A 57,671-nucleotide genomic window follows, 5' to 3' on the forward strand; every position below is an offset into this window, starting at 1 on the left:
CCGGCAAGCGCCATCGGAATGACCAGGATGAAGTCGCCAATCGTGAAGTAGGTCGTCATACTCGTCTCCTGTTGTATTGGCCGCGTGTGGCCGCCAAACAGCAGCTCTGTTCAAGAGCCGTGCAGTGCCAACGCTCGATTTGAGTATAGATGACGCCTGAAGCGGCGTAGCCGCGTCCACGAGCTTCGCGACGCTTATTCGCAGGCCGCAGAAGCCAACGCCTGCAAGGCTCGCGGCGCTTGTGGCGGCGCAGCAAAATACGCCGCAAAAAGTGAAGCGTTTGCTTACGCACCCCTTACTTTTTATCGATTTTCGATGCCATGTGAATCGTCGGCGCGGTCGGCGAGCGCGTCGCGGCCAAGTCGCGATCGAGTCGTGTTCGACTTAACCGTGAGCCGAGTCGAGCCGCTGCAATCTGAACGCCGCCAGCAGACCGATCACGAGCAGCGCGGCAACGAGTCCGGCGACGCCGCTCCATCCATAGCCGGCCCACATGTGGCCGCCATATGAGCCGATCACGCTCGAGCCGATGTAATACGCGAGCAGATAAAGCGCGGCCGCCTGGCCCTTGGCTTCTTTCGCGAGACGCCCGACCCAGCCGCTCGCGACAGCATGTCCCGCGAAGAAGCCAAAGGTCACGCATGCAATGCCGCCGACAATCGCCGCAAGCGCGCTCAGCATCGTGAGCGCGAGCCCCACGCCCATCAGCAGAAGACTCGCGCTTAGCACGCGGGCGCGCCCGAACGTATCGGCCATGCGCCCCGACCACGGCGACGCGATGACGCCCGTCAGATAGACGACGAAGATCGCGCCGATCTCCGTTTGACTCAGGCGATACGGCGGCGCGAGCAGCCGGTAGCCGATGTAGTTGTACAGCGTGACGAAACTGCCCATCAGCACGAAGCCGAGCAGAAACAGCAACGGCAAGCCCGGCCGCGTGAATTGCCGAAGCAGCGCGCTGCGATGATGCGTGAAGCCGAGCCCGCGCCGCGGCACGAAGTGACGCGACGGCGGCAGCAGCGCGCGAAACGCGAGCATCGACAGAATGCCTAGCACGCCGATCGTGCCGATCGCGACGCGCCACGAAAACAGATCCGCGACCACGCCGGTAATCACGCGTCCCGCCATTCCGCCAATCGCGGTGCCGCCGACATACAGCCCCATCGCGAGGCCCAGACCGTCGGGGTGAACTTCTTCCGCGAGATAGGCCATCGCGACGGCCGGCACGCCGCCGAGCGCGAGTCCTTCGAGCGCGCGCAACACGAGCAACTGATGCCACTGCGGCGCAATCGACACGCCGATGGTCAGCAACGCGGAAGCCGTCAGCGACATCGTCATCAGCTTGTGGCGGCTCCAGCCTTCGGAGACAAAGCCCGCGGTGAAGATGGAGACGGCGAGCGCGGCCGTCGACAGCGAAACGGTGAGGCTGCTTTGCGCAGGCGTCACGTTGAATGCCGACGAAAACGACGGCAGCAGCGGCTGCACGCAATACAGCAACGAAAACGTGGCATAGCCGGCAAACAGCAAGGCGATGCTGGCGCGCCAATAGGCACGAGTGCCGCGTTCGAGGTAAGAGAGGTGGGGAGCGTTGGGCACGGCAAAGACGAAGAAAGACGAAAGCGGAAAAGGCGGAGTTGCAAACGGCTGCATAGTCGAAGCGTTCTAAAGCGCCGGGGTCATGATCATTGCCACGATCACGGCCGCTATTCGCGAGACGCCGCGCATGCAAAGCAGTTAAGGATACGCTGAAAATCGCGCCCTGGTGTGCGAGCGCTGCGCGCGTTGCGCCGACGCTCCGCGTTTTTGATCTCCGCGCCCAGCAGGGTTTATGATGGTCTCATTGCGATGCGCGCGTCGCAACGAATCCAGCGAAACGACGGGTGAAGCGCCCCGAGTTCCGGCTTTCAAGGGCCCCGCAAAACGGGAACAATGACGAGATGCTCTCACGCGTATTCACGCGCAGCAGTTTGGGTGCGTACGCAACGTTACCGGCGAAGCGGCGCTTTTATCATCACCTTGACCGGCATGAATCCAGAAAGCCGGCTATGGGAGAACGGGGAAACATCATGCAAATCGGTTCCATTGTCCGATCGGTGCATATCGCCGTGCCGCAAGGCGCGCGCGGAATCGTCATGCGCATTCTCGGCGACATGGCCATGGTGGCGTGGTACGCCGGCGAGCCCGGCGCTTCGCCGCAACTGAACACCGAACCCTTTTTCCTCGAAGACCTTATCGACACCGGCGAACTCGTGCGTCCGTCAAGCGCGCAGATGCATTGAAGCGGTTGCGGTTTAGCGCGTCTGCCGCTACTTCGCAGACGCGCGCCGCGAACCGGGCCACTCGTCTTTGACGGCGGCGCGGCGCACAATGCGGGCATGAACGACATTCTCGATCCACAGGACGGCGCCGCGCGCGCTGTGCCTTTCGCCCGGCTTCAGCCGGAAGTCGTACTCGACGCGCTCGACAGCGTGCTCGGCTCCGTCGGCGTTCGCACCGACGGGCGCATGCTGCCGCTTAACAGCTACGAGAACCGCGTGTATCAGGTGGGCGTCGAAGACGGGCCGCCCGTGGTCGCGAAGTTTTATCGACCGGAGCGCTGGAGCGACGCCGCCATTCTCGAAGAACATGCGTTCGTCGCCGAACTTGCGGCGCGCGAAATTCCCGCCGTGCCTGCGCGTACGTTCGAGGGCGGCACGCTGCATACCTTCGACGGCTTCCGCTTTTCGATTTTCGAGCGCCGCGGCGGACGCGCGCCCGATCTCGACCGCCGCGATACGCTCGAGTGGCTCGGGCGTTTTATCGGGCGGATTCATGCGGTCGGGCAGACGCAAAACTACACGGAGCGTCCCGCGCTCGACATCCAGACCTTCGGCTATGAGCCGCGCGACTTTCTGCTCGCGCACCGCTTTCTTCCCGACGACGTGCGCGGCGCGTGGGAAACCGTCATCAATCTCGCGCTGGAAGGCGTCGAACGTGCCTTCGAACGCGCGGGCGAGATTCGCATGTTGCGAATGCACGGCGACTGCCATCCGAGCAACGTGTTGTGGACCGACGCGGGCCCGCATTTCGTCGACTTCGACGACAGCCGCATGGGTCCGGCCGTGCAGGACTTGTGGCTGCTGCTGCCGGGCGAACGCGCCGAGGCGTCGCGCGCACTCACCGACCTGCTCGCCGGCTACGAAGACTTCTGCGACTTCGAACCGCGCGAACTGCATCTGATCGAAGCGCTGCGCACGCTGCGGCTCATCCACTACCAGGCATGGCTCGCGCGACGCTGGGACGATCCCGCGTTTCCGGCCGCGTTCCCCTGGTTCAACACTCAACGGTATTGGGAAGACCGTATCCTCGAAATGCGCGAGCAGCTCGGCGCGATGCAGGAAGGGCCGCTCTGGCCCGTATGAACGTGTGAACGTGTGAACAGAAGCGCCGACGCCACATTCCCGGCACGCCGCGATTGAGCAAACGCATCAATTGTGTAATGATAGCCATTCTCAATTGAAGGGCGTCGCCAGCTTCCTGTCACATTTCTCCTCCTCTGTGACTGCCAGCCAGCCTCTCAATGGGGCGGCTGCCGAGCCAAGCCGGAGCCGTCCGCTTTCTCCTTTTTCGAATTCCTTCGCTGCCGGTTTGCGAGCGCGCGCGTGCTGTGCGCGTGCGCCCCGGCGGCGGCCTAACCTGCTGCACCGGAGCATGGATGTGAACGCGCCTGACTCGATCGATATGAAACCCGCTGCCGATGGCGCCACGCGCTACGTCGCGCATGACGAGCCGCCGGGCCGTCATCTGATGGACGGCGCCGAGCAGGCGGCGCGGCGTCAGCGTTCGCGGCGCGCGAACTTCATCAAGTGGCTGCGCAAGGTGCATGGATGGGTCGGCCTGTGGGGCGCGGTGCTCGGACTGTTGTTCGGCGCGACCGGCTTTCTGCTGAACCATCGCGCGGGTCCGATGAAGGTGTCGACCGGGCAGCCGCAGGTCGAGGAATTGCAGATGGCCGTGCCCGACAAGCCATTCCATTCGCCGATGGACATGGCGAAGTGGCTCAAGGGCGAGCTGAAAATAGACGGCAAGCCGGGCCGGATGAAGCGCGAACCGGCGCATCCGGTCGCGTGGGGCGATCAAAGCACGATTCAGCCGGAATTCTGGCAGGTGGCATTCGCCGCGCCGACGCAGAACGTGCAGGCCGAATACTGGGTCGGCAATGGTTTCGTCGCCGTGAAGCGTACGCAAAACACCTTTCTCGCCACGATGACGAACCTGCACAAAGGCGTGGGCCTGAGCATCGGCTGGATGCTGCTGGTCGACACGATTGCCGGCTCGCTGATCCTGCTTTCGCTGACGGGCGTGCTGTTGTGGACCGAGTTGAACAAACGACGCGTGGTGGGCGTGGTGCTGGTGGGCGGATCGATCATCGCCGCCGTGGTGTGCGGCTTGGTGTAAGCATGCCGACGCGCGCCCGACGCTCGGTGCGCGCGACCCAGCACCCGACACTAGCCTACGCGCTGCAGGCCGCTCCGCCCGACGCCGCGATTTCCCGCGCGGCCTTTGCGCCCTCCACCTGGAGCAGTGTCGGCAGCGAAACGCCGTTTTTGGCCGCCGTCACTTCCGCGAGAATCGACACGGCAATTTCAGGCGGCGTCCGGCTGCCGATATAAATGCCAACCGGTCCATGCAAACGGGCCAACTCGGTCTCGCTGAGATCGAATTCCTTCAGCCGTTCGCGCCGCGCCTGGTTATTGCGCCGCGAACCCAATGCGCCGACATAGAACGCCGGCGTCTTGAGCGCTTCCATCAATGCGAGGTCGTCGAGCTTCGGGTCGTGCGTGAGCGCAATCACCGCGCAGCGTTCGTCGAGCTTCATGTCGAGCACGGTGTCGTCGGGCATGGTCCGCACGATCTTCGTGCCGGGAATGCTCCACTCTTCCGTGTACTCTTCGCGCGGATCGCAGACCGTCACCTGATAGTCGAGCCCCACCGCGATGTTGCACAGATAGCGCGACAACTGTCCCGCGCCGATCACGAGCATCCGGTAACGCGGGCCGTGAATCGTCAGAAGACGCTCGCCGTCGAAGTGCACGCCGTCGGTCGCGAGCGCCTTGCCGAGTTGCGCCTTGCCGCTCGCCATGTCGAGCTCGCGCGCGACGAGCCGTCCTTCTTCCACCGCATGACAGAGTTCGGCGATGCCGCTTTGCGGCGTCAACGGTTCGAGCACCAGTTGAATCGTGCCGCCGCACGGCAAGCCGAAGCGATGCGCTTCCTCGGCCGTGATGCCGTACTTCACCGCCTCGGGATGCGTCTGTTCGATGCCCCTTTGCCGCACGCGATCGATCAGATCGTCTTCGATACAGCCGCCCGATACCGAGCCCACCACGAGTCCGTCGTCGCGCACCACGAGCATCGCGCCCTCGGGCCGCGGCGACGAGCCCCACGTCTTGACCACTGTCACCAGTAGCGCGCGATGTCCTTCCTCCAGCCAACGTGCGCTGGACTTCAGGACTTCGAGATCCACGCTGTCCATGATTTCTTCCTCTTCGTTGCATCGCCACCGGACTCGCCTTCCTCGGCGTCGGTCGATGCAGTATTGTGCCCCGCCGCGTCGGCGGCTGCAGCGTCGGGCACATTGCCGGCGTCGTCTGCTCCGGCGGCACTTGCATTGCCTCCGCCGACCTGCGCGCTGAAGCGCTTGAAGAATTCGCCGGCGATCTTGCGCGCAGCGCCGTCGACGAGCCGCGAGCCGATCTGCGCGAGCTTGCCGCCGACCTGCGCGCTTGCCGTATAGCTGAGCTTGGTCGCGGCGTCGCCGTCGGCTTCGAGCACGACGCGCGCGTTGCCCTTCGCGAAGCCGGCCGCGCCGCCCTGGCCTTCGAACACGATGTTGTATGACGTTGGCGCGTCGATGTCGGTGAGCTGCATGCGTCCTTTGAAGCGCGCTTTAACCGGCCCGACCGCCGCGCTCAGCGCGACGAGATACGCATTTTCGCCGTCCGGGTCGATGCTTTCGCAGCCGGGAATGCACGCACGCAAAACCTCGGTGTCGTTGAGCGCGTCCCACGTGCGCTGCTGCGAAACCGGCAGCGTATGAGTTTCGGTCAGTTCCATGAACTTGCTCCTGCGGTTGGCGTGGCAAGAACGCGCGGACGCGGCGCGCGCGCGAGTTGCGCGAAGTCGTGGCCGAACGCGGCCAGGCTCTCGAGATTATGAACGGGGCGATGGGCGTCGACATACGGCAGGATCGCCAGCACGCCGCGCGCCTTCGGAGAAAAGCCGCTGTAACGCAGCAGCGGATTGAGCCATACGATGCGATGCGCGAAGCGGCGCAAGCGCGCCATTTCGGTGTCGAGCACGTCGATGGCTTCGTGATCGAGTCCATCGGTCACGAGCAGCACGCTCGCGCGCCCGGCGAGCACGCGCCGCGCCCAGCGTCGATTGAATTCGGCGAGCGCCGCGCCGATGCGCGTGCCGCCCGACCAGTCGACAACCTGCTCGGTCAGCGCCGCAATGGCCACGTCGGGATCGCGCTCGCGCAGCGCGCGCGTCGCGTTGGTGAGCCGCGTGCCGAACAGAAACACCTGCAAGCGTTCACGCGATTGCACGAGCGCATGGCAGAAATACAGCACCGCGCGCGAATAACTGCTCATCGAGCCGGAGATGTCGAGCAACAGCACGAGCGGCGGCTTGCGTTCGACCACCGCGCGATACTTCCACACGGTCCAGTCGCCGCCCGCGCGCACGGCCTGGCGCGCGCTCGCGCGCAAGTCCGCGTGCGTGCCGTGCGAGGCGGCCTTCAGGCGCCGCGTCGGTTCTTTCGCGAGCGGCAGGCGCTGAGCGCGAATCAGGTGACGCAGCGTGCGCCATTCATCGGCGGAAAGGGTGTCGAAGTCGCGATGACGCAGCCGCTCTTCCGCGCTGAACGTCGCGTGCGCGCGCAGTTCGTGCTGCTCGGTTTCCTGCGGCTTGTGTGGGTTCGGCGACGGCGGCGCGCGGACCGCGAGCGCGTCGGCGAGACGGTTGTTGCGTTTGGGCGGCGGCAGGCCGTCGCGGACTTTCGGCAACAGCAGCGCGCGCAACTTGCCTTCCCAATCGGGATCGCGCCAGAAGAGTTCGAACGCGGCGTTGAAGAGATCGCGTTCGTCGGGCGCGGAGACGAGCGTTGCGGCGAGTGCGGCGCGTACGTCGTCGCGGCGGCCGAGGTCGATCCAATGCAGAGCGGCGAGCGCGTCGACGGCATGCGCGGGCGACATCGGCAAACCGGCGCCGCGCAACACGCGCACGAAATGCACGACGTTGCGGGCAAGCGTGGGCGTGTCGTTGGTTAGCGATGCGGTGGGGGCTGAGTTCATGGCGTCCGTCATGCGTTGAACGCGCGCGGTATCGCCGTCGCCCATGCTGTCAACGCGAGTTGGCGTCGTCATGCCGCTATCCCGGCGCGGCGAGACACTGCGCGATCTGCTCGGCGTCGACGCGCGCGAGGTCGTCTTGATACTTCAGCAGCACGCCAAGGGTGTTCTGCACCGATTGCGGATCGAGTTCCGTCACCGAAAGCGCTTCGAGCGCGCGGCACCAGTCGATCGTTTCGGCGATGCCCGGCGCCTTGAACAGATCCATGCCGCGCAGCCGGTGCACGAAATCGACCGCACGCCGCTGCAGTTCCGCCGACGTCGCGCTCGCGCGCGCCGCCACGATCTCAAGCTCGCGATCACGCTCGGGATAACCGATCCACTGATAGAGACAGCGGCGCTTCAGCGCGTCGTGCACTTCGCGCGTGCGGTTCGACGTCATCACGACGAGCGGCGGCACGGCCGCGCGCACGGTGCCGTACTCGGGAATCGACACCTGGAAATCGGACAGCAGTTCGAGCAGGAACGCTTCGAACGGTTCGTCGGCGCGATCGATCTCGTCGATCAGCAGCACGCGCCGCGCGCCCGGATGGTTTTCGTCGGGCATCAGCGCTTGCAACAGCGGGCGCTTCAGCAGAAATTCGCCGCGATACAGCGTGTCGTTATCGGGACGCTCGCCGGCGGCTTCGGCGAGACGCAGCGCCATGATCTGCCGCGGATAGTCCCACTCATACAGCGCGCTCGCGGTATCGAGTCCTTCGTAGCATTGAAGCCGCAGCATCGACGTGCCGAGCATGCCCGCCGCTGCTTTGGCGAGTTCGGTTTTGCCGACGCCCGGCTCGCCTTCGACGAACAACGGACGCTCCATGCGCAACGCAAGGTACAACGCCGTCGCCAGTTCGCGGCTCGCGAAATAGTTTTGCGCGGCGAGTTGCGCGAGGGTGTCGTCGATTGAAGCGGGGTGCATGGCGTTCCTGAATCTGCGCGATCAGCGACGCGGGTGAGCGAATGCGGCCGACCTGAGCGTGCCGTTGAACATCTCAAGGCCGGCCGGACATGCAAAGGATCGCTAACTATTCGCCTTCGCCACCGCTCGCGCGGCGAGCACCGGAATCAAATGCGCGCGATACTCGGCGCTCGCGTGCATGTCGTCGTTCAGATTCGCGGCGGACAGGCTGACGGCACGCGCGGCCTCGGGCGTGAAATTTGCCGACAACGCGCTTTCCAGTTCGGGCACGCGAAACACCGAAGCCGCCGCGCCCGTCACCGAGACGCGCACGCCGCTTGCGAACTTCGCGACGAACACGCCGACGAGCGCGAAATGCGACGCGGGGTTGCGAAACTTTTCATAAGCCGCGCGCTCGGGCACCGGAAATTCGACGCCGACGATTAGCTCGTCCGGTTCCAGCGCGGTCTCATACATGCCCACGAAAAATTCGCTCGATGCAATGCGCCGCCGTTGCGTGACGATGGTCGCGTCCAGACCCATTGCCGCCGCCGGATAACAGGCGGCCGGATCGTTGTTAGCGAGCGACCCGCCGAGCGTGCCGAGCGCGCGCACCTGCCGGTCGCCGATATGCGCGGCCAGTTCCGCGAGCGCCGGCAAAACGCGCCGCAGTTCCGCGTGCTCCGCGACATCGGCGTGACAGACGGCTGCGCCGATCTTCGCCGTGTTGGCGTCGACGGCGATCGACTTCAGCGCGGGAATGCGCGTCACGTCGATCAGTTGCGACGGCTGCGCGAGACGCAGCCGCATGGTCGGCAACAGGCTCTGTCCGCCGGCGAGAAATTTCGCGTCGCTGTCGGCGGCGATGGCCGCGGCGGCCGCTTGCGGGTCCGTCGCGCGTTGATACTCGAATGAATACATGTCGAATGCTCCGCTCAGGATCTCAATGGGCTGCCACGTTTGCCGCGTGAATCGCCGACCACACGCGATGCGGCGTGGCCGGCATTTGCAGATCGGTCACGCCGAGTGGCGCGAGCGCGTCGATGATCGCGTTGATCACCGCCGGCGGCGAGCCGATCGCGCCCGCTTCGCCGCAACCTTTGACGCCGAGCGGATTGTGCGTACACGGCGTGCCCTTCGCGGTTTCGACGGTGAAGTCGGGCAAGTCCGACGCGTGCGGCATCGCGTAGTCCATGTATGAGCCGGATAGCAACTGACCGCTTTCGTTGTCGTACACGCAGCGCTCCAGCATCGCCTGTCCGATGCCTTGCGCGAGGCCGCCATGCACCTGGCCTTCGACGATCATCGGATTGATCACATTGCCGAAGTCGTCGACGGCCGTGAACTGCTGGATCTCGCACACGCCGGTATCAGGATCGACTTCGATCTCGCAGATATACGCGCCCGACGGATACGTGAAGTTGCTCGGATCGTAGAACGCGCTTTCCTCGAGGCCCGGTTCCAGCACTTCGAGCGGATAGTTGTGCGGCACATACGCAGCGAGTGAAATCTCGGCGAATGCCTTGGTGCGATCGGTGCCCGCAACGCGGAACACGCCGTTCTTGAACTCGATGTCTTCCGCCGCGGCTTCGAGCAGATGCGCGGCGATTTTCTTCGCCTTCGCTTCGATTTTGTCGAGCGCTTTCATGATCGCCGAGCCGCCGACTGCGATCGAGCGCGAGCCGTACGTACCCATGCCGAACGGAATGCGTCCGGTGTCGCCGTGCACGATCTCGACGCTATCGAGCGGAATGCCGAGCCGGTCCGCGACGACTTGCGCGAAGGTCGTTTCGTGCCCCTGGCCGTGACTGTGCGAGCCGGTGAACACGGTGACCGATCCGGTTGGATGCACGCGAATCTGTCCGACTTCGAAGAGGCCCGCGCGTGCGCCTAACGCGCCTGCAATGTTCGACGGCGCGAGACCGCACGCCTCGATATAGCAGGAGTAACCGAGACCGCGCCGCTTGCCGTTCTTCTCCGATTGCTGGCGGCGCGCTTCGAAGCCTTTGACATCGGCGAGTTCGAGCGAGCGCGCGAGAATCGTTTCATAGTCGCCCGTGTCGTACGTGAGGCCGACCGGCGTCGCGTACGGAAATTCGCGGATGAAGTTGAGGCGGCGAATCTCGGCCGGGTCGATCTTCATCTCGCGCGCGGCTGTTTCGACGAGACGCTCGACCACGTAGGTTGCTTCGGGACGACCCGCGCCGCGATAAGCATCGACGGGAACGGTGTTGGTGAAGACCGCTTTGACCTCGGCGTAAATGGCGGGCGTCGCGTACTGGCCGGCGAGCAGCGTCGCGTACAAGATGGTCGGCACGCTCGAGGCGAACGTCGACAGATACGCGCCCATGTTCGCGATGGTGTGAATGCGCATCGCGAGGAACTTGCCGTTGGCGTCGAGCGCGAGTTCGGCTTTCGTTACGTGATCGCGGCCATGTGCGTCCGAGAGAAAAGCCTCCGAGCGCTCGGCGGTCCACTTCACCGGACGGCGAATTTTCTTCGACGCCCACGTTAGCGCGACGTCTTCGGCGTAGAGAAAAATTTTCGAACCAAAGCCGCCGCCGACGTCCGGCGCAATCACGCGCAACTTCGACTCCGGCAGCGACAGCACGAAAGCGGCCATTAGCAGGCGCTCGACGTGCGGATTCTGATTCGCGACGTAGAGCGTGTAGCTGTCGTCCTGCGGCGAGTAGTTCGCGTTGACCGCGCGCGGTTCGATCGCGTTCGGCACGAGGCGGTTATTGACGATGTCGAGCGTGGTCACGTGCGCGGCTTTGGCGAACGCGGCGTCGGTCGCGGCTTTGTCGCCGTGGCCCCAGTTGTAGCAGACGTTGTCCGGCACTTCATCGTGAACGGCCGGCTGACCGGGGTCGGCTGCGTGCGCGGTGTCGACTACGGCGGGCAGTACGTCGTAATCGACTTCGATCAGTTCGGCGGCGTCTTTCGCGGCCTTGATCGAATCCGCGATGACGAGCGCGACCTGATCGCCGACGTGGCGCACTTTCGTATGCGCGATGACCGGATGCGGCGGCTCGTTCATCGGCTTGCCGTCGGTGCTGTGGATCAGCCAGCCGCACGGCAGGCCGCCGACGTTTTCCGCGGCCATGTCCTTGCCGGTGAAGATCGCGACGACGCCCGGCGACTGCCTGGCCGCGGTCGTGTCGATGCTGTTGATCCGCGCGTGCGCATACGGCGAGCGCAGAAATACCGCGTAGGTTTGCTGCGGCAGCAGGATGTCGTCGGTGTACTGGCCGTTGCCCGTCAGGAATCGATAGTCTTCCTTACGTTCGACGGAAGCGCCGATCAGGTTGTGAGTGTCGGGTGCGTTCATCGTCGGCTCCTCAGGCGGTGGCTTGCGCGGTGGCGCTTGCGTTCGCGTTTGCATTGGCGTTGGCAGTCGCGTTTGCGTCGGCGTTAGCCGCGCCCGGGGACTTCATGCCTGCGGCGCCTTCGAGCACGGCTTTCACGATGTTGTGATAGCCGGTGCAGCGGCACAGATTGCCGTCGAGTTGCGCGCGGACATCGTCGCCGGTGAGATTGGGCTGACGTTCGACGAGCGAGATTGCGCTCATCACCATGCCGGGCGTGCAGAAGCCGCATTGCAGGCCGTGGCAGTGTTTGAAGGCTGCCTGCATCGGATGCAGCGCGCCGTCTTTGGCGAGGCCTTCGATGGTGGTGATGCGCGCGCCGTCGGCCTGTGCGGCGAGGATGTTGCACGATTTGATCGCGCGGCCGTCGAGGTGGACGGTGCACGCGCCGCACTGGGCCGTATCGCAGCCGACGTGCGTGCCGGTGAGCCGGAGTTGATCGCGAAGGAACTGAACAAGCAGGGTGCCGGGCTCGACTGAAGCGCTGATGGGCGCACCGTTCACCGTCAGACTAATGCTGATCGCCATGAAGTCGTCTCCTGATGGGGGGAAACCGGACCGCTTTTGTTCTGCCTTCAGCCTGCTGCTCGTTCGCGAGGTCCGATTAAGGTGCTGCGGTTTTTTATGAGTCTGCCGAAAAGTAAAGCACAAATTGGGCGGGGGCGCTATGGGGGTTGTTTTGCCTTTCGGCGCTTTTTTTAACACCCTTGGCCTTTCCTTGATTTCGCTGTGGTCTATTCGCGTTGCCCCTGTGCGGGGCGGCACTCACTTTCTTTGCCGCCGCAAAGAAAGTAAGCAAAGAAAGCGGGCTTACACCGCCAGCTTTTAGATGGGTCCACCGGTTCGGAGACGGCAGTGGCGCGTCTTACATCCGTGTCCTCGCGCATTCGGCGCTCGTGACAAGGCAGTCATGCTTCCCGCCTCGCACTGCGTGCTCGCCGGAAGGGTTCGCTTACACCGTCCGCTTGCGCTTTTTCGCGGTGGGGGCCATCGGCTTCGCCTCGGCGAGGCGCACTCGAAGGCAATAGTTTTGCCTGGCGGGAATCTAAATGCCTGCGTTGCAATCGCGCTTTTGACGAACGCGGCGGCGGAGCCAGAAGAGCGCGAAGCGCAGCGACGGTTCGCGGCGCGGGGAACCGCAGAATCCCCGCGACGACTCGCGGCCCGCGACACGGTCGAATGCGCGATGGTTTTGGGAACGACCGCTGCGGCGCGCGAAGCGTCGCCGGAAGAATGACTGCCTTGTCACGAGCGCCGAATGCGCGAGGACACGGATGTAAGGCGCACCACTGCCCACTCCGAACTGGGGGAGCCATCTAAAAGCCACCGGTGTGAGCCCGCTTTCTTTGCTTACTTTCTTTGCGGCGGCAAAGAAAGTGAGTGCCGCCCCGCACAGGGGCAACACCAATAGACCACCGCGAAATCAAGGAAAGGCCAAGGGGGTTACTAACAACAACAACAACAAAAACCCCTGCCCTCATCGGGCCAAATGCGACCGCCTCCTCGAATACCCAAAATAAATCCCCATCCCCACCACCAACCAAACCAAAAAAGCCACCCAGGTAATAGCCTGCAAATTCACCATCAAAAACAGACACGAAGCGACAGCCAGCACCGGCACCACCGGCACACCAGGACACCGGAACGCGCGCGGCAACTCCGGATGCGTCCTACGCAAAACCAGCACCGCGATCGACACCATCGAAAACGCCGCCAACGTGCCGATGTTGATCAGCTCCGCCAGCACATTCAACGGCACGAGCGCCCCGATGAGCCCGAAGAAAATGCCGACGAGCCACGTCGTGAAGAACGGCGTCGCAAACCGCGGATGCACACGCGAAAGCCGTGCAGGCAACAAACCATCGCGTGACATCGCGAAAATCACGCGCGTCTGTCCGTATGCCATCACGAGGATCACGGTCAGCATGCCGAGCACCGCGCCCAGATCGATGAAGCCCGCCACCCACGGCTGACCCGCAACCTGCAACGCATACGACACCGGATGCGACACGTTCGCGAACTGCGCCGACGGCACGATGCCGGTCACCACAGCGGCCACCGCGACATACAACACCGCGCACACGCCAAGCGACGCGATGATGCCGATCGGCAAGTCGCGCTTCGGGTTTTTCACCTCTTCGGCGGCGGACGACACCGAGTCGAAGCCGATGAACGCGAAGAACATCACCGCGGCCGCGCCGAACACGCCGTTCCAGCCGTTCGGCATGAACGGGTGCCAGTTCGCCGGCGTCACATGAAACACGCCCACCGCGATCACGAGCAGCACCACGGTCACCTTGATCGCGACCATCACGTTGTTGATCCGCGCCGACTCGCGCACGCCGACCGACAGCAGCGCGGTGATCGCCATCATCACGAGGAACGCGGGCAGATTGAAAAGCGTTTCATGGCCGGGCAACGCGCCCGGCGCCGCCGTCAGCGCGACCGGCAACGACACGCCGAAACCGGACAGCAGCGATTGCAGATAACCGGACCAGCCCACCGAAACCGCGGACGTCGCGAGCCCATATTCGAGCATCAGATCCCAGCCGATGATCCACGCGGCCAGTTCGCCGAGCGTCGCGTACGAATACGTGTAGATGGAGCCCGCGACCGGAATCGTCGATGCAAATTCGGCGTAGGCGAGCGCCGCGAAACCGCACGCGACGGCCGCAATCAGGAACGAGATCATCAGCGCCGGGCCGGCTTGCACGGCGCCCGTGCCGGTCAGCACGAAAATGCCGGTGCCGATAATGGCGCCGACGCCGAGAAACGTCAGGTCTAGCGCACCGAGCGCTTTCTTCAGGCCGGCGTTCTGGGCGCTCGTCGCGAGCATGTGCTCGACGCTCTTCTTGCGGAACAGGGACATTGGCGGGGGTCTCCAGTAGTGCACGCGTGTCGCGCGCCGAATGTCGGGAAACCCGCGATTTTAGCGGATGCGCGCGCATGCACCTTTTTGGGACGCACTAAAAAGACGGGACTCTGGATACGTGGCGCTGGCGTGACCGAGCGGCATCGCAGCGGCAATCCAGCGGCAATCCAGCGGCAACCCGGCGGCAACCCGGCGGCAACCCGGCGGCATCCGACCTGCCGCAGCCGCCAGCTTACCCCGCCATCGCCGGATTGAGGTCGACGAGCCGGTTGCTCATCACATAGAAAGTGAGTTCGGCGTTGTTGCGCAGCTTCATCTTCTCGAGCAGGCGCGTGCGGTACACGCTCACCGTTTTCACCGACAGCGACAGCGCCTCGGCAATGTCGGTCAGCCGTTTGCCTGACGCGAGCATGCACAGGGTCTGGTATTCGCGGTCGGAGAGCTTTTCGTGCGGCAACTGCTCGCCGTCGAAGGAGACGTAATCGGCGAGCGCCTCGGCCATCGCCGGGCTCACGTATTTGCGGCCGGCCGCGACCTGCTGGATCGCGCCGATCATCTGGGCGGCGTCGACGGTTTTCGACAGGTAGCCCGCAGCGCCGGCCTTCAGCGCGCGCACCGCGTACTGGTCCTCGCGATACATCGAGAACATCAGCACCGCCACGCGCGGCGCCTTGCGCTTCAGGCGCTTGAGCACTTCGACGCCGTTCATGTCCGGCAGCGAAATGTCGAGCAGCACGACGTCGAAACTGTGGGCCGCGACGGCGTCGAGCGCTTCGGCGCCGGTCTGCGCCTCGGTGACCTCGCGCGCGACGCCGCGATCCAGCAGCAACTGGCGCACGCCCTGGCGAACCACGGCGTGATCGTCGGCGAGCAGGATGCGCAGGCTCATGACGGCTCGCTCACGATTGCAGCGCGCGCAGGCCGCCGCCTGGCTGCGCGTCGGCGAGCATCGCGTCCCACGCGAAGCGCGCGCGCACGAGCGTGCCGCGCGGGCCTTCGCTATCGCCGCGTTGCGCCGGGTTTTGCGTCGGGTTTTGCACCAGCGGCTGGCCGCCGCGCCGGGCGGTCACGCTCAGCGTGCCGTCGAAGGCCGCACAGCGCGCTTTCATCCCGCTCAGCCCGAAATGCCCGTGTCTGCGATGTGCGTGGCGCGAAACGCCGACGCCGTCGTCGCTCACGATCAGCGTCAGATGACGACGGCTGGTTTCGATCCGCACGTCGGCGGATTCGGCGCGCGCGTGCTTGGCGATGTTGTTCAGCGCTTCCTGGGCGACGCGGAACACGGCGAGCACGGCGTCGGCGGAGAGGCGCGTGAGACGCACGTCGGCCGCGCAGACGAAGCTCGTGCGCAACTGCGTGCGGGCGGCGAAGTCGCCGGTCCACTGGGCGAGCGCGCCGACGATGCCGGCTTCGAGCGCCGGCGCATGCAGTTCGGCCACCGCCTGCCGGGTCGCGGCGCAAACGGCGTCGAGCGAGCGGTTGGCGACGGCGAGCGCGGCCGAGCATTGCGCCGGAGCGTCGGCGGGCAGCCAGGTTTCCACGCCGGCGAGCGCGAAGCGCGTCGCGGTCAATTCGGCGCCCACGCCGTCATGCAGTTCGCGCGCGACGTGACGGCAGGCCGCTTCCTGCGCCCGGACCAGTTCGGCGGAAAGCTCCCGCACGCGCGAGCGCAGGCGAGCCAATTCGCGTTCCGCCGACGCCGACGATGACGCCGCCGCGCGGCCCGCGTCTTCGGCGGAGCGCGGCAACAAGGCCGACGAATGGCTGGTGAAACGGACGACAGTCGACGTATCCATGACTTTCTCTCAGAAAGCGGCGCGGACGGCGAAGCGGTGGCGCATCGGCGCCGCGAAGACGAAAGAACGCATCAGGTCTCGGGCCTCCAATATGGCCGCATCAGATGACTACGACGGGCAGATCACTACGCAGCAACGTAACGAAATTTACATTCAGTAACAAGCGGGTCGTACCATGAGCGGCAGTGAAATCGCCCGGCGGCGCGCCGCGATCATATCCCAAAAAAGAAAAAAATGCAGGCCCACCAAGGCTTAGCGGCATTAGTTCACGTAACGCCTGACATGCCGCTCATGCCGTTCTGTAGGAAGATTGCCGACAGAAAATGTCAAATGTCCGACGCTCAATTGTAACGGCGAAAAAAAAGGAGCCAGAAGGCTCCTTTTCCCTGGTTTCGCGGCACGAACCGCGAAAAATCGCTTAACCGACGAACGCCTTTTCGACCACATAGTGGCCCGGCTCGTTGTTGCTGCCTTCCTGGAAGCCCAGGTCGTCGAGCAGCTTGCGCGTGTCGCGCAGCATGTGCGGGCTGCCGCAGAGCATCACGCGGTCGTTTTCGAGCGAGAAGCCCGGCACGCCCAAGTCGGCGAACAGCTTTTCCGTTTCGATGAGTTCGGTGATGCGGCCGCGGTTCTCGAACGCTTCACGCGTGACCGTCGGGTAATACAGCAGCTTTTCCTGCACCAGTTCGCCGAGGTGCTCGTGCGCCGGCAGGTGGTCGGTGATGTATTCCTTGTACGCCAGTTCGTCGACGAAACGGCAGGTGTGCGTGAGGACCACGCGCTCGTAGCGGTCGTAAATGTCCGGATCTTTGATGATCGACATGAACGGCGCGAGGCCCGTGCCGGTGGACAGCAGCCACAGCGTCTTGCCGGGCAGCAGGTTGTCCGCCATCAGCGTGCCGACCGGCTTCTTGCCGATCAGCACCTGGTCGCCCACCTTCAGATGCTGCAAACGCGACGTGAGCGGGCCGTCCTGCACCTTGATGCTCAGGAATTCGAGATGTTCTTCGTAGTTCGCACTCGCGAGGCTGTACGCGCGCAAGAGCGGCTTGCCGTCGACTTCGAGGCCCACCATCGTGAACTGGCCGTTTTCGAAACGGAACGACGGATCGCGCGTGCAGGTGAAGCTGAAAAGCGTATCGGTCCAGTGATGGACGCTCAGGACGGTTTGTGAATTGAGGTTGCTCATGGCTTCTTGGATAGTGCGAAAACAAAGGCGGCCAGTCGTTGGAGCCGGCCGGCACGGCAAGGGCGATGCTGCGCTCACCCGCGGGCGGAATGGCGCGCAATCCGTTATTTTACCGCGCCCGCCGCCAGCGGGCCGAGACGCGGCGATGGGGCGCGAAAAGCGAATCAAACAGCGAATCAAGCGGTCGAGCGGCGGTGATCAACCGGCGTTCGTCGAACTCATCATGCGGATTTCCGGCCGAAGAGCGCGGGCGCCGGTTTTCGCTGGGTCCGCCGGGTCCGCCGGGTCCGATTACGACCGGCGACGGGCAGTGCCAGGCGTGCTTGCCGCCGCGCGTCACCAAGGTACGGCGATGGACGAGGGCCGCGCGGGGCGGCTGCCACCGGCTGTCCGGCTCGCGCCGGGTAGGCGCGCCGCGCGGGCAACATTTTCAGGATGATACAGAAAGCTGCCGTGCGGCGCAGCATAGACCCTGCCAATAAAGCAGGCAAACGGGCGGAAAACCAGGCTCGGGAATGTCAGCGTTTGCCCGCTGCAACCGCGCAATGAGTGACGTCGCGCCGAGGCTCGCGTTCGGCAGAAAGCGCATAGGCCCGGCCGGCGTCTGCATTTGTGTCTACGTGACCGCGCGTTCGCAAGCGCAAGTGCAATCGTGTCGACCGGGAGCGCGCTTTTCGGCCCGCATGCCACAGCACGCTCCGCGCCGTCACTCCACCCGCAAGCGCGCCATATACGGCAAATGATCCGACAGCCACGCGGTTTCCTGCGTCGGCGGAATCCATTCGATCGGCTTCATGCCGCGCACGAACATTTTGTCGAGCGCGAGGGCGGGCGAAAAAGCGGGGAACGTGCGGCCCGCCTCGCCGAGCAGCGTGGCCACTTCATGCAGGCCGTGCTCGCCGAACAGCGGCACCGAATCGTTGCGCCAGTCGTTGAAGTCGCCGGCCAGCACGAGCGGACCGTCCGGCGCTTCCTTCGCGATCCAGTGAGCGATCCAGTTCATCTGACGCAAGCGCGCCGAGCGCGTCAGCGCGAGGTGCGCGCACAGTAAGGTGACCGAGTGTCCGCCGAAGGTCGCGCGTGCGACCAGCAGCCCGCGTTTCTCGAAGCGATGCGCGGAAATATCCCAGCGTCCGCCGAGATCCAGCGGATGCGGCGACAGAATCGCATTGCCGTGCCGCCACGACGGCTTGAACACGTTCGGCCCGAGCGCGATTTCCAGTTGCAGCGCCTGCGCGATTTCGGTTGCCTGACAATGCCAGACATCGTTCAAGGGATCGGCGACGGGCGCGCCGAAGCTGCTCGCCAATACCGGCGACGGCATGCGGCGCGCCATCGCTTCCTGCAGAAAATAGGCGTCCGCGTGGGTCGACTGAACCCAGCGCTGCATGGCTTGCCAGGCTTGAAAGCCGAGCGGCGTGCGGCCCTTGTGAAGGTTCCAGCTCACCGCCACGAAATCCTTGGGTGCTGTGCTTTCGCGGATCAATTCTTCGGGGTTTCGCATGCCGCGTTATCCACGTGTTCTGTTTTCGGAGCTTCGATTGTTCATGCGTTGTTCGCGGGTCTCTCAGGTTGGCTCTTCAGCTTCGCTTTTCAACCCCGTCGACGGAACGCGCTTGCGCCTGAGTTGCCGCGGGTTTGTCGCTGGCTCGCAGCGCAGTCAGTTGACCGTATTGACCGCGCTCGCCGCGCTTGCCGCATTTGTCTCGCTTGCCGCATTGGCGCCATTCGTCAGATTTGCGCGGACGCGGTAGACGAGCGCCGGGTCTTTGTCGACGATTGTCCAGCTCGCCCATTGACCTGCCGCCACCTTCAGACCAGGATGGCTCGCGCTCACCTGGCGCGGCTGCGGCGGCAGTTTGCAGCCGGTGTCGGTCTGGCGCGCGGCGCTGTCCTCGAACGTTTCCTGCGCCTCGATGGAGAGCGTCACCTCGTTGCTGTCCGCCTGCAGCGGCGACACCGTCAGCGTGCGCGCCAGGTCGATGCTGCCCGCCGGCTGATCCTTGCAGCCGACGTTGTGCTGCACCACCTTGTGATGCGTGTCCGTGCGCGCCTGGCCGACCGTGGTCGTGCCGTCGAAGGTGTCGATCTGCTGCCCATTGAGCAGCACTTGCAGTTGCCATTGCACGACCTGCTGCGGCGGCCGCTGCTGCGCGTGTGCCAGCATCGAAGTGCCGATCAGCACGGCCGCGATAGACGTTTTCCACATAGAACGAATCTCCGGTGACTGCGTCCGGCAGCCTGGTCAGAGGGCCATCTTACGCCTGATGAGCGCAACGCTTTTCTGACACGTTAAACGGGGCCGGGTTCAGCAACAATCTGTTTCGAAGCGCGCCGGTCGTGCTCGCTGCGCGCCTGGCGCGGCTTTGCAGCATAACCGGCTGTTAGCAGCAGAGCCGCACGACTGCTGGCTTGCGTGCCGATCTGTCCTCGTTAAACTGGACCTGAAACGGCGTCCATCGGATGCCGCCTAGCAAGGCCAGTCAGACGGGGTGAGCAATGACAACAGCAATGGTCAGACAGGAAATCGCCGTAGCGTCTTTCAGTCAGGTGTACGACCTCGATCAGGTCGAGACGGCGCTGAACGATCTGAGCGAAGGCGCCAACGACGCGCTGCGCACAACCTACGAAAAGATGCTGAAAACCGGCAATCTGCGGTTCTGCGTGAAGCCGAACCGCATGCCGTCGATCGACGATCTGATCGACGCATTGCCGAACTTCGCCGATCCGCTCGACGACATCCGCAAGCAGGTGGCGCTTTGCCTGGAAACGGAGGACCGTCTCGAACTGATGCCAATTCTGCTGCTCGGCGATCCCGGCATCGGCAAGACGCATTTCGCGAAGCAGTTAGCGCGCCTGCTCGGCACGGCTTATCAGTATGTCGCGATGAGCTCGCTGACGGCCGGGTGGATTCTTTCGGGCGCGTCGTCGCAATGGAAAAACGCCAAGCCGGGCAAGGTGTTCGACGCGCTCGTGAACGGCAGCTATGCGAACCCGGTGATTACCGTCGACGAAATAGACAAGGCTACCGGCGACTCGCAATACGATCCGCTCGGTGCGCTGTACGCGCTGCTGGAGCACGACACGGCGCAGAGTTTCATCGACGAATTCGCGGAAATTCCGATCAATGCCGGCCACGTAATCTGGATTGCCACGGCGAACGACGCGCGCTCGATTCCCGAGCCGATCATGAACCGGATGAACGTGTATGAGATTCCGCCGCCGGATCGCGACGGCGCGCGCCGCATCGCGCAGTCCATCTACGCCGAGATTCGCGGCGCCCACAACTGGGGTCTGCGCTTTCCGGAGCAGCTCGGCGACGACGCGCTCGACGCGCTGAAAAACGCGTCGCCTCGCGAAATGCGCCGGGCGATTCTGAACGGCTTCGGCGCGGCGCGCATCGACGGACGCGACGAGATCGGCGGCGGCGACATCCGGCTCGACTTCGGCAACCGTCGCAGGCCGATCGGCTTCTAGGCAGCCACTGTCCATTCCCGCCAAAAACTGCGAATGTCCGCACGATGCGCTGTCGCTGGAAACAGCGGGAGCGCATCGCCGTGCGCGCGGCGTCGTACAATTTGAGGCAGCGGTCGGATGACCGTTGTAAAACGGTCGCAAAACGGCAGTGCGTTCGGCAGCGAGCGGTGTACGGCGTTCGTTGGCCGCATGCTGTTGCCATCTACATGGATGAACGAGGCGGCGCGTAGCGAAGTCGGCTGCGTCGAGGGACATGGACCAGATCGAATGTGTCGTAATCGGCGCCGGCGTGGTCGGGCTCGCGGTGGCGCGTGCGCTCGCGGCGCGCGGGCGCGAAGTGATCGTGCTGGAAGCCGCCGAGGCAATCGGCGTGGGCACGAGTTCGCGCAACAGCGAAGTGATTCACGCGGGCATCTACTATCCGCGCGGCTCGCTGAAGGCAACGCTGTGCGTGCGCGGCCGCGAGATGCTTTACGACTATTGTGTCGAGCGTAACGTGCCGCATTCGCGCTGCGGCAAGCTGCTCGTCGCGACGTCGAACAATCAGATTCCGCAGCTCGACAGCATCATGGCCAAGGGCCGCGACAACGGCGTGCTCGACCTGATGCGCATCACGGGCAGCGAGGCGCAGGCGCTCGAACCGGCGCTCGAATGCGTGGCGGCCGTGTTCTCGCCGCAGACAGGCATTGTCGACAGTCATCAGTTGATGCTGGCCTTGCAAGGCGACGCCGAGCGCGACGGCGTGATGTTCGCGTTCCATTCGCCGGTCGAGGCAATCGAGGCGGGCAATGGCCGCTTCATCATCAAGGTCGGCGGTAATGCGCCAACCACGATCAGCGCCGCTTGCGTGATCAACAGCGCCGGGCTGCACGCGAACGCGCTGGCGCGCAAGATTCGCGGACTCGACGCGCGCCACGTTCCGCCGCTTTACCTCGCGCGCGGCAACTACTTCAGCATCTCCGGACGCGCGCCGTTTAGCCGCCTGATTTATCCGATGCCGAACGAAGCAGGACTCGGCGTGCATCTGACGATCGACCTTGGCGGCCAGGCGCGCTTCGGTCCGGACGTCGAATGGGTCGATGCCATCAACTACGACGTCGATCCCCAGCGCGCCGAATCTTTCTACGCAGCGATTCGCGCTTACTGGCCCGCGCTGCCGGACAACGCGCTGCAGCCGGCTTACGCGGGAATCCGTCCGAAGCTGTCGGGCCCCGGCGAACCCGCCGCCGATTTCGTGATCCAGGGACCGGCCGCGCATGGCGTGCGCGGACTCGTCAATCTGTTCGGCATCGAATCGCCGGGACTCACGGCTTGCCTGGCGATCGCGCAGCGAGTGTGCGAATTGAGCGGCCGCGCATGAGCGCACGCGGTTGCGCTTCACGCGGCGCGGCCCGATGTCGTTGCGATTCGCTTATCTCTATCATTTGACCCGTCACCTGAGACGGCTTCATTGATATCCTTGGGGACCGCTGTCATCAGAACGGCGATCAGTTCAATATAAATGGAGTGAGTCCCCATGAAAGCTTCCCGTCGCACGTTTTTGATTTCCAGTATTGGCGTGGCTTCGTCGCTGGCACTGTCCCGCCAGGCATTCGCCGATGCACCGAAGGTCGCAGAAAGCGACCCGACCGCACAGGCGCTCGGCTACAAGGAAGACGCCAGCAAGGTCGACAAGGCGAAGTTCGCCAAGTACGCGCCGGGCCAGGACTGCGGCAACTGCAGCTTCTATCAGGGCAAAGCCAGCGATCCGTACGCGCCGTGTCCGATGTTCGCCGGCAAGCAGGTTGCGGCGAAAGGCTGGTGCAGTGCGTATAACAAGAAGGCCTGATCGCGTGGTTCTCACGCTGCCTTCATGCGTTGGCTGATGTGCGCTGCAATATGAGCGGCCGTGCGGCGCGCTGAGCGCCGAACTCTTCCTCCGCGGATTTGCGCTGCACGGGTATCTCGTTGGTCTACCGTAATACCGTGACGATGTTCGGCGGCTTTGGACCGTTCGTCGTCACGTCGCTTACCGAGGCGAGCGGCTCGCCGCTCGCACCGACTTATTACTTGATGCGCGGACTGGTTGCGTCGATCGTCGCAGTGGCTTGCATGCCGGGCCATCGTCACGTCGATGCCGACGCACGCGCAGCGCAAACCGTTCACCTCACATCACACCGCCTAGCTGCGCGCCTTGATCAGCGGCGGACGCTTGTCGAACCACGGCCGTGCCGCTTCGAGTTGCGCGGCAAGGCGCAGCAGCGTGGCTTCGCCGCCGTCGCGGGCCGCGAACTGCACGCCAACGGGAAGTCCGCGCGCATTCCAGTAAAGCGGTATCGACATGGCCGGCTGGCCGCTCAGATTGAAGAGCTCGGTGCAGCCCGCCCACGCAAACGCCTTGTTCGATGCCTCGGCGAGCAGCTTCTTCATCAGCGGCTCGAGCGGCATCGCGCTGACTGCGCGCATCTGCATGCGCTCGGCCTGCGTCGGATGCATCTCGCCGATCTTGATGGGCGCCGCGGCGAGCGTTGCGCACAGAATCACGTCGTAGCGGCTCAGCAGATCGGTCAGACGTTCGGTGATGCGGCGCTGTTCTTCGAGCGCCCCGGGCAGGCCGCGCTCACCGAGCTTGCGGCCCACGTGCGCCATCGCCCACGTCGAGATTTCGAACTCGTCGCGTGACGGCTTGCGTCCGGTGATGCGCTCGGCGTTCAGCACGAGGTCTTCCGCCGTCACGGACCACAGCGTGAGGAACGCGTGCCTGACCGCGTCGAAATCGATCCCGAGCGAAACAGGCTCGATGTTGTGTCCCAGCGAGCTTGCAAGTTGCGCGGCGTCTTCGAGCGCGGCGCGTGCATCGGCGGAAAGCGACGGGGCGAGCATCGGCTCGGTCACGTACGCAATGTTCAGCGGTTTGCACGGCTCGCGGCTCGCGCCGAGAAACGTACCCGGCGCGCCGAGCGGACGGTCCGCGTTGCCCGCGAGCAGGTCGAGCAACACCGCGCTGTCGCGCACGCTGCGCGAGATGGCGTGATCGACGCCGAGTTCGCCGGCCGCGACCGCGGCGGGCATGCGCGGCACGCGTCCACGCGACGGCTTGAGCCCGAACAGTCCGCAGCACGACGCGGGGATGCGGATCGAGCCGCCGCCGTCCGATGCATGCGCGAGCGGCACGATGCCCGCCGCGACTGCCGCCGCCGCACCGCCGCTCGAGCCGCCGGGCGTATGGTCGAGATTCCACGGATTACGGCACGCGCCGAATAGTTCGGGCTCCGTATAAGGCATTTGACCGAGCTCGGACGTGCTCGTCTTGCCGAAGATGTTGAGGCCCGCCGCTTTGGCGAGCGCGACGACCGGCGCGTCGTCGGTGGGAATGAAGTGGCGATAGTGACGGCTGCCCATCGTCATGCGCAGGCCCGCGACGGCGGCGCCCAGATCCTTGATCAGATACGGCACGCCGGCGAGCGCGGTCTGCGCGGTTTGCGGGCTGTCGGCGTCCGCGCCATTTGCGCCATTTGCGCCGTTTGTACCGTTGATGCCGTTCCCGCCGTTCGCCATGCTCGCGTCGTAACGCGACGCGCGTTCGCGGGCGGCTTCGTAGTCCTTCAGCACGATCGCGTTGATCGCGGGATTGACCGCTTCCGTGCGCGAGATCGCTGTGTCCAGCAACTCGCGCGCGCTGGCTTCGCGAGTCCGCACGAGTTCGGCCAGGCCGAGGGCGTCATGGGCGAGATAGTCTGATAGCACGGCGGAAAGGACCTCGCTGGCGGATGTGGGATGTCCATCGTCGATGCACGCAAGCGGCGACGCGGCGGCACAGCTACGCCGTGATTTGCCGCCGCGTGCATCGACGCGAAAAGAGCGGGCGCGCCGCCCTTCAAGCGTAACCGACTCGCGCGCCGCCGCGGCGAGCCTATCGCGTCAGTGCGTGACTTGCGTCACTTGCCCGACTTACAGCCGCTCGCCGAGGAACGTCAGCGTGCGGCCATGCGCGAGCGCGGCGGCGCGCTGGTTGTACGACGCACGGTCCGAACAGTTGAAGCCGTGATCCGCGTTCGGATAGATGTGGAACTCGGCATCGGTGCGGCCGGCAAAGCGCTCCTGAATCTGACCGACGGCCGACAGCGGAATATGCTGGTCGAGTTCGCCGTAGTGAAACTGCATCGGCACCTTGACCTTCGCGGCTTCGTCGAGCTTGTTCTGAATGCCGCCGCCGTAATAGGCGACCGCGGCGTCGACGCTGCCGCGCGCGGCCGTCAAATATGCAAGCAGTCCGCCGAAGCAGAAGCCGATCGCGGCGATCTTGCCGGTGACTTCGGGCATCGCGCGCAAGGCCGCGGCCGTTGCGCCGATGTCGTCGGCGGCCTGGTTTGCGTCGAGCTTCTGCATCAGTTCGACGCCCTTCGCGCGGTCCGCGCCTTCATACGTCAACTCGACGCGCGGCTGCACGCGCCAGAACACGTCGGGTGCGAGCGCGACGTAGCCGTCTTGCGCATATTGATCCGCGACCGAGCGGATATGGCTGTTCACGCCGAAGATTTCCTGAATGATGATGACAGCCGGTCCCTTGCCGCTTTTGGGCAGCGCGAGATAGCCGCCGAACGTGTCGTTGCCGGCGGGAATGTCGATCCATCGCGAAGTGATGCTCATGGTGTCCTCCGTAATCGCGCGCGGTCGCGCGAATGAATTGAGTGGGCGAGTTGAGACAAAACGAATGCAAGAGGCGCGAATGCCTGAAGCGGGCGGTCAGTGTGCCACCAAAAGAAAGCCGGTGCAGGCACCCCCGGCAAAGCCTTGCGAACAGCCTTCGAAAGCCCGTTCGACGGGCATCGTCAAGGCAATCTCATTGGACGATCCGAACGTTCTCGATTATTCATTTTCCTGTTGCGCGTCGCGCCGGTAGAGTCCACGGTAAGGTCTCGCGGGTATGGCGAGCGGATTGCGCGAAGGAGAATCGATCATGAGTGAAGGCAGTTTTGTGACGCCGTTTGCCGAGCGTTTTGGCTTGCGTGTGCCGGTCGTGCAGGCGCCGATGGCGGGCGCCACGACGCCCGAGCTGGTCGCGGCGGTATCGAATAGCGGCGGCCTCGGCACGCTGGCCGGTGCGGCGCTGTCGCCGGAGAAAATCGCGAGCGACGTCGCGGCGATTCGCGCGCTGACGGATCGCCCGTTCGGCGTCAATCTGTTCGTGCTGCAGCCTGCCGCGCCCGACGACGCCACCGTGCGCCGCGCGCTCGAAGCCATCGACCCGGTGCGCGCGGACCTAGGTTTGCCGCCGGGCCGGCCGCTCGAACGCTACGCGCCGGATTTTCGCGCGCAGTTGGAGGCGCTGATCGAATCGCGTGTGCCGGTGGTCAGCTTCACGTTCGGGCTGCTGTCACGCGAAGACGTCGCGCGGCTGCAGGCGAACGGTCAATATGTAATCGGCACCGCGACGCATGTTGCGGAAGGCGTCGCGTGGCGCGACGCGGGCGCCGATGCGATCGCCGCGCAGGGTTCGGAGGCGGGCGCGCATCGCGGCACGTTCATCGGTTCATTTGAAGAAGCGCTGGTCGGCACGATGGCGCTCGTGCCGCAACTCGTCGACGCAACCGGACTGCCCGTGCTCGCCGCCGGCGGCATCATGGACGGACGGGGAATCGTCGCCGCGCTCGCGCTCGGCGCGCAAGCCGCGGTCATGGGCACCGCGTTCCTGACTTCCCGCGAAAGCGCGATACCGCAGGCATGGAAAGACCGGCTGCGCTCGATTTCCGACACGTCGACTTCGGTGACCTACGCGATCACTGGCCGCCACGCGCGCGGCATCCGCAATCCGCTGATGCAGCGCCTGAGCGAAGCGCCGCAGAAGATCGCGCCGTATCCCGTGCAGAACGCATTGACGCAGGAGTTGCGTCAGACGGCCGGCCGCGCGCAGAACGGCGATTATCTGTCGCTGTGGTCGGGGCAAGGTGCGCCGCTCGGCCGCTCGCGGCGCGAGGACTTCGGCGCAGCCGAACTGATGGCGCAACTCGACGACGAATGGCGTGCGGCGAGCGCCGGCATCGCGGCGTTCGTCGCTGGATTTAAACGCTGAACCGCGACGAGTCAGGACGCGTGCCGCCCCCGCTTGCGGCGCGCGTCGTTTTCAAAAAAAGTGCCGGCCGCTCGAATCCATTTCGACGTATTCCGCCTCATTCGAACCATTAACGGTTTGACTCGCTAAAACCTTTAGCGCTTACTCGCCGATGCGTTGCTCATATAGCGGAAACCCGCATGGGCCGGTGCTTTCCAGCCCGCGACGCAAGCCGGAAGCCGGCGCCACTGGATAAACGCTATTAGTGTTCATCCCACTTCCTCAAAAAAGTCCCACAAATTAATTTGATAGCCTACACTTGCGCGCAAGTACGGGTTGCCGCCTGTCACAAACAGTCCGGCAGACGTACTGGCCAAGTGCATGAACGATGCAACCGGCGTGGTCGTCCACGGGACTGAGCGACACGTGTTGGGGAAGCGGGGGCACAGGGCGATTACGTTGTTTTTGGGACCGAAACTGGAGACTTACATGAACATCAAGATTCAAAAGCTGTTGCCGATCAGCGCTGCGGCGATGCTGTTCGCGACGTTGGCAACATCGGCTGCAGCCGACACGGTCGTCAAGATCGGTCACGTTGCACCGCTGACTGGCGGTATCGCTCACCTGGGGAAAGACAACGAAAACGGCGCACGCCTCGCGGTTGAAGAAATCAACGCGAAGGGCCTGACGATCGGCGGCCAGAAAGTCACGCTGCAACTCGACGCACAAGACGACGCAGCCGACCCGCGTACTGCTACGCAAGTCGCGCAGAAGCTGGTCGACGACAAGGTTGTGGCAGTGGTCGGCCACCTGAACTCGGGCACGTCGATTCCGGCTTCGAAGATCTATAGCGATGCAGGCATCGTGCAGATCTCGCCGTCGGCAACGAACCCGGCCTATACGCAACAAGGTTTCAAGACGACGTACCGCGTCGTTGCGACCGATGCGCAACAAGGTCCGGCACTGGCTAACTACGCAGCCAAGGGTCTGAAAGTGAAGAGCGTCGCGATCGTCGACGACTCGACCGCTTACGGCCAGGGTCTCGCGAACGAATTCGAAAAGACCGCAAAGTCGCTGGGCCTGAACGTGATGTCGCATGACGCGACGAACGACAAGGCTGTCGACTTCCGCGCGATTCTGACGAAGATCAAGGGCGAAAACCCGGACGCGATCATGTACGGCGGCATGGACGCCACCGGCGGCCCGTTCGCGAAGCAAGCCAAGCAGCTCGGCCTGCGCGCGAAGGTGCTGGCAGGCGACGGCGTGTGTACCGACAAGCTGTCGGACCTCGCTGGCGACGCAACCGACAACATCGTCTGCTCGGAAGCCGGCATGGCGCTCGAGAAGATGGAAGGCGGTTCCGCGTTCCAGGCGAAGTACCTGAAGCGTTTCGGTCAGCCGATCCAGATCTACGCTCCGTTCACGTATGACGCTGTGTACATCATCGTCGACGCAATGAAGCGCGCTGGCTCGACCGATCCGTCGAAGATCCTCGCTGCAATGCCGAACACCGACTACAAGGGTGTGATCGGCCAGACGACCTTCGACTCGAAGGGCGATCTGAAGCACGGCGTGATCTCGCTGTACAACTACAAGTCGGGCAAGAAGACGCTGCTCGACGTGGTGAAGATGTAATACCGCATGGGTGCGGGCAGCTTGCGCTGTCCGTGATCGCATGATTGGAAAAGGCACGCGTACCTTCGGTCGCGTGCCTTTTGTTTTTGGTGTGGGGTTGGCGGTTGGTGGTTTGCGTCAGCCGTGTTGGTCGCGTTGCGTGCGTCGGGCGCGTTGCCCGCGTTGCTTGCGTTCTAACAGGAGTAACGGCTATCGCAACCAACGCGACCCGACGCCTCCGCGCCAGTCCACGAAACAGGCGAGGGCGCCGCAGCCGCTAAATCTTCAGCCGCTGCAGCACCTTCGGTCCCGCAATCGCAATCAGCGCGCAGCACACCGCGACCACGGACAGTCCGATCGACAGATTCGTCACCTGCGCCACCGCGCCGATCAGGACCGGCCCAAACAGCATCCCAAAGTAAGCCAGCCCGGCGACGTGCGCCAGCCCTTCGGCAGCGTGGATGCCTTTCACGCTCGCGGCGGCCGCGAACAGCACCGGCATCATATTGGCGAGGCCCAAGCCCATCAGCGTGAAGCCGGTCAGCGCCGCGACTGGCGTCGGCACCAACAGCGCGCCGATCATGCCGGCGAGCGCAAGCGTCGCGCTGGCCATCACCAGTTGCGGAGCGCCGAAGCGCGCGCGCACCGCGTCCCCGGCAAAACGCGCGGCTGCCATGCCGCCCGAAAACGCGGCATACGCGGCGCTCGCGGCCGCCGGCGAAGAGAGGACGACATCGCGCATATAGACGGTCGCCCAGTCGTACATCGCGCCCTCGGCGATCAGCGCGACGAGCGCGACCGTGCCGAGCGCCCACAACGCGGGCGAGCGCCAGCGGTTCGCACGCGGCGTCGCCGAGTCAGGATGTTCGTCGTGCGGCACGTGCGGCAACACGGAAGGGCAGGCCGCGATCAGCACGAGCGCGCTGACGGCCGCGGCCAACCCGAGATGCACGGCCGGCGCCATCCCATGCGCGAGCAGCGCGCCGCCGACAGCCGCGCCGACCATCCCGCCGACGCTGAACATGCCGTGCAACGACGACATGATCGGCTTGCGCAGCGCCTTTTCGACGGCGCTCGCTTCGGCGTTCATCGCGACGTCGAGCGTGGCCATGCCCGCGCCGAATAGGGCCAGCACGACCAGCAGCATCCAGTAGAACGGCACCACGAGGATCAACGCGACGCAGACCGACATCACGAGCCCGCCGGTGAGGCAGGCGCGGCGCGTGCCGACGCGCGCAATCCACGACGCGTTCGCGGCCATCGCGCCGATCGAGCCGCCGGCAACCGCGAGGAGCGCGAGCGACAGCAAGGCGGGACTCAGGTGGAAGCGGTCGCGCACGGTCGGCACATGCACGCCCCACGAGCCGTACACCATGCCGGCGATGAAAAACAGCGCCATCGTCGCGATGCGCGCTCGCTGACGCGCGGTGTCGGACAGGTTCCGGTGAGCGGCGGGGATGGCGGCGAAGTCGGTGGAGCGATCGGACACGGGAGTCTCGTGAGGAGGAAGATGCGGAAGAAAGCGCACTGAAAGCGAATTTCCGATTCTAACGAAGGGCGCTGTCTTATGCTTGAATCCACGGAATTGCGCTTTTGCTGGATTCGTCGCGCGTTGGCAGATGGTTCGCGGATGTGAGCGCCCAGCGACTCACGAATCCGCGAATCCACGAGGTGCATGCAATATATATAGGCGGGCAGCCGGCATTGCACGTCACGCCAATCCGCGCATCAACGGACGACAAGAATTCGCTCATCGACGAAAGGAACGCACTTGAACATTCCCGCACAAGCTCCATTGCACCTGTTGCATACCGCCGCGGTCGGCACGCTGGCGACGCACGCGCGCCAGCCCGAAGGCTTCCCTTATCCGTCGGTGCTGCCGTTTGCGCCTGATGAACAGCATCGGCCGACGATTCTGGTGAGCCGGCTCGCCGAGCACACGCATAACCTGCACGCCGATCCGCGTGCCGGCTTCCTCGTCGTCGATGCGCCGGACGGCGACGTGCTCAACGGTCAGCGCGTCACGTTGCTCGGCACTTTCGAACCGGTCGACCCGGCGCCCGAACTTGTCGCACGTTATCTGCGCTATCACCCAGACGCGGAGCGCTATCTTGTCCTCGGCGACTTCACGTTCTGGACGATGAAGCTCGACCGCCTGCGCTATATCGGCGGATTCGGCGCGATGGGCTGGCTCGGCGGCGATGAACTCGACCCGCTGCCGGTGCTCGGGCACGACGAGGAAGACGCGCTGATTGGCGAATTTGCCGACGCAGTGTCCGACGCCTGCGGCTACCGGCTAATCGGCGTCGACAGATATGGCGTCGATTTGCGGCAAAACGGTCTGCGCAAACGTTTCGCATTCGAAAGCGCGAAGCTGGACATGGAAACATTGCGTGCGGCGCTAGAAGATTGCATTCGACGGCGGGCCAATTAGGCGTTTATTGCCTATTCGGGAAAACCTTATCGCCGAAAACGGTAGGCCCAAAGTGCTTCAAATATGTGCCGACATTTCATGTCGAAGCTCTCATGCAATGAAATGTTTGCTTGCGGAAACTGTCTTAATTTTCATGCGCTGATAATTAATCCCATATTTACCGATTCGCGCGACGCTTTGTCTGCAAAAAACGCGGAGTGGCTAAATGAAAGCTGACGCGTGACAGCGCCTCGCCGCGAAAGTTTTTGAAACGGACAAGTATTAGTTTTACGCGGACGCGTTTGTAGTCTTTCTATTTTGTGTTAATCTCGCGTTCAAATTCCGAGGCATGAACACCTTCAAAGGGCAAGCCGGCTTAAGACTGGCAGTCGTTAATCCAAACCACCAGGGAACCTATGTCTTCCTACAAGGAACTACTCGCGCAGCGAGAGAAGCTGGAAAAGCAGATCGAAGAGGCGAAGTCGCGCGAATACGCGGAAGTGCTGAACGAAATCAAACAGAAAATGGCCGACTACGGCATTTCGCTGAGCGAACTCGGCGGCGGGCGCGCGCCCAAGGGTGCAAAAGCCGCTCGTCCGCGTGCCGGCGTTGCGCCTAAATATCGTGACCCGGAAAGCGGCAGCACGTGGTCGGGCCGCGGCAAACCGCCGCGCTGGATTGCGGGCATGGATCGCGACAAGTTTCTCATTCAGAAGTAATCAGGCGCCAGGCTTACTGAGTGCTTGCCCGGAATTAATCAGGTGTAATGCCTCTCGCATGTGTAGCATTAACGTAATACGAATGAGGCTCGCGTCGCGAGTGCGCTGGACTCATTCACTAAGGCCGCGCAGTTTCCAGGCGCGGCTTTTTTGTCGTCCGTTCAAATCGTGTGTGTGCCACGCGCACTGCCGCTTCGCGCAATTCGAATGCGAATGCTTTTCGTTTTCATAAGCGATTGATTCTAAAAGATGTTTGTTGGCGTGGGCGCTCATTCTTAAGACCGGACGGGTAGAATGGAGAGGTTGAACACCCACCGCTTCCATGATGCCTTCCGCCGCCATTGAGTCCGCTGAAAAACACCGCGTCGCGCGCAAAAGTACGTTTGTCAGTATTGCGCTGAATACGGTATTGATGGCGCTGCAAATCGCCGTCGGTGTGTTCGCGCACTCGCAGGCATTGGTGGCTGACGGCATCCACTCTCTCGCCGACCTCATTTCCGATTTTGTCGTGCTGTTTGCCAATCGGCACAGCGGCGCAAAGCCGGATGCCGATCACAATTACGGCCATAGCCGTTACGAAACGGTCGCATCGCTCTTTCTCGGCGCGCTGCTGATTGCGGTCGGCTTCGGCATGTTATGGCGTGCCGGTACGCGTCTCGCCGATCTCGAGAGCATCCCCGCCGTTCATCTGAGCGCGCTTATCGTGGCCGTGCTCGTCCTCGTCTCCAAAGAGGGACTGTTTCGCTACATGCTGCGGGAAGCTCAGCGCGTGCGTTCGGCCATGCTGATCGCGAATGCGTGGCATGCGCGCTCGGACGCGGCGTCGTCGCTGGTGGTTGCGCTCGGTATTCTCGGCAGCCTTGCGGGCGTGCGGCTGCTCGATCCGATCGCGGCGGCGATCGTCGGTTTCATGGTGGCGCGCATGGGCTGGATGTTCGGATGGGACGCGCTGCAGGATCTGTCCGACCGCGCACTCGACGACGCCGCCACCGCCGACATGCGCGCGCTGCTGCTGTCCACGCCCGGCGTGCGCGACGTCCACGAATTGCGCACGCGCAAAATGGGAGATTTCGCGCTTGTCGACGCGCATATTCTGGTCGATCCGCTCATCTCGGTTTCCGAGGGGCACTACATCGCGGAGACTGCGCGCCTGCGCGTGCTGAACGACAGCCGCGTGCTGGACGCGCTGATTCACGTCGATCCCGAGAACGATGCCGTCGCGCATCCGCCCGTCGGTTTGCCGCCGCGCGAGCGGATCGTCGCGGACGTCAACGCGGCATTGGCCGCGGGCGGCGTGAAGGCGGCCGCAGTCAACATTCATTATCTGAGCACGGGGCTCGACGTCGAAGTCGTGCTGCCGGTGCTGCCTTCGCATGGGTCCGGCAAGGGCGACGCAGAGGGGCTCCAGCGCGTGGATCTCGCCGCGCTCAAGCGCCGGCTCGGTGCGCGCAAGCTGGAGGTGTTACGCGAGGTGAGCACGCCGTCGACGCAAAGCGGTTCGTCCACGCAGGCGGGCGCTACGGGCCATGGTCGTCGCCGTACCACAGTGCCGCACGGCACTAACTGAGGCTTGAGAGCAACGCAACGCGCGGCGGGCCGCGTCGCCATGCCGAACGGCGCTCTTGACGGATTGCGGCGGCTCGCCGGCGCATCATCGGCGGATTGCGGACCATCAGGCGCATCGCACGTGCACCTCTCGCACACCGACGCGCATCAAACCCCATCGAAGCGAAGCGCATCAAAGCGCATCGAAGTGCGCCAAAACACGCCACCCCCTCAAAGCGGCAACTGCGTATCGAACTTGATCTCGCGCAGCACGACGCTCGTGCGCACTTGCGCCACCGCGGGAATCTTGAAGATGCGTTCGTGCAGAAACGTGTCGTACGCCTTGATGTCCGGCGCGACGATCTTGAGGATGTAATCGGATTCGCCGGTCGTGCTGTAGCACTCGGTGACTTCGGGGCAGGTGGCGATCTCCCGCTCGAACTGTTCGACGCCGCCTTCGGTGTGACGCGTGAGGTGAATGTGCGCGAGCGCGCACACGTGCAGCCCCAGTTTTTCGCGATCCAGCAGCGCGGTGTAGCGCTGGATCACGCCCGACTGCTCCATGTCCTTGATGCGCCGCCAGCATGGCGTGCTCGACAGGCCGACCTGATCGGATATTTCCTGCACCGAACGGCGTGCATCCAACTGCAAAAGGCGCAGAATTTTTTGAGAGAACGTATCGAGTGTCAACTGCGCCTCCGTTTGCGTCGCCGTATCACCGCATGGTAGAGGGCGCGAAAACGAAACGCAATGCAAAACGCCTCCAGCGAGGGAGATTACCTAATTTGCCGGTTCCTCAGCGGGATTTTGTCCTGAGGCGTCCCCTTCTTGCGCCGACGCAAGGCTGGCGGCCTGCATCGTGCGCAGATCCTTCAGCATGTTGCAGAAAAGCGCGCCCTGTTCGATGGCGTCATCGAGCGCGACGTGCGTGTGCGGATGCTCGTCGAACCAGTGTTTCGGAAAGCGCGGTTTGATGTTCCTGCGATACGGCAGGCCGGTCATCGCGAAGGCAAGCGTCTTGATGTCGAGCGCCGACCACGAAAACGGGCAGCGGCCGACAAAGCGCATCATGTACCAGAACATGTACGTAAAGTCGAAGCCCGCAGGCATGGCGACGAACACCGGCTTGCCCGGCAGCGCCTCGACCCAGTCGACGTAGGCCGCGAGCGCCGCGTCCGGACGCTGCAAGTCGGTACGGCAGGCCGCCCACGCCTCGGGCTGCGTCTTCCACCACGCTTCCTGCACCGGATGGGGCGCCGCGCCGTCGAGCAATTCCAGATTGGCGGAGAACGTGGCGATCAGCTGCTTGTCTTCCGTGTAGGCGGCCGAGGCGAAACTCAGCATGGAATGCGGGCCGGGAATCGGGCCGTCCGCTTCGACGTCGGTACTGACATAGATTTCGCTGCTCATGCGGCGACTCCGTCGGCGACATAGGGATTGCTGCGACGCTCCGCGCCGAACGTCGACGTGGGACCGTGGCCCGGCACGAACGTGACGTCGTCGCCGAGCGGCCAGAGTTTTTCGCGGATCGAGCGGATCAGATCGGCGTGGTTGCCGCGCGGAAAATCCGTGCGGCCGATGGAGCCCGCGAACAGCACGTCGCCGACCAGCGCGAGCCGATGCGCGCGGCTGAAGAACACGACGTGGCCCGGCGTGTGGCCCGGGCAGTGATAGACCTCGAGCGTTTCATCGCCGAACTGCACGGTGTCGCCGTCGTCGAGCCAACGGTCGGGCTCGAACGCCTGCGCAGCCGGAAAGCCGAAGCGCGTGCTCTGATCCGGCAGCTTGTCGAGCCAGAAACGTTCGTCCGGATGTGGGCCTTCGATCGGCACGCCGTAATGCGTGGCCAGCGTTTTCGCGCCGGCGCAGTGGTCGATATGACCATGCGTCAGCAGCACTTTTTCGACGCTCACCTTCTGCCGCGCGATCTCGCCTTGAATGACGTCGAGGTCGCCGCCCGGATCGACGACGGCCGCGCGTCCGGTCGCCTCGCAAACGAGCAGCGAGCTGTTTTGCTGGAACGGCGTAACGGGGATCAAGGTGACTTTCATGGATGACGGCGCCGCGGTGAAAACGTTGATTGTACCGGCGTCTTTCCGGCGCGCGCCGAGGCTTGTCGCCTCCCCGCAAACGCCGCGCCTGCGGCTTTTGGCTGTCGATTCTTGCAGCAATGGTGAAGATTCATCAAGGTTTTCAGTCGCTTAGCAACGCAGACTTCTGTTTTGGGTATAATGGACCCCATGCACGAGGAATCGTGCTGCCACAAGGCGATGCGTCCCCATCAAAAATGGGCGCGCGGATCGCCACTCAAGTAAGGGCCGTCGCGGTATGACGGCCATCAGGTATCGATGCATTCGATGCACACGTCTTGCCCAGCCAGGCGCCGCGCGCCTGCTACGACTTTAACGGTCGTGACGCTGGGTGGGGCCTACGCCGCCGTTCCTGCGCGCTGAACTTTCGCGCGCAAGAACGTGTTTGCCACGTTCGATGGCGGCATGTGGGGTCTGGTCAGGCTGCCGGGGACAGGTTGCGCCAGACGTGAAAATTAACCGTGCGGTAGCGGCTCAGTGAGCTGCATCCGGGCTTCGACGTACTGCGCTCGTCTGCGCGGCGCGTTGTCGTCCTTTGCCGCCGGAGTCGCAGGCAACACGCTCAACTTCGCGTGATGCGGCTCGACAATGTGATTGCACGTCTTATGAAAACTCGGTTATCCCGTAGTCTGGGGACTCTTTTCGCCTTTTTTGTGCTGGCCGGTTGCGCCACGCCGCCGGGGGCCGACAACAGCGTTGCAAACGCTGTGCCGCTCCGCACAAAAAACGCGCAAGCAGCGTCCTTCGGACCGCAAGCCTACGGCAGCGCGCCGGCCTCGGACGTCGCCGTCCAGGGCTCGTCGCTGGCCGACGCCAAACCGCTCACCGATGACGGCACCGACGTGTCGGACTTTCATCAGATCGGCCGCGCCTCCTGGTACGGCCGCGGTTTCCACGGCCGCCGCACCGCGAATGGCGAACGTTACGACATGCACGCGCTGACTGCCGCGCATCGCACGCTGCCCCTCGGCTCGTATGTGCGCGTGACGAATCCCGCCACGTCGCGCTCGGTCGTCGTGCGAATCAACGACCGCGGTCCGTATGCGCGCGGCCGGGTGATCGATCTGTCGATGGCGGCCGCAAACGTACTCGATATGCGCCACGCCGGCACGGCGCGCGTGAAGATCGAAGGTTTGACGCAGGAAGAAGCGCGCGCCGCACGCGACGAAACGCTGGCATCGAACTCCGGATCGACGGCGCAGAAATGATTTTGCGGCGGCGCTTTGGGCGCTGCCGGGCATGACGAACAGCCATGCTGCTGTGTGTAAATGCAAGAAGGGCCGCTCATCGATATGAGCGGCCCTTTTGTTTTGCGATGTCTCCTGCTGCGCTTGCGGCCTGGCCGGTTCGCGCGTCAGTCCTCTTCTTTCTTGAGCTCGAGCGCGCGCGTGTACAACGCGTTGCGCGACGCGCCGGTGATCGTCGCCGCTATTTTGGCCGCGCTGCTCACCGTCAATTCCTCCAGCAGCGTTTCGAGCAACGCATCGTGATCGTGTTCGCCGGCCGCTTCCTGCTGCGCGCCTTCCACCACAAGTACGAATTCCCCGCGTTGCCGGTTCGGATCGGCGGCGAGCCACGTTGGCCCTTCGGCCAGGGTGCCGCAATGCAGCGCTTCGTGTAACTTCGTCAGTTCGCGCGCGATCAGCAGCTTGCGCTCGCCGCCCAACGCATCGGCGAGCGCCTGCACCGTTTCGACGATGCGATGCGGCGCTTCGTAGAAGACCAGCGCATGCGGATGATGGGCGAGCCCCTGAAGTGTGGCGGCGCGCGCTTTGGCTTTCGGCGGAAGAAAACCGAGGAACGAGAACGTCGCGACCCAGTCGCCCGCCGCGCTCAGCGCGGTTGCAAGCGCGCTTGCGCCCGGCAGCGGAACGACCGCAAAGCCCGCTTCGCGCGCTGCATCGACGAGTTTCGCGCCCGGGTCCGAGATGCCGGGCGTGCCTGCGTCGGACACATAGGCCACGCGCTCGCCCGCCTGCAAATGTTCGACGATGCGTTGCGCCGCGGCTCGCTCGTTGTGCTGATGCACCGCGATCAGCGGCTTCGAGATGCCATAACGCGCGAGCAACTGACCGGTGTTGCGTGTGTCTTCCGCGGCGATGCGGTCGACAAGACCTAGCACATGCAGCGCGCGCAGCGTGATGTCGGCGACGTTGCCGATCGGCGTGGCCACCACATACAGCGCGGCGGCAGGGTACTGCTGTCCTTGCGCGAGTTCGGAGAGAGAAGTCATGAGGCAGAAAACGCAGACGGACGGAATGAGGCCGTCATTGTGCCACGCAGGGGCACCAGGTCCTGGCGGCGTGCGTGCTCGGAGCGCGTCTCGCTCGAAGCAGGAGCCCGAGCCCGAGCACGAGCCTAGGCCGAAAGCGTACGGAGCCATGCCTCACAACTTTTCCACACAAGCCGGGTCCAAGCTCGTCGGCGCCGCTTTCGAAGCACGCGCGCAGGAGTTTCTGCAGCGCCAGCGTTTGCGGTTGGTCGCGCGCAATGTGTCGTGCCGCGGCGGCGAAATCGATCTGGTCATGCGCGAGCGCGATGGCGCACTGGTCTTCGTCGAAGTCCGGGCGCGCGCTCAACGCAAGTATGGCGGCGCCGCGGCGAGCATCGGGTGGCAGAAGCGGCAGCGAATCGTGCGCGCCGCGCAGCATTACCTCGCGACGCAGGTGTCGCAGCAAGGCGCCCAGCCCGCTTGCCGCTTCGACGTGATTGCCTTCGAAGCGGGGCGGCTCGTGTGGCTGCGCGATGCTTTCCGCGCCGACGAAGTCTGATGCAATGCGCGGACAACGCGTGTTAGTGCGATAAACTTGCGCTCGCGTGCGAGCTACGGGGCGACGGACGACGTGCGGCACAACAGTGCTCCGTACAGCGCATTTCGCGAGGTGTTCTTCGGATTCACGTATGTCGCGTCACGCGTTGCACAGCACGTTCACCGCAGCGGCACGGCAGGCTGCACGACTTCATTCATACGACTTCACAACATGGCTGCGCATTGCGGCCCACTCGCGGTAGAAGATAGAGACTCGATGTCAGTCGAACGCATTCAACAACACTTCCGCGATAGCGCGGCAGTCAAACTCGAAGCCCTGGAAACCTTGTCGATGCCGATCGCTGCAGCGATCGACACGATGTTCGCCGCGCTTGCCAACGGCAATCGCATTCTTTCTTGCGGCAATGGCGGCTCGGCTGCCGACGCGCAACATTTCGCCGCGGAACTGATCGGCCGCTTCGAGCGCGAGCGGCCCGGCTTGCCGGCCGTCGCGCTCAGCACCGATACGTCCGTGCTTACCGCGATCGCCAACGACTACTCGTTCGAGCAGATTTTCTCGAAGCAGGTATGGGCGCTCGGACAGCCGGGCGATGTGTTGCTCGCGATCAGCACGTCCGGCAATTCCGCGAATGTGATCGCCGCGATCGAAGCTGCGCATGAGCGCGAAATGATCGTCGTCGCGCTGAGCGGAAAAGGCGGCGGACGCATGCAGGAAATACTGAGCGATACCGACATCCACGTGTGCGTGCCGTCGGATCGCACCGCGCGTATCCAGGAAGTGCATTTGCTGACCATCCATTGTCTGTGCGACGGCATCGATGCCATGTTGCTGGGCGAAGACTGAGAACGATCCGAAGGAGAGCTAGTTGATGAGCGTATTCCGCGTCAAGAAGACACTGGTGAGAACCGTGCTGGTGGTGGGTTTTGCGGCGGGGTTGTCCGCGACGTTGCAGGGTTGCTTTCTCGCCGTTGCGGGCGCGGCGGGCGGCGGCGCGTTGATGGCTACCGACCGGCGCACGCTCGGCGCGCAGACCGAAGACCGCGAGATTCAGGTGAAGGCGCTTTCGCAGACGAGCCAGAACCTGCCGGACTCGGCGCACGTCAACGTGACGGTGTTCAATCGCCGCGTGCTGCTGACCGGCGAAGTCGCGGGGGACGCGTCGAAGCAGCGCGCAGAGAGCATCGTGCGCGGACTGAAGAACGTGAATACGATCGTCAACGAACTGGCGATCATGCCCGCGAGTTCGTTCTCGTCGCGCACGAACGACACGTATCTCGAGACGCGCGTGAAAACGGCGCTGATCGCCGAGAAGGATATTTCGGCGAACGATTTCAAGGTCGTGGCCGAGCGCGGTTCGGTGTATCTGATGGGCCTCGTCACGATGGATGAAGGCAATCGCGGCGCGGACGTCGCGAGCCGGGTGCCGGGCGTGACGCAGGTCGTGAAGGTGTTCCAGTACATCCAGCCGCAGGAAGCCGCTGCGGCGGCCGCTGCTGCGGCAACGGCTCCGGTCGCCGCGTCGCAGCCCGACGCGAGCGCGGCGACGGTGGGCGCGATTCCGGATTCGTCGGTGAGCGCGCGGCCGCTTGAGCAGCAGGCGCCGGCGCCGGTCACGAATTCGAACGCGGTGCATCCGGGCAATCCGAAGGCGCCGCAGTGATGCGTGGGGTTGGCGGTGTTTTTATGGCGTTGATGGCGGGCTCGGCGGCGCTTATGTTTGCATCTCAAGCGTTTGCCGCCGATGTACCCGCTGGTCAGCGTGTCGCTAATGCGAATGCGTGCATGGGCTGCCATGCGGTGGATCGCAAGCTGGTCGGCCCGTCGTTCCAGCAGATCGCCGCCCGGTACAAGGGCGATGCGCAGGCGGCCGGAAAATTGGCGCGCAAAGTGAAGGACGGCGGCTCGGGCGTGTGGGGCATGATTCCGATGCCCGCGCATCAGTCGATGAGCGATGCGGACGTCCGTACGGTGGTTGGTTGGGTGCTTGCTGGGGCGCCGTCGAAGTGAGGTTTTGTGGCCCGTTGTGGCTTGGCAAAACCGAAAAGGGCTGTGCTAGAATTGTCTCGATAGTGGGGGGGTAGCTCAGCTGGGAGAGCGTCGCGTTCGCAATGCGAAGGTCGGGAGTTCGATCCTCCTCCTCTCCACCAAGGAATATCAAAGGGTTACAGGTGATTTACCTGTAATCCTTTTGTGTTTCTGCGGGGCGTGTAACGGCTGTGTAACCAGATTTGTTCCTACTCGATCCATCTCAGTCCACTTACCGGAGCCACCAATTCCTTCCCCGCGGCGTCGGACGACCCCGCTAAGAATTTGTGTCGCGAACGGATGACGATTTGGCTGCTCCCGGCCAGGAAGCGACGTTTGCTCGGACTCTTGCCAAGAGGGCTAAACGCCCGTTCTGCCACTCGAGAGTGGCAGTAACAGCCGATCGTATTTCTTTCCGTGCCCCTAACGTTTTCTTTGCAGTTGCCGTATACAGGTGCTGGATGACCTCAGATCAGGCAAGCAATTGGAAGCCAAACAGGAAATATACATACTCGACACGTCGGCAATCGTGCAGGCTCCGGAGGTGCTGGCGAAGGCAAGCGACACCGTCAAATTTGTGATCCCCCAAGCAATACTTGGCGAACTCACGAAGTACTTTTCAGGTTCCTTGCGGGACCAGGCGCTTCTTGCCTTGCAGCTTGCACAAAACCACGGAGCAGAGCTCGCAGCGCGACCACGATCACAAAGTCTCCTCACAACAACGACGTTGGATTTGTCCCGGGGAGACATTGAGATAGCGGAGTTGGCACGGGAGCGAACGGAAGAGCAAGGACAGTTTGCCGACGTTTATGTCGTGACAAATGATAAGGAGCTTATGGCCTATATGCCTTCCTTGGGCGTATCGACCATTGATGTGAAGCAACTTGTAGCACGACTTGTTGAGCAGCCGGACGTCGCTGAGGTGAGACGGTCCGCAGACAAGCTAACTTCTTCGCAACGCCAGCGCATTGTGAGTTCCGTCGCTGCAGGAGCGTCAATATTTGCAGCGCTAGTTCAGTTGACCGAGTTCCTAACGCGCGTTGGACTACCGAAGCCATACCTCGTCGTTGGTCTGGCTGTAGTCGCGCCGTTAGTTGCCGGTGTCTTACTTTTCGCCATTCGACAGCGATTTCGACTCACGTATGGAGTCGCCGAGGTGCTGGCGGGCGTCTATGCCGCCTATGAAGCTTTGTCGCGTATTACCGATGTCAATCTGCTAACCATTGCGGGTGCTTTTCAGGTTCTTGGTGGGCTTTACATCGTTGTACGTGGAATGGACAACATCGGCAAAGGACTCGACAAAAGTCGTTACGGAGAGGTTTGGAAGAGTCTGTTCGGCGAGAGATGAATTAATGCTCTTTTTTTGGCATCTTCATTTTCCGCAAACCTCAGTATGAGGTTGAGCGGACTAGCGTGTAAGGGAGGCGTCGTCAGGTTGACCGGCCGGCGGTAGCATGCGCACATTTGTGCGATTCTCTCGAAAGCGATCGTTCGAAGCAGTTCTTTCGGGCGATGGCGAACCTGCAAACTGGTCGAACAAATGGTGGTCGGCAAATCTGTCCCAGCGGAGAAATGCATTTCGGAGCGGCCATTTAAATTACGCCGGGCCGACGGGCTGAATTGGGTCGACTTGAGCCGGTAGCCGTCCGACCGGGTTCGGCCAGAAGCGGGCTGTCACCGTTTCCGAAATCTGACGTTCAAGTGACTGCTTAACTCAGAAAGCTGCCGTATCCCCAATTCTTGCTCGTCGGCCGAAGCTGACGCTGGCACATTGGACAGATTCAGTCCGCGACCAATTCTTCTGCGGACATTCGTTGAGGTGTAGTTTGAGCCAATCAGTATTGGCGCCGGTTAGAACTCGAATCCTGCAATCCTCCAGCCCTAGGTGATATTGAGGCGAGCAGTGCATGCGTCCCCTTGCCCAATATTCCGCTTGGATTGTCTGATTATCCCGGACAGTGCTATACACTGCCGGTCTTTGCCAGACCATTGCCACAAAAAAGCAGCCGATGACCACCATCCTTGCAACTCTATTCAAAGACAGCGCCTACAAGCTTGACCAATTCAAGCCCGCGCATATCGCGGCGCTTGAAGCCTCCATCAGGCTTCAAGACTCGGGCAGGACGGCCGCCCCCTACGCCACCTGCCTGGTGCGTGGCAAGCCGATCAAGCTCACACCAGAAGAAGCGGTACGGCAGCTTTATGTAATGGTATTGCGCGACGACCTCGGCTACCCCGTCAGCCGCATGAAAGTCGAGTACGAAGTCACCTTCGGCCGCGAGAAGAAGCGCGCCGACATCTGCATTTTCGACAAAGACAAGACCACGACGCCGTATCTTCTGGTCGAACTCAAAAAACCCAAGCTAAAGGACGGCAAGGAACAGCTCAAGAGCTACTGCAATGCCACCGGTGCGCCGATGGGAGTTTGGACCAACGGCGAACAGATTTCCTATTACCACCGCAAGGACCCCAACTACTTCGAGGACATTCCGGCGATTCCGTCGGCACACCAAAAACTGTCCGACATCCTTTCCGAGCGCTGGACCATCGACGACTTGGTGAAGCTCGACAAGCTGGTCAACGAAAAGAAGTCACTCAAGGACCTGATCCTCGAAATGGAGGACGAAGTTCTCGCCAATGCCGGCGTCGACGTGTTCGAGGAGCTGTTCAAGCTGGTGTTCACCAAGCTCTACGACGAAATGGAAGGTGGCCGCGACAGGAAGCGACACCTCGTTTTCAAGAACTACGGCGACACTGAAACCGAACTTAAGACCAAGATTCAATCCCTGTTCGACAAGGCACGCGCCAAGTGGGAAGGCGTATTCCCCGAGGGCGCGAAGCTCGAACTGACACCCAGCCACTTGGCCGTATGCGTTGCCTCGTTGGAAAAAGTCAAACTGTTCAACTCCAACCTCGAAGTCGTTGATGAAGCCTTCGAGTATTTGATGACCAAGTCCAGCAAGGGCGAGAAAGGCCAGTATTTCACGCCGCGCTACGTCATTGACATGTGCGTGAAGATGATGAATCCCAGGGAGAACGAAACCCTGATCGACACCGCCGCCGGCAGCTGCGGCTTTCCAGTGCACGGGATCTTTCATGTCTGGCATCAGATTCGGGAGGAACAAGGTCTCCCGATTAGCCCTCATTTCACAACTGAACAGCGAACTGCCAGAGAGCTTGATTACGTACAAAGCAAGGTCTTCGCTATCGACTTCGACGAAAAGGCCGTCCGCGTCGGGCGCACCCTGAACCTGATTGCCGGCGACGGCCAGACGAACGTACTGCACCTCAACACGCTCGATTACGAGCGCTGGGACGAAAAAACCAGCGACGAGGAGTGGACGGATGTTTACGGCGAAGGCTGGAAGCGCCTACGCAAATTACGCACCGACAAGAGGAGCAACCGAGATTTCGGCTTCGATGTGTTGATGGCTAATCCCCCTTTGCCGGCGACATCAAGGAAACGCGCATCCTCGCCAAATACGATCTTGCTCGCTCCGTCAGCCTCGCCAAGATCGCCAAGATCGAGCCAACCGACCCGGGTATCATAGACGCTACGACGCGCGGACCCAGCTTCACCGAAGCCCTGCACGCCAGCCACGAAACTATTTACCAAATGGCCGACGGCAGCTATCGCAAGGTCAAGGTCAAGAACCAGAACACCGTCGGGCGCGACATCCTTTTCATTGAGCGCAACCTGTCCTTCCTCAAACCCGGCGGGCGCATGGCGGTCGTCCTGCCGCAAGGCCGCTTCAACAACGCCAGTGACAAGGATCTACGTGAATACCTTGCCGACCATTGCCGCATCCTGGCGGTTGTCGGCCTGCACGGCAATGTCTTCAAACCACACACCGGCACCAAGACCAGCGTGCTGTTCGTGCAAAAGTGGAACGATGACCCCAAGACCGGCCCACTGTGCCCGAAGAAGGACGATTACCCGATCTTTTTCGCCACCATGCGGGAGCCCAGCAAGGACAATTCAGGCGACAAAATCTACCGGCAGGATGCCGATGGTGCGCCGCTGCTTGACGACCACGGTCATCTGATCGTCAAGCACGACCTGTTCAATCACGACGGCAAGACCGAAGATGGTATTGCCGAGGCATTTATCGAGTTTGCCAAGAAGGAAGGGCTGAGTTTTTTTCGATAAGCCCCTTTGACGGCGCTCGCTATGCGCGTTTGACGAAGGGGCTGGAGGTCAGTGAAATTCATATTTCGCAAGCGCATCGTGCGCACTATGATTTCAGGCTGGATTCGGAGTTCTATAGCCAAGCCAACTTGCGTAAGGAAGATGCCATTAAGAGGCTACCGCACAAAGCGCTGAACCAAATTGCTGATCTCATCGCAGGGCCTTTTGGCTCCGCGATAACAGCGGCGCAATATGATGCGGCCAGCCGGTATCGATACATACGGGCTACCGACGTCAAGTCATTTTTCATTAACGAAAATTCGCCGGTGTATGTCCAAGAGAGCACCTTCAACGCTTTCCCTCAGTTTCATCTTAGAGAGGGCGACATCTTGCTGACCGTCGTAGGGATGCATTTCGGAAAATCCGCGATCATCTATGAGGCAGATTGTCCATCTATCTTTAGCTGCAAGAGCACGCTGATTCGAGATGCGAAGGTGAATCCATGGTATCTCCTCACCTACCTTTCGTGTGCGATTGGGCATGGCTTGATTCGACGAGGCCAGCGTGGGGCTGCTCAACCTGGGATCAATCTGTCTGACATTGCAACGGTTCTAGTCCCGATCCTCAGCAACGAATTGCAAACGCAAGTCGAGGCATTGATTAAGCACAGCCGATCTTTAGTGATCCAGTCCCATTCGGTATATGGCGCTGCGGAAATGCTCCTTCTCACTACTTTAGGGATGGCTGGCTACAGTCCTGCCGAGGAAACCATCAATGTCAAATCACTTATGGATTCCTTCCATCTTACGGGACGTATAGACGCGGAGTATTATCAACCAAAATATGAGCAAATCATCAGCCGGATAAAAGCAACGACACACGCTGCGCTTAGCGATTTGGTTAGCATTGTCAAGTCTATCGAGCCTGGTTCAGACGCATATACGGAAGATGAGAATGGACTTCCTTTTCTGCGCGTAGCAGATTACAGCAAGTACGGCATCAATAGCCCGCAAAAGTGTTTGACTGCATCTTTTGTTTCTGCGAATAAGGCCGAACTCGATGCGCTCATGCCAAAGAAGAATACAATCTTGTTTTCCAAGGATGGCAGCGTTGGAGAAGCATATTGTTTGCGCGAAGATGCGAATCTAGTTACATCCAGCGCAATTCTTCACCTAACCGTTCGCGACCCAAGCGTCGTATTGCCGGATTACTTAACGCTTGCCCTAAATTCGATACTTGTGAAGATGCAGGCAGAACGGGACGCCGGTGGCTCAGTCATTCTTCACTGGCGCACAAACGAAATATCGAATGTAGTTGTGCCGCTCGTGGCAATGGCGACTCAACAGGAGATCGCCGAGTTGCTGAAGCAAAGTTTCGAGCTCAAAGCTAAGAGCGAGCGTGTACTCGACGTTGCTAGGCGCGTTGTCGAAATCGCTATCGAGAAGGACGAAAACTCCGCGCTGGCTTTCTTAAAGGCACAAGTATGAACGGCGACTACCATAAGGAATTGAGCTTCCGATACCCGAGCTTTGGAAACAGACACAGAACAAAGGACCCGGCGACTATCAGCCGAACCTTTGGAGTCCTGTCCGATGGACAGAATGGCAATTCAAGGAGTATGACGAAGCGCCCGTCGTGGGATACCTTGAAAGACCAGTGCAGGTGCGGTTGGCCGATAACCACGGTGCCCCCTTGCGGGAGCAGACGCAGGCAGCCGCACTTCGGGAAGGTTGGCAGCGGTTGGTCGGGACAGGTAACTCGGTGGCGAGGCCCGCACGGATCTTTTTCGATACGACTGGGAACAGGGAATCTGTGATCCCACTTACACAGGCTCTGGGAACGGAATCCGAAGCTCCATCAACGGGTGACGTGAAGGAGGGCTACGACGTTGGCTACCGCCTCGGCAACACTGGGATCGCCTCCGGAGCCGTGCAGCTTGCGCTGTCACTCATTGCCGGCTTTCAGGACGGGAAGGCAAGTGCTGCGGTCATACGAGATGCGAGGGGGAATGCAGAACTGGTTCTGATTACTCCCCCAGATGCTCTTGACAAAGAACGCAATCTTGCAACCAACGAGAAACCGTTTAATTGACCATGAGCGAAACCTTGGACAGGCAGGAGAGGAAACAGCCAGACTCCCCTTTGGCGAACTCTGGCGGGCCGTTCTGGGCCCGATTTGCGGGGCTTGCCGCGCTCGGCGCAGTCCTTGCGCTTGTTGCGATCGCGGGCGGTTCGACGGTCTACTGTCGCAGCCTCTTTGGGACGATCTTCTGGACTCTGCTCTTAGGCCTTGCGGATCCTGTCATGGGACTGACCCACGAACCTGAAACCGTTCTGTTGCCGCTTGCTGCCTATTTGCTTGTGGTATTTGTGGTCGCAAGGTTCACGCGTTTCAGACCAACGCTGTCGAGGTTTACGATCGCCCTCCTTGTCGTCTACGCACTTGGCGCTGCGATTGATTGGACGCTCGGATGGACGGGCGGGGTCTGCACCCTCTAGGCGTAGGTGGAAGCACGGAAATGCGTTTGGCGTTATTCAATGTTCACGAAGGGGACGGTCTTGCGAGGGGTGATCCGAGTTGGCGACTCTACGAGCCATGGCGGTAAGGTAATCACTGGCCGCGACGGTTCGACAGTCATGGAGCGAGCCGTTGCGTGCGTAGGCGACAAATGCACATGTCCAAAGTCGGGGCACAACAACTGCGTCATTATCGAAGGCGACGAAACAGTTCAGGTCGACGGGCGCGCAGTGGCGTTTGACGGGCACAAGACATCCTGTGGCGCTGTCCTCATCTCAAGTACATCAATGTCGGGCTTGGCATGATGCTGAAGTAGCGGCCTTCTTTGGAGCAAGATAAGCTGCGGCATCTCGCGTTGCTGCCATGCCACTGATTCACTAGCCCCGACCACACGGGGGGCCTTTGGCCTGCTTGGTCTGCAGCGATTCTTGCTTGAAGTCGCAATCAAGAGCCAGGAACGAGTTGGTCCGCGCGGTGGTGCACGGGGTGGCTGGCTAAAGAGCCGCATGCGCGGTCGCCTTGAATGCGGCTGGGACGCTTGTCACCTCCCTCTCGGAGCCGATCGTCACTAGCGCCGGCTCTTGCAGTATCTTGCGTCGGCCACCCGTCGTAGCTGCGAGCCGGAGTCGACCATTTGCCTTGTGACCTTGGTGTCTCGTCGAACGCATAGCTACCACTTCATACGTGGGGGCAAATGTGAATTTACAACCGCGTGCCGGTGCTGATCGACGAGTCGAAGGGCGCAGTGCGGAACCCCTGGGGCTTCGACTACATGACGAAAATGTTTGACATGGCGGATAGTAGCGTCCTATTCCGAAATGCTCGACAGCTGGGTGAGGAGGGGTGGCAGCGGAGCGGCACCGATTGGGTCCAACTGGACCCTTCAACAGGTGCGACCACGTCACCGGAGACGCGCTACGTTCCCCTCTACGAAGCCAAGATGATCCACCTGTTCGATCATCGTTGGGCGACGTTCGTCAGCGCCGACGGAGGCGACACCAGCCGTGACGTAACCCGTGCCGAAAAGCAGAATGTCGAATTTGAACTGAGCCCGCGCTATTGGCTTGAAAACTGGCGCGCGAAAGACCGTCAGAAGACAAAGGACTGGATGCGCGGCTGGCTGATGGGCTGGCGAGATATCACCAGAGCAACGGATGAACGGACCGCAATTTTCAGCGTCTATCCCCGCGTTCGCAATCGCGCACACGATACGCAACCTGTTCATTCACCAGCCTGTCGAACTGTCGGCGGCGTTTCTGGCGAATGTAAGTGGCATTCCGCTCGATTTTGTCGCACGACAGCAGGTGGGCGGCACTCATCTGACGGTCGAGATGGTGAAGCAGCTTCCCATCATTCCCCACACCGCCTACTCCGAAGCCGACCTCGCCTTCATCGTACCGCGCGTGCCGGAATTGACCTATACCAGCCATTCCATGGCTCCCTTCGCGCGCGACCTCGGCTATGAGGGCGCGCACTTTGCGTGGGACGAGGACCGTCGCGCGCAGCTGCGCTCCGAACTCGACGCCTGGTACGCGCTCGCCTATGGCCTGATACGCGACGAGCTGCGCTACATCCTCGATCCCGCTGACGTCATGGGTCCGGACTACCCCAGCGAGACCTTTCGCGTCCTCAAGTCCAACGAGGAGCGCAAATTCGGCGAATACCGCACCGGCCGCCTCGTCCTTGCCGCCTACGACGCGCTCCTCGCTAAGGGCCTGCGCCCGCGCCTGGAGGGCTATCGATGACCTCCACCGCCCCGCGTCGTCTCATCCCTCACCCGATTCTGCGCACCGAGCTAGAACAGGCCGCGTGGAACCACGGCTATCGCCGAGCAAACGGCGAGGCTGACGGGTGGCTGTGGTTCCGTTCGGACGAAGGCGTGCCCGGCGAGGTGGCGCTCGCCTGCGGTACTGCCGACGACGGTGCGCCTTGGTTCCTCGCGGTGGAGCATGTCGGGGTGGCGCAAATCCTCGCTTCCGAACTCCCTGCGGCGGTCTCCGGCCCGGCACCGCCGCCTTGCAAGGGCGCATTCGTCTTCGCGCAGCAAGCTGAGATGCGCCGCGCGCTGAGCCGCGCCTTCCACCTCGCGCGCAGCCTGCCGACTTTCCCCTTCACCCAGTTCGAGGCTGAGGTCGCGGGGCTTGGTGATACCGAGATCGACCGCATCGTGCGCCAGCGCGTGGGGCAGGGCTTGTTCCGCGCCGCGCTGATCGATTATTGGGGCGCCTGTCCGCTCACCGGCGTCAGCGATCCCGCGCTTCTGCGCGCCAGCCACATCGTCCCCTGGGCCGAATGTGCGAGTGACGCCGAACGGCTCGACGTGTTCAACGGCCTGCTTCTGTGCGCGCATTGGGACGCCGCTTTCGACGCGGGGCTGGTGAGTTTTGCCGATGATGGCGGGGTGATGGTCAGGCCGGACCTCAGCTCCAAGGCCGAGGCAGTTCTGGGCCTACCCCACATACCTCCCCTTCATCTTGAGGCCCCGCACCGTTTACAAATGGCGCGCCATCGCAAGAGATTTGGCTTCGATTAGACAAAGATTCAGCGCTCGCCGCCTGAAATCTGCCTGACCGTAGACGGCCACCGTATAACAAGCAGATGTTGTTCGTCCCTCAAGGAACAGCGATCCGACGCATCTACTCACTCGGATGCGGCGCAATGGTCTTGACGACCTTCGTATCCTTTAACAAGAAGCAGAGAACGGGCTAAAGGATCAAGAAACGCGGTGTTTTTTTGTCAAATTTGGTGACGAAGCCCGTGCGGTTCTCAATGCCTGCTCGACAAGTACGCAGATGCCCGCATCGAGAGCCTCGAAGACATTAAACTACCGACCCTCGACCCGTTCGCCCAACTGCACACGGCGCGAGAACTCGTCGGCGCCTTCAGTCGAAAACCCAACTACCCGCAGGCAGTGCGTTAATTGGAAAGCCAGCCCTACAGCCTCTAAAAAGAAGAAAGGATGTACCCTTGCCGCAAACCAAGCGTTTCATTGTTCGAACCCCGCTGTTCCCTCTTTACTCAAAAGTTCGCTTGCTTGTTCAGATCCTCGACGGCGTGTCGAAAGATGCCGTGTGGGGGATGATCAAGGCGCTATTCGACCAAACGGGCACACCGCAAAGCAACGTCGATTGGAGTCGACCTGATGAGTGGATCGACCAACGGCTTCAAGGTCCCAATCGTGAATTGGCGAAAAAAATCTGGGCCGACACCTCCGGCACCGTCAATCCCCGGTATGTCTACGGTTCATACCTTTTCATCAACACCTTCGGTTTGTTGATTCCTGATGCTCAGGCCGTCTATAAGCTGAGTGCAGACGGCTCAGGCCTTCTCGAAAGCAATCCTACGGTACTGAGGAAGCTGGACGAAGAAGAGGGATTGCCCCCGCTTCTCTCGATTCTTGCCGCCCATTCCCCAGCGAAACGGGGCGACCTGCTCGATGAATGGGCCGAGTTCCTGCTTGAAAACTCAAACTACCGCACCATTTCGACGTTCAAGGAAACTTTGCGTCGCCGTCTGCTGAATCTTGTTGAACGCGGATATGTGGCGCGGGAAGGCAACACCTACACGATCACCGATAAAGGCATCGCATACTCTGCCCCGCTAGGTCCGGAAGAAGTTCAACGCCCCCATCTCGCGGTACTGGGCGCGATCAAAAACTATAACGACACGCAAACCAAAGAGCTTCGCGAACGGTTGGGAAAAATGAATCCATACCGATTCGAATCGCTTATCAAGGACCTTCTTGAAGCAATGGACTACGAGGATGTCGTGGTCACGAAGCAAAGTGGTGACAAAGGTGTGGATGTTGTTGCGAGCTTCCAGTTTGGTATCACGCAGATCAAAGAAGTAGTCCAGGTAAAGCGGCACAAAGGCAATATCACCCGGCCGGTACTCGATCAGTTGCGTGGTGCGCTCCCTTACCGCGGTGCGATTCGCGGAACGATTATTACCACCGGAGGCTTTGCTCAAGGTTGCAAGGATGCTGCTCTATTTCCAGGCGCTGCCCCGATTACCCTGATCGATGGCGACAAGGTCATCGAGCTGCTACTAAAGCACGGCGTTGGCGTGAAGAAGAAGCCGCAAACGCTAATCGAGATCGACGAAAGCTACTTCGCAAGTGACGATCCTGAAACTGAAATCACTGAAGAGCAGTAACCGTTTATATCTATCTGCACTACCATCAAATCGATCCGACACATCGTGAGCAACGATGTCGCCGTCGATGGGGACGCGCAGCGCATCTTCCTCAAGATCTACGACGACGAGCCTCACAAACCCCGGCAGCCTCAAACTGCCGGGGGTTTTTCTTCACCCGCCCTCGCGACCACCCACCGAAGCATCCACTCAAAACTTATCCCACCCGTCATCGTCACCGACGGTAGCAACCGGCGACGCCAACTCCTTCGCCGGCACACGCACCGGTTCAGCCTTCGCCCCAACGCGGACCGCACTCACCGGCTTGACGCAAGCCACATTGGCTAGCTTACCCACCTTAGCCACCCCAGCCCCCGCGTCTTCCCTCAGCACGAGGTCAACACCCCCCCCACCCGAAAAAACCCCACAGTCTCACTCAACCGCTCCCCCTGCTCCTCCATCGACCGCGAAGCCGCCGCCGCCTGTTCCACCAGCGCCGCGTTTTGCTGCGTGACGTTGTCCATCTGCGTGATCGCGAGGTTAATCTGCTCGATGCCGCGGCTCTGTTCGCTCGAGGCCGCCGCAATCTCCGACATGATGTCCGTCACGCGCGCCACGGCATGCGTGACTTCCGTCATCGTCTTGCCCGCTTCGCCGGCAAGCGACGAGCCGTCGCGAATCCTTCCCACCGAATCGGCGATCAGATCCTTGATCTCCTTCGCCGCGCTCGACGAGCGCTGCGCGAGACTCCGCACTTCGCTTGCGACCACCGCGAAGCCGCGTCCCTGTTCGCCCGCGCGTGCCGCTTCCACGGCTGCGTTCAGCGCAAGAATGTTGGTCTGAAACGCGATCCCTTCGATGATGCCCGTGATGTCGGCAATCTTCGTCGAGCTATCGCTGATGTCCTGCATCGTGCTCACCACCTGGCCGACTACCGCGCTGCCTTTCTGCGCGACAGACGAAGCATTCGCGGCGAGCGTGCTGCCTTGCTGCGCGTTATCGGCGTTCTGCTTCACCGTCGACGTGAGCTGCTCCATGCTCGACGCCGTCTCCTGCAACGACGCCGCCTGCTGTTCCGTACGCTGGCTCAGATCCATGTTGCCCGCCGCGATCTCGCGAGCCGCGCCCGCGATGCTCGTGCTGGCGTCGCGCACGCGTCCGACGACCGTCGTCAGACGCTCGTTCATCTCGCGCAGCGCGCCGAGAAGTTTGCTGGTCTCATCCTTGCCGTCGACGCGAATGCGCGTGCGCAAATCGCCTTGCGACACGGTCCGCGCGACGTCGATCGCAACGCTCAACGGCCCGCTCACGGCACGCGTGATCGCGACGCACGCGCCGACTGCAAGCGCAACCGCGAGCAGCGAAATGGCGATCAGCAGATTGCGCTGGTTCTGGTAATGCGCCGCGTAGTCGGCGATCATCGTCTCCTGCCGCGCATGCGCGTGCCCGGCATACGCGTCGGTCGCGCGAATCAGCGCCGCGAGGAGCGGCCGGCACTGATCGTCCATTTTGACAATCGCCTCGTCGCGCTTGTTGGCGAGCGCGAGGCCGACAATGTCGGTCGCGACCGGGCCATACGCGGTCTCCACGCGATTGATTTCGGCCACGAGGCTGCGCGCCTTGTCGTCGGCGCCGGCGTCCCTGACCATCTCGTTCAGCTTCTTGAGATTCGCCGCCACGTCTTCGTGTGCACGCGTGACCTGCGCTTTTTCGCTCTCGAGATCCTCGGGCTTGACGACGAGCACGAGATTGCGCGCCGCGATCGCGCGGCGATCAACCGCGGTTCGCACCTGAACCGCCATGTCGGCGCGCGCGTTGATGCCGCGCACGAAACTGGAAAAGCCATCGGTGGAATCGGCGAGCGACTTGAGCGAAAGTCCCGCGACCGCAACGACGATCAGGGACAGCATGCCGAAGCCGGCTATCAGCTTCGCTTTAATGGTGAACTGGTTCAGAGCGGCCATGTATCTGTATTTCTCCAGGGACGAAACGAGCGCTTCGTAATGGACTCTCAGGTCCGGGAATGGGAGCGTCTATGCGGCCGCCGGACAGTCGACGACCTCGCGCGGTGTTGCCGCTTCGTGCGAGCACAAAAAGCGGCATCCCATTTATTGGTTATCGGAGCTTCGCAGATGGACTTGAGAGAAGCCGGGTAATCCACGACCCCGTAACAGCCGCCGCCGTCTAGACTTCCACCCAACTCTCACCGCCAACCAAAGACAACCAAAAGACAACCGTAAGCCCCGCGCAAGCCGCCAAACCCCCGTCTTTTCCACGATTTGGGCCGCGGTTCCCTCTGTTACGCTACCGGCTTGCCATACGTGCCCACGGGCGCGTCCTTTCCCCACCGCGCGCCAAGGCAGCGCATGTCCGAACCGAACAACATGGTCACGCGTCGTCCCAACCTCATCATCGCGATCAGTGGCGTGCTGGCGAGCGCAATCCTCGCGCTCGCCGTGTGGGTGCTCGCGCAGATGCACGACGACGCGTTGCGGCGCGCGCAGGACTCGGTCTTCAACGTTTCGCTGCTGGTTGAGCGCGACGTCTCGCGCAACCTGGAAATTTACGATTTGTCGATCCGAACGGTGATCGACGGGCTCAAGCAGTCGCGCGTGATGCAACTCGATCCGGCGCTGCGTCAGATGGTGCTGTTCGACGGCTCGGCGTCGGCGAAAGACATGGGCTCGATTCTCGTCATCGATGAAACGGGCTATATCACGATCGATTCGCAGTCGCTGCCGCCGCGCCACGTTTATCTCGGCGACCGCGACTACTTCAAGGTCCATCGCGATTCGCCTAGCGTCGGTTTGTACGTGAGCCGTCCGTTCATGCCGCGCACGACGGGCGCTGACATGAGCATTGGCCTCAGCCGGCGCATCACGCGGCCGGATGGCAGCTTCGGCGGCGTCGTCGTGGGCACGATGCGCCTGAAGTATTTCCGCAGCCTGTTCGACGGGATGAACCTCGGCGCGGGCGGATCGATGGCGCTGATGCTGAGCGACGGCACGATGTTGATGAGGCGTCCGTACGATCCGAAGACGATCGGCATCAATCTGATGGGTACAGCCAACTATTCGCGCTTCGTCCAGCAGCCGAGCGGCGACTTCTTCGGAACGGCGGCGATCGACGGCGTCGAGCGCTGGTACGCGTTTCGCCACATCGACATGTATCCGCTGATTCTCGACGTCGCGCTGTCCACGCGCGATATCTACGTCGGCTGGCGGCGGCGCGCATGGATCATCGGCTCGCTGATCGGCGCGCTCAATCTCACGATGATCGCGCTCGCCGTGCTGTTCGCGCAGCAGATACGGCGGCGCCTCATCGCCGAGGAAGAGCTGCGCCTGCTCGCGAGCACGGACGGTCTCACGGGCGTCGACAACCGCCGCACCTTCGAGCAGTCCGCGGAGAACGAATGGCGCCGCGTGCACCGCAACGGCGGCTCGCTTTCGATGCTGCTGATCGACGTCGACAGTTTCAAGGGATTCAACGACCTGTACGGCCACTCGGCCGGCGACGATGCGCTGATCACGGTGGCTCGCTGCATCACGCAGAACGTACAGCGTCCGGGCGACACGGCGGCGCGCTACGGCGGCGAAGAGTTCGCGGTTCTTTTGCCGGACACCGACCAGGCCGGCGCGATGTCCATTGGCGAGAAAATCCGCGCGGCCGTGGAGGCAATTGGGCTCGGTCACGTGGCCAGCTCGCACCATGTGCTGACCGTGAGCATCGGCGTCGCGACGATGCAGGGCGAGGCGTTCACGTCGAGCCGCGCGCTCGTCGATGCCGCCGATCAGGCGCTGTATGCCGCGAAGGATGCGGGCCGCAATCGCGTGTCTTCGTACGGGCCGGGTGTGCCGGCGGCGGAAGGCAGCGCGACAACTGTCGTTGGTCGATAGCGCTGCCTCACAATAATACCCGGATAATATGTTGCGCTTTTATTTAACCCGGATATAATTCGACAACTTCCTGAACCGGAGATTGTCGTGATCACGTATTCCCGCACCTGTACGGCCTTTGAGGGCCATCGCCTTATCGCTTCCGGCGAATTGCCGCGGGTCGCGCTCGCCGTCAAAGAAGTCCTCGCGCGGGGCGAACAGGCGCCCGTCCTCGTTTTCGACGACGTCAGCGCGGCTCCCGTCGAATTCGATTTGCGCGGCAGTGCGGAGGACGTCGTCGCGCGCTTGAACGAGGCTGAGCGCGCCGCAGATCCCACCACCGACGCAACCACCGACGCCGCCGCCGACACCAGCACGCCACGCGGTCGCGGACGGCCGAGGCTTGGCGTCGTCGCGCGCGAAGTGACGTTGTTGCCGCGTCATTGGGATTGGCTGAATGCGCAGCCGGGCGGCGCGTCGGTCGCGCTACGCAAGCTGGTCGAGACGGCGCGCGCAACCGGCGAGCATGGCGACCGTCGACGCGCAGCACAGGAGGCGGTGTATCGCTTCATGACGGCGCTGGCGGGCAACCTGCCGGATTACGAAGATGCGACTCGTGCGCTCTATGCCGGCGACCGGCCGCGCTTCGAAGAAAAAATCGCGCAATGGCCGGAGGATGTCCGCAGGTACACGCTGCGGCTCGCTGAGAATGCGTTCGAACCGCACGCCTGAACCGAAGCAAGGCGAAAAAAAACCGCTCACACCCGGAGAGCGTGAGCGGAAAGTCGGAGAGTTACAACAACATCGCATGCGTTAATTGGGGTCAACGCAGCGGGGCAAGTCTAAGAGCCCAATCGCTGCTTCGCTATCGGACGAATCTCAAACGCGTAGCTCGTTTGCATCTGCCAGGCATTCCTTACATTATCCTGTCCCGCTTATTCCGGGATTCATTGCATCAAGTCCGCGCGCTGCGCGCCGTAAAACGAACTGAACGCTGCCGAGCGCTGCGTCCCGAACCTGCCTTCTCGCTCATGACGAGTCGTTGGCATGTTCCGGCCGTGACGCGGCAGCGAGCATTTTTGTTGTGACTTGTGAAGGATAGGCCAATGAAGTGGTTCGACCGCATGACCGTGTTCAGGAAACTGCTGCTGGCATTCGCCGTGGTGATTGCGTTTTGCGTGGTGATCGGCGGCACCTCGCTGAAGACGCTGTCGTCGATGCATGACATCACGGATGCCATCTGCGATAAATATATGGACGGCCTTTACTGGCTCGAAGAAGCGAACCGCCACAAGATCGATTCGGATCTCGCCGCCGCGAACCTCGGCTATGTGAGCGGCGACGCCGGCCGGCAGAAGCTCAAGGACAGCATCGTGGCATCGCTCAAGCGAATGCACGAGGGCTACGACAATTATCGCGCGACGATCGTCACCGCCCAGGGCCGCCAGATGTTCGACGACGTGCTGCAGAAGTCCGCGGTCTGGGAAGGCATCGTGCAGCAGCAGATCGGCCTTGCGCCGATCCCGGCCGGCGTCGACAACGACGAACTGGTGCGCCGCGCCATCGCGTCGAGTGAGGCATTGCGCGACCGCATCACGGCGCTGATCGACTATCGCCGTCAGCAAGGCAACGACGCGCAGGCCGAAGCCGCCGCCAATTATCAGCGCATGCGCATGGCGATGCTCGTGCTCGTGCTGGGCGCGATCGCCGCGGGCGGCGTGCTGGCCGCGATGATCGCGCGGCGCCTCGCGCGTCAGTTGGGCGGCGAGCCGGATTACGCGATGCATATCGCGAACCGCATCGCCGACGGCGACCTCAGCGTGCGCGTCGAAACCCGTCCCGGCGACACGCAGAGCATGCTCTTCGCACTGCGCAACATGCGCGAGCGGCTCTCGGGCATCGTTGCAGGCATCAGCGAATCGAGTGAATCGATCCTCACTGCATCGGGCGAAATCGCGCAGGGCAACACCGACCTGTCGCAACGCACCGAAGAGCAGGCCGCGGCCTTGCAGGAAACCGCGTCGAGCATGCAGCAACTGACGTCGACGGTGAAGCAGAACGCAGGCAACGCGCAGCAGGCGGGCGGCGTCGCGCACGGCGCTTCGGAAGTGGCGGCGCGCGGCAGCCATCTGGTCGGCGATGTAGTCGAAACGATGCGCGAACTCGCGGCCGGCTCGAAGCGCATGACCGACATCATCGCGGTGATCGAAGGCATCGCGTTCCAGACCAACATTCTTGCGCTGAACGCCGCGGTCGAGGCCGCGCGCGCCGGCGAGCAGGGACGCGGCTTCGCGGTCGTCGCAGGCGAAGTGCGCTCGCTCGCGCAGCGCAGCGCGGTGTCGGCGAAAGAGATCAAGGAACTGATCGAAAACTCGACGGCGCGCGTGGACAGCGGCGCGGAACTCGCGGAGCGGGCCGGCCAGACGATGGCCGAAGTGACTCAGGCGATCAGTCGCGTGACGGACTTGATGAACGAGATTTCCGCGGCGTCGCAGGAACAAAGCACAGGCATCGAAGGCGTGAATCGCGCGGTCGCGCAAATGGACGACGTGACCCAGCAGAATGCCGCGCTCGTCGAGCAAGCCGCGGCCGCGGCGTCGTCGATGGCGGATCAGGCGAGGCAGTTGCAGGCGGCGGTGACGGTGTTCTCGCTCGAGCCGAAGCACGCGTGACGAACGTCGCGTCATCGCGCGCGTCGCGTTTGTGCCTGGCCGCGCGCGATATTGTCCGCGCTTGCCACCTCCAATCGCACTCCGTACACTCGCGCGTAATTCCCGCACGGCGCTATTTTTGCGCGCCGTCGTCCACGAAAAACGCCGAATAGAG

52 protein-coding genes and 1 tRNA gene (1 of these 53 cut by a window edge) are annotated in these 57,671 nt (G+C 62.5%); 30 read left to right on the forward strand and 23 right to left on the reverse strand.

Annotation, left to right across the window (positions count from 1 at the left end; genetic code table 11):
• Both P0D87_RS09595 and P0D87_RS09600 read right to left on the reverse strand, forming a co-directional pair.
• Positions 1-59 carry the 5' portion of a hypothetical protein gene (locus P0D87_RS09595; protein WP_006050504.1) on the reverse strand. Its footprint begins 127 nt before the window's first position, so the window shows 59 of its 186 coding nt (coding positions 1-59); the start codon lies at positions 57-59; the stop codon falls past the left edge of the window.
• A gap of 325 nt (positions 60-384) precedes the next feature.
• The gene (locus tag P0D87_RS09600) at positions 385-1,650 is read right to left on the reverse strand and encodes an MFS transporter (protein WP_321175767.1); all 1,266 of its coding nucleotides are present in this window, start codon (positions 1,648-1,650) and stop codon (positions 385-387) included.
• A 416-nt stretch (positions 1,651-2,066) separates the two neighbouring features.
• Between P0D87_RS09600 and P0D87_RS09605 the strand changes: the two genes are divergently transcribed.
• The 3 genes from P0D87_RS09605 (at position 2,067) to P0D87_RS09615 (ending at position 4,437) form a co-directional block, all read left to right on the forward strand.
• On the forward strand, positions 2,067-2,279 hold the full coding sequence (locus P0D87_RS09605; RefSeq protein WP_006050502.1) for a hypothetical protein: 213 nt from the start codon (positions 2,067-2,069) through the stop codon (positions 2,277-2,279).
• Between the two features lie 96 nt (positions 2,280-2,375).
• Complete coding sequence (locus P0D87_RS09610; protein WP_053857379.1) at positions 2,376-3,401, forward strand: serine/threonine protein kinase; 1,026 nt, start codon at positions 2,376-2,378, stop codon at positions 3,399-3,401.
• 295 nt (positions 3,402-3,696) lie between these two features.
• Positions 3,697-4,437, forward strand: coding sequence for a PepSY-associated TM helix domain-containing protein (locus tag P0D87_RS09615; RefSeq protein ID WP_006050500.1), 741 nt, complete (start codon positions 3,697-3,699; stop codon positions 4,435-4,437).
• Between the two features lie 55 nt (positions 4,438-4,492).
• Here the strand turns inward: P0D87_RS09615 and P0D87_RS09620 are convergent, their stop codons facing one another.
• From P0D87_RS09620 to P0D87_RS09680, 13 genes are all read right to left on the reverse strand, one after another.
• The gene (locus P0D87_RS09620; protein WP_053857380.1) at positions 4,493-5,515 is read right to left on the reverse strand and encodes an XdhC family protein; all 1,023 of its coding nucleotides are present in this window, start codon (positions 5,513-5,515) and stop codon (positions 4,493-4,495) included.
• Positions 5,488-6,096, reverse strand: coding sequence for an SRPBCC family protein (locus P0D87_RS09625; RefSeq protein WP_053857381.1), 609 nt, complete (start codon positions 6,094-6,096; stop codon positions 5,488-5,490). The genes P0D87_RS09620 and P0D87_RS09625 overlap by 28 nt, the downstream gene beginning before the upstream one ends.
• Positions 6,087-7,349 (reverse strand): vWA domain-containing protein, encoded by a 1,263-nt coding sequence (locus tag P0D87_RS09630; RefSeq protein WP_053858939.1) that lies wholly within the window; start codon positions 7,347-7,349, stop codon positions 6,087-6,089. Before P0D87_RS09630 ends, P0D87_RS09625 begins: the two co-directional genes overlap by 10 nt.
• Before the next feature lie 64 nt (positions 7,350-7,413).
• On the reverse strand, positions 7,414-8,301 hold the full coding sequence (locus tag P0D87_RS09635; protein WP_006050496.1) for an AAA family ATPase: 888 nt from the start codon (positions 8,299-8,301) through the stop codon (positions 7,414-7,416).
• 102 nt (positions 8,302-8,403) lie between these two features.
• Complete coding sequence (locus tag P0D87_RS09640; RefSeq protein WP_053857382.1) at positions 8,404-9,201, reverse strand: FAD binding domain-containing protein; 798 nt, start codon at positions 9,199-9,201, stop codon at positions 8,404-8,406.
• A 22-nt stretch (positions 9,202-9,223) separates the two neighbouring features.
• Entirely contained in the window at positions 9,224-11,611 is a 2,388-nt protein-coding gene (locus tag P0D87_RS09645) for a xanthine dehydrogenase family protein molybdopterin-binding subunit (protein WP_053857383.1), read from the reverse strand.
• 10 nt (positions 11,612-11,621) lie between these two features.
• Positions 11,622-12,176 (reverse strand): (2Fe-2S)-binding protein, encoded by a 555-nt coding sequence (locus P0D87_RS09650; protein ID WP_029969487.1) that lies wholly within the window; start codon positions 12,174-12,176, stop codon positions 11,622-11,624.
• A gap of 949 nt (positions 12,177-13,125) precedes the next feature.
• Complete coding sequence (bcaP, locus tag P0D87_RS09655; RefSeq protein ID WP_029969492.1) at positions 13,126-14,517, reverse strand: branched-chain amino acid transporter BcaP; 1,392 nt, start codon at positions 14,515-14,517, stop codon at positions 13,126-13,128.
• Between the two features lie 235 nt (positions 14,518-14,752).
• Positions 14,753-15,409, reverse strand: a complete 657-nt coding sequence (gene rqpR / locus P0D87_RS09660) for a response regulator transcription factor RqpR (protein WP_006050491.1) — start codon at positions 15,407-15,409, stop codon at positions 14,753-14,755.
• Positions 15,410-15,419: 10 nt separating this feature from the next.
• Positions 15,420-16,316 (reverse strand): sensor histidine kinase, encoded by an 897-nt coding sequence (locus P0D87_RS09665; protein WP_053857385.1) that lies wholly within the window; start codon positions 16,314-16,316, stop codon positions 15,420-15,422.
• 418 nt (positions 16,317-16,734) lie between these two features.
• On the reverse strand, positions 16,735-17,505 hold the full coding sequence (locus tag P0D87_RS09670) for a ferredoxin--NADP reductase (RefSeq protein WP_006050489.1): 771 nt from the start codon (positions 17,503-17,505) through the stop codon (positions 16,735-16,737).
• A gap of 706 nt (positions 17,506-18,211) precedes the next feature.
• Entirely contained in the window at positions 18,212-19,009 is a 798-nt protein-coding gene (locus P0D87_RS09675; protein WP_006050488.1) for an endonuclease/exonuclease/phosphatase family protein, read from the reverse strand.
• Between the two features lie 156 nt (positions 19,010-19,165).
• Entirely contained in the window at positions 19,166-19,714 is a 549-nt protein-coding gene (locus P0D87_RS09680) for a hypothetical protein (protein WP_053857386.1), read from the reverse strand.
• Positions 19,715-20,004: 290 nt separating this feature from the next.
• Between P0D87_RS09680 and P0D87_RS09685 the strand changes: the two genes are divergently transcribed.
• The 3 genes from P0D87_RS09685 (at position 20,005) to P0D87_RS09695 (ending at position 22,810) form a co-directional block, all read left to right on the forward strand.
• On the forward strand, positions 20,005-20,982 hold the full coding sequence (locus tag P0D87_RS09685; RefSeq protein WP_029969498.1) for an AAA family ATPase: 978 nt from the start codon (positions 20,005-20,007) through the stop codon (positions 20,980-20,982).
• 253 nt (positions 20,983-21,235) lie between these two features.
• The gene (locus P0D87_RS09690) at positions 21,236-22,342 is read left to right on the forward strand and encodes an NAD(P)/FAD-dependent oxidoreductase (protein WP_053857387.1); all 1,107 of its coding nucleotides are present in this window, start codon (positions 21,236-21,238) and stop codon (positions 22,340-22,342) included.
• 156 nt (positions 22,343-22,498) lie between these two features.
• Positions 22,499-22,810, forward strand: a complete 312-nt coding sequence (locus P0D87_RS09695; protein ID WP_006050484.1) for a high-potential iron-sulfur protein — start codon at positions 22,499-22,501, stop codon at positions 22,808-22,810.
• Positions 22,811-23,142: 332 nt separating this feature from the next.
• On the opposite strand, the gene P0D87_RS09700 is transcribed toward P0D87_RS09695, so the two are convergent.
• Positions 23,143-24,708 carry an amidase gene (locus P0D87_RS09700; RefSeq protein ID WP_053857388.1) on the reverse strand — a complete coding sequence of 522 codons (1,566 nt, stop codon included), beginning with the start codon at positions 24,706-24,708 and terminating at the stop codon, positions 23,143-23,145.
• Positions 24,709-24,912: 204 nt separating this feature from the next.
• Positions 24,913-25,611 carry a dienelactone hydrolase family protein gene (locus P0D87_RS09705; protein ID WP_006050482.1) on the reverse strand — a complete coding sequence of 233 codons (699 nt, stop codon included), beginning with the start codon at positions 25,609-25,611 and terminating at the stop codon, positions 24,913-24,915.
• A 310-nt stretch (positions 25,612-25,921) separates the two neighbouring features.
• Here P0D87_RS09705 and P0D87_RS09710 point away from each other — a divergent pair, with 310 nt between their 5' ends.
• Together P0D87_RS09710 and P0D87_RS09715 are read left to right on the forward strand one after the other, a co-directional pair.
• Positions 25,922-27,034 carry an NAD(P)H-dependent flavin oxidoreductase gene (locus P0D87_RS09710; RefSeq protein ID WP_006050480.1) on the forward strand — a complete coding sequence of 371 codons (1,113 nt, stop codon included), beginning with the start codon at positions 25,922-25,924 and terminating at the stop codon, positions 27,032-27,034.
• Between the two features lie 468 nt (positions 27,035-27,502).
• Positions 27,503-28,648 (forward strand): branched-chain amino acid ABC transporter substrate-binding protein, encoded by a 1,146-nt coding sequence (locus P0D87_RS09715; RefSeq protein ID WP_006050479.1) that lies wholly within the window; start codon positions 27,503-27,505, stop codon positions 28,646-28,648.
• A 256-nt stretch (positions 28,649-28,904) separates the two neighbouring features.
• On the opposite strand, the gene P0D87_RS09720 is transcribed toward P0D87_RS09715, so the two are convergent.
• Positions 28,905-30,116 carry an MFS transporter gene (locus P0D87_RS09720; RefSeq protein ID WP_053857389.1) on the reverse strand — a complete coding sequence of 404 codons (1,212 nt, stop codon included), beginning with the start codon at positions 30,114-30,116 and terminating at the stop codon, positions 28,905-28,907.
• A 282-nt stretch (positions 30,117-30,398) separates the two neighbouring features.
• Between P0D87_RS09720 and P0D87_RS09725 the strand changes: the two genes are divergently transcribed.
• The 3 genes from P0D87_RS09725 to P0D87_RS09735 all read left to right on the forward strand — a co-directional run bounded on the left by P0D87_RS09725 (position 30,399) and on the right by P0D87_RS09735 (position 33,326).
• On the forward strand, positions 30,399-31,061 hold the full coding sequence (locus tag P0D87_RS09725) for a HugZ family pyridoxamine 5'-phosphate oxidase (protein ID WP_053857391.1): 663 nt from the start codon (positions 30,399-30,401) through the stop codon (positions 31,059-31,061).
• Positions 31,062-31,456: 395 nt separating this feature from the next.
• On the forward strand, positions 31,457-31,759 hold the full coding sequence (locus tag P0D87_RS09730) for an H-NS histone family protein (RefSeq protein WP_006050476.1): 303 nt from the start codon (positions 31,457-31,459) through the stop codon (positions 31,757-31,759).
• Between the two features lie 325 nt (positions 31,760-32,084).
• Complete coding sequence (locus P0D87_RS09735) at positions 32,085-33,326, forward strand: cation diffusion facilitator family transporter (RefSeq protein ID WP_053858940.1); 1,242 nt, start codon at positions 32,085-32,087, stop codon at positions 33,324-33,326.
• A gap of 209 nt (positions 33,327-33,535) precedes the next feature.
• On the opposite strand, the gene P0D87_RS09740 is transcribed toward P0D87_RS09735, so the two are convergent.
• From P0D87_RS09740 to P0D87_RS09750, 3 genes are all read right to left on the reverse strand, one after another.
• On the reverse strand, positions 33,536-33,994 hold the full coding sequence (locus P0D87_RS09740) for an Lrp/AsnC family transcriptional regulator (protein ID WP_006050474.1): 459 nt from the start codon (positions 33,992-33,994) through the stop codon (positions 33,536-33,538).
• A 90-nt stretch (positions 33,995-34,084) separates the two neighbouring features.
• Complete coding sequence (locus P0D87_RS09745) at positions 34,085-34,714, reverse strand: 3'-5' exonuclease family protein (protein ID WP_029969510.1); 630 nt, start codon at positions 34,712-34,714, stop codon at positions 34,085-34,087.
• Positions 34,711-35,355, reverse strand: coding sequence for an MBL fold metallo-hydrolase (locus tag P0D87_RS09750; RefSeq protein WP_053858941.1), 645 nt, complete (start codon positions 35,353-35,355; stop codon positions 34,711-34,713). The genes P0D87_RS09745 and P0D87_RS09750 overlap by 4 nt, the downstream gene beginning before the upstream one ends.
• A gap of 644 nt (positions 35,356-35,999) precedes the next feature.
• On the opposite strand from P0D87_RS09750, the gene P0D87_RS09755 reads away from it, so the two are divergent.
• A complete protein-coding gene (locus tag P0D87_RS09755; RefSeq protein ID WP_374710149.1) occupies positions 36,000-36,602 on the forward strand; it encodes a septal ring lytic transglycosylase RlpA family protein in 603 nt (200 codons plus the stop codon).
• A 146-nt stretch (positions 36,603-36,748) separates the two neighbouring features.
• On the opposite strand, the gene rsmI is transcribed toward P0D87_RS09755, so the two are convergent.
• A complete protein-coding gene (gene rsmI, locus P0D87_RS09760; protein WP_053857392.1) occupies positions 36,749-37,627 on the reverse strand; it encodes a 16S rRNA (cytidine(1402)-2'-O)-methyltransferase in 879 nt (292 codons plus the stop codon).
• 37 nt (positions 37,628-37,664) lie between these two features.
• On the opposite strand from rsmI, the gene P0D87_RS09765 reads away from it, so the two are divergent.
• The 15 genes from P0D87_RS09765 to P0D87_RS09835 all read left to right on the forward strand — a co-directional run bounded on the left by P0D87_RS09765 (position 37,665) and on the right by P0D87_RS09835 (position 50,991).
• A complete protein-coding gene (locus P0D87_RS09765) occupies positions 37,665-38,165 on the forward strand; it encodes a YraN family protein (protein ID WP_053857393.1) in 501 nt (166 codons plus the stop codon).
• Between the two features lie 255 nt (positions 38,166-38,420).
• A complete protein-coding gene (locus P0D87_RS09770; RefSeq protein ID WP_006050468.1) occupies positions 38,421-39,008 on the forward strand; it encodes a phosphoheptose isomerase in 588 nt (195 codons plus the stop codon).
• Between the two features lie 25 nt (positions 39,009-39,033).
• A complete protein-coding gene (locus tag P0D87_RS09775) occupies positions 39,034-39,825 on the forward strand; it encodes a BON domain-containing protein (protein WP_053857394.1) in 792 nt (263 codons plus the stop codon).
• A gap of 53 nt (positions 39,826-39,878) precedes the next feature.
• The gene (locus P0D87_RS09780; RefSeq protein ID WP_408282034.1) at positions 39,879-40,172 is read left to right on the forward strand and encodes a c-type cytochrome; all 294 of its coding nucleotides are present in this window, start codon (positions 39,879-39,881) and stop codon (positions 40,170-40,172) included.
• Positions 40,173-40,236: 64 nt separating this feature from the next.
• Positions 40,237-40,312: transfer RNA gene (locus tag P0D87_RS09785), tRNA-Ala, on the forward strand.
• Positions 40,313-40,674: 362 nt separating this feature from the next.
• Positions 40,675-41,538 carry a PIN domain-containing protein gene (locus P0D87_RS09790; protein WP_408636799.1) on the forward strand — a complete coding sequence of 288 codons (864 nt, stop codon included), beginning with the start codon at positions 40,675-40,677 and terminating at the stop codon, positions 41,536-41,538.
• A gap of 661 nt (positions 41,539-42,199) precedes the next feature.
• Positions 42,200-43,741, forward strand: coding sequence for a type I restriction enzyme HsdR N-terminal domain-containing protein (locus P0D87_RS09795; protein ID WP_408636800.1), 1,542 nt, complete (start codon positions 42,200-42,202; stop codon positions 43,739-43,741).
• A gap of 65 nt (positions 43,742-43,806) precedes the next feature.
• Positions 43,807-44,340 (forward strand): N-6 DNA methylase, encoded by a 534-nt coding sequence (locus P0D87_RS09800; RefSeq protein WP_408636801.1) that lies wholly within the window; start codon positions 43,807-43,809, stop codon positions 44,338-44,340.
• 29 nt (positions 44,341-44,369) lie between these two features.
• Positions 44,370-45,806, forward strand: a complete 1,437-nt coding sequence (locus P0D87_RS09805) for a restriction endonuclease subunit S (protein ID WP_408636802.1) — start codon at positions 44,370-44,372, stop codon at positions 45,804-45,806.
• A gap of 148 nt (positions 45,807-45,954) precedes the next feature.
• Entirely contained in the window at positions 45,955-46,410 is a 456-nt protein-coding gene (locus P0D87_RS09810) for a hypothetical protein (RefSeq protein WP_408636803.1), read from the forward strand.
• Positions 46,407-46,817 (forward strand): hypothetical protein, encoded by a 411-nt coding sequence (locus P0D87_RS09815; protein WP_408636812.1) that lies wholly within the window; start codon positions 46,407-46,409, stop codon positions 46,815-46,817. The genes P0D87_RS09810 and P0D87_RS09815 overlap by 4 nt, the downstream gene beginning before the upstream one ends.
• A 60-nt stretch (positions 46,818-46,877) precedes the next feature.
• Entirely contained in the window at positions 46,878-47,141 is a 264-nt protein-coding gene (locus P0D87_RS09820) for a PAAR domain-containing protein (RefSeq protein WP_408636810.1), read from the forward strand.
• An 849-nt stretch (positions 47,142-47,990) separates the two neighbouring features.
• Entirely contained in the window at positions 47,991-48,581 is a 591-nt protein-coding gene (locus P0D87_RS09825) for a hypothetical protein (RefSeq protein WP_408636804.1), read from the forward strand.
• A complete protein-coding gene (locus P0D87_RS09830) occupies positions 48,578-49,369 on the forward strand; it encodes an HNH endonuclease (protein WP_408636805.1) in 792 nt (263 codons plus the stop codon). The genes P0D87_RS09825 and P0D87_RS09830 overlap by 4 nt, the downstream gene beginning before the upstream one ends.
• 434 nt (positions 49,370-49,803) lie before the next feature.
• On the forward strand, positions 49,804-50,991 hold the full coding sequence (locus P0D87_RS09835) for a restriction endonuclease (protein ID WP_171800162.1): 1,188 nt from the start codon (positions 49,804-49,806) through the stop codon (positions 50,989-50,991).
• Positions 50,992-51,356: 365 nt separating this feature from the next.
• Here the strand turns inward: P0D87_RS09835 and P0D87_RS09840 are convergent, their stop codons facing one another.
• A complete protein-coding gene (locus P0D87_RS09840; RefSeq protein WP_053857398.1) occupies positions 51,357-52,934 on the reverse strand; it encodes a methyl-accepting chemotaxis protein in 1,578 nt (525 codons plus the stop codon).
• A gap of 402 nt (positions 52,935-53,336) precedes the next feature.
• Here P0D87_RS09840 and P0D87_RS09845 point away from each other — a divergent pair, with 402 nt between their 5' ends.
• The 3 genes from P0D87_RS09845 (at position 53,337) to P0D87_RS09855 (ending at position 57,517) form a co-directional block, all read left to right on the forward strand.
• The gene (locus P0D87_RS09845) at positions 53,337-54,866 is read left to right on the forward strand and encodes a sensor domain-containing diguanylate cyclase (RefSeq protein WP_029969532.1); all 1,530 of its coding nucleotides are present in this window, start codon (positions 53,337-53,339) and stop codon (positions 54,864-54,866) included.
• 87 nt (positions 54,867-54,953) lie between these two features.
• Entirely contained in the window at positions 54,954-55,577 is a 624-nt protein-coding gene (locus P0D87_RS09850) for a DUF2239 family protein (RefSeq protein ID WP_053857399.1), read from the forward strand.
• A gap of 374 nt (positions 55,578-55,951) precedes the next feature.
• Positions 55,952-57,517, forward strand: coding sequence for a methyl-accepting chemotaxis protein (locus tag P0D87_RS09855; RefSeq protein WP_053857400.1), 1,566 nt, complete (start codon positions 55,952-55,954; stop codon positions 57,515-57,517).
• The last annotated feature ends 154 nt before the right edge of the window (positions 57,518-57,671 follow it).

This window comes from Paraburkholderia sp. RL17-368-BIF-A (genome assembly GCF_046054045.1).
Taxonomy (GTDB): domain Bacteria; phylum Pseudomonadota; class Gammaproteobacteria; order Burkholderiales; family Burkholderiaceae; genus Paraburkholderia; species Paraburkholderia graminis.

Coding starts and splice junctions, on each gene's coding strand:
- P0D87_RS09600 (WP_321175767.1), bottom strand. CDS start 1,650: ATGCAGCCGTTTGCAACTCCGCCTTTTCCGCTTTCGTCTTTCTTCGTC.
- P0D87_RS09605 (WP_006050502.1), top strand. CDS start 2,067: ATGCAAATCGGTTCCATTGTCCGATCGGTGCATATCGCCGTGCCGCAA.
- P0D87_RS09610 (WP_053857379.1), top strand. CDS start 2,376: ATGAACGACATTCTCGATCCACAGGACGGCGCCGCGCGCGCTGTGCCT.
- P0D87_RS09620 (WP_053857380.1), bottom strand. CDS start 5,515: ATGGACAGCGTGGATCTCGAAGTCCTGAAGTCCAGCGCACGTTGGCTG.
- P0D87_RS09625 (WP_053857381.1), bottom strand. CDS start 6,096: ATGGAACTGACCGAAACTCATACGCTGCCGGTTTCGCAGCAGCGCACG.
- P0D87_RS09630 (WP_053858939.1), bottom strand. CDS start 7,349: ATGACGGACGCCATGAACTCAGCCCCCACCGCATCGCTAACCAACGAC.
- P0D87_RS09635 (WP_006050496.1), bottom strand. CDS start 8,301: ATGCACCCCGCTTCAATCGACGACACCCTCGCGCAACTCGCCGCGCAA.
- P0D87_RS09640 (WP_053857382.1), bottom strand. CDS start 9,201: ATGTATTCATTCGAGTATCAACGCGCGACGGACCCGCAAGCGGCCGCC.
- P0D87_RS09645 (WP_053857383.1), bottom strand. CDS start 11,611: ATGAACGCACCCGACACTCACAACCTGATCGGCGCTTCCGTCGAACGT.
- P0D87_RS09650 (WP_029969487.1), bottom strand. CDS start 12,176: ATGGCGATCAGCATTAGTCTGACGGTGAACGGTGCGCCCATCAGCGCT.
- bcaP (WP_029969492.1), bottom strand. CDS start 14,517: ATGTCCCTGTTCCGCAAGAAGAGCGTCGAGCACATGCTCGCGACGAGC.
- rqpR (WP_006050491.1), bottom strand. CDS start 15,409: ATGAGCCTGCGCATCCTGCTCGCCGACGATCACGCCGTGGTTCGCCAG.
- P0D87_RS09665 (WP_053857385.1), bottom strand. CDS start 16,316: ATGGATACGTCGACTGTCGTCCGTTTCACCAGCCATTCGTCGGCCTTG.
- P0D87_RS09670 (WP_006050489.1), bottom strand. CDS start 17,505: ATGAGCAACCTCAATTCACAAACCGTCCTGAGCGTCCATCACTGGACC.
- P0D87_RS09675 (WP_006050488.1), bottom strand. CDS start 19,009: ATGCGAAACCCCGAAGAATTGATCCGCGAAAGCACAGCACCCAAGGAT.
- P0D87_RS09680 (WP_053857386.1), bottom strand. CDS start 19,714: ATGTGGAAAACGTCTATCGCGGCCGTGCTGATCGGCACTTCGATGCTG.
- P0D87_RS09685 (WP_029969498.1), top strand. CDS start 20,005: ATGACAACAGCAATGGTCAGACAGGAAATCGCCGTAGCGTCTTTCAGT.
- P0D87_RS09690 (WP_053857387.1), top strand. CDS start 21,236: ATGGACCAGATCGAATGTGTCGTAATCGGCGCCGGCGTGGTCGGGCTC.
- P0D87_RS09695 (WP_006050484.1), top strand. CDS start 22,499: ATGAAAGCTTCCCGTCGCACGTTTTTGATTTCCAGTATTGGCGTGGCT.
- P0D87_RS09705 (WP_006050482.1), bottom strand. CDS start 25,611: ATGAGCATCACTTCGCGATGGATCGACATTCCCGCCGGCAACGACACG.
- P0D87_RS09710 (WP_006050480.1), top strand. CDS start 25,922: ATGAGTGAAGGCAGTTTTGTGACGCCGTTTGCCGAGCGTTTTGGCTTG.
- P0D87_RS09715 (WP_006050479.1), top strand. CDS start 27,503: ATGAACATCAAGATTCAAAAGCTGTTGCCGATCAGCGCTGCGGCGATG.
- P0D87_RS09730 (WP_006050476.1), top strand. CDS start 31,457: ATGTCTTCCTACAAGGAACTACTCGCGCAGCGAGAGAAGCTGGAAAAG.
- P0D87_RS09735 (WP_053858940.1), top strand. CDS start 32,085: ATGCCTTCCGCCGCCATTGAGTCCGCTGAAAAACACCGCGTCGCGCGC.
- P0D87_RS09745 (WP_029969510.1), bottom strand. CDS start 34,714: ATGAGCAGCGAAATCTATGTCAGTACCGACGTCGAAGCGGACGGCCCG.
- P0D87_RS09750 (WP_053858941.1), bottom strand. CDS start 35,355: ATGAAAGTCACCTTGATCCCCGTTACGCCGTTCCAGCAAAACAGCTCG.
- P0D87_RS09755 (WP_374710149.1), top strand. CDS start 36,000: ATGAAAACTCGGTTATCCCGTAGTCTGGGGACTCTTTTCGCCTTTTTT.
- rsmI (WP_053857392.1), bottom strand. CDS start 37,627: ATGACTTCTCTCTCCGAACTCGCGCAAGGACAGCAGTACCCTGCCGCC.
- P0D87_RS09770 (WP_006050468.1), top strand. CDS start 38,421: ATGTCAGTCGAACGCATTCAACAACACTTCCGCGATAGCGCGGCAGTC.
- P0D87_RS09775 (WP_053857394.1), top strand. CDS start 39,034: ATGAGCGTATTCCGCGTCAAGAAGACACTGGTGAGAACCGTGCTGGTG.
- P0D87_RS09780 (WP_408282034.1), top strand. CDS start 39,879: ATGTTTGCATCTCAAGCGTTTGCCGCCGATGTACCCGCTGGTCAGCGT.
- P0D87_RS09795 (WP_408636800.1), top strand. CDS start 42,200: ATGACCACCATCCTTGCAACTCTATTCAAAGACAGCGCCTACAAGCTT.
- P0D87_RS09800 (WP_408636801.1), top strand. CDS start 43,807: ATGGCCGACGGCAGCTATCGCAAGGTCAAGGTCAAGAACCAGAACACC.
- P0D87_RS09825 (WP_408636804.1), top strand. CDS start 47,991: ATGAACGGACCGCAATTTTCAGCGTCTATCCCCGCGTTCGCAATCGCG.
- P0D87_RS09830 (WP_408636805.1), top strand. CDS start 48,578: ATGACCTCCACCGCCCCGCGTCGTCTCATCCCTCACCCGATTCTGCGC.
- P0D87_RS09840 (WP_053857398.1), bottom strand. CDS start 52,934: ATGGCCGCTCTGAACCAGTTCACCATTAAAGCGAAGCTGATAGCCGGC.
- P0D87_RS09845 (WP_029969532.1), top strand. CDS start 53,337: ATGTCCGAACCGAACAACATGGTCACGCGTCGTCCCAACCTCATCATC.
- P0D87_RS09855 (WP_053857400.1), top strand. CDS start 55,952: ATGAAGTGGTTCGACCGCATGACCGTGTTCAGGAAACTGCTGCTGGCA.